We start from the raw sequence: 57,671 nt of genomic DNA on the forward strand, positions 1-57,671 counted from the left end.
GAACCTGACGACTGTCGAATATATCCAACTGCTGGACTGGACGGCGCGACAAGTTGTTCCGGGCAAACGCGGTAGCACGCCTGAAAGGGCTCCGCCGATATTTGAACGACTGAAGCTTGGCATGTCACCCGACACGTTTGGCGAACTGGTCGGCAGTTTCGGCAAACTGTTTAAGCTTGTAGCCGGCAAGCCCAGTGTCGTGGATGCTCACCGCAGTCAGCGCCGACGCAAACGCTTTACGATGGATACTGCCGCGCGGCGATTGTTAGAAGTCTAACGCGAATTCTTGCGGCTGTCGCGGAACTGGCAAACTGCCCCGCAATTCAGAGCCGGCAATACACTGCCTGCAGGGCTGTAATGCGAGGCATCGTAATGATGTTGATTCTGCCTCACGTCAGCTGACGGGTTCCCTAGCTGAATGCCAATTTCGGCAAGCCGTACTCGGGCAATATTGCGTTGCACCGAAGCAGCGACAACCAAACTAGCGATTATCTATCGGGCCGTTCGCCCTTATCCCCCAAACCCATCAAATTATTCTGTCAATCCACTGTCCCCCCGACAGATTGCTGTGTCCCCCAGCGCGAGCGGGGGCGGGGGTGTTCGAATCAAACTACGTCTGACGGCGCAAGAGACTGGGCTGTCCGTGAAAGCGGGACCACCTCACGGCGCCCGTACTTTACCCCCAGCCATCCTGCTGTGTCCCCAGGGGAGCCCGCCATCGGGCTGCCTTCGGCCTCCACTTCTTTCCGGGTTGCCAATGGTAGCAGCCTTTCCGCTCCCAACCGGGGAACGCATCCTGCTAAGACATTGCGGCGGCTTCCTGCCGCCGCTCTTCAGTTCGTTCTGCTTCGCAATCGTCCTTCAACCACACTAGGCAGCGTTGATGAGGTCGCTATCTCTGCGAATTCATCGAATGATTCAGGAGGGCAACTGCCGCTTGTTACATATCCATACTGCCCTTCTACAAGCTTCGTGATCTTTTCTAGCTCGCTTTCGATTGAACCCTTTGGGCCACCAATGCCCACAATCATTCGACCCTCACCAGTAAAAAAGAGCATGACTTGGTCCGGTTCACCTTCGGAATCGCAATCCCAGTACACTGAGTAACTCGACTCGCGATCATTCTCCAAACGTTCAATCAATTCGGAAGGATTCTTGTACGTGATTTCTGGCTCGTCTGCGAACTCAGGGTACGGGTACTCTTCCGCAACTTGCGTTCGACTCCTTCCGAATGCATCCAAAAACCTGTTCGCAACTGCCTTCGAGCGGCTACCACACAGAACGTATATCTCTGTAGCATCCATTCTGTCACCTCGCCTTCCCTGCGCTGATGAAGATGTCGTCAAGCGTCTCGTAGTAGTAATACTTCGTTCCGTTAAACCAAGCCTCATAGAAGTTCACATCCACCGATTGGCCATTGAACGGCTTTTTCGGTGGATTAGGAATCTTGGTTCCATTCTCGCGAATATATCCATCGATGTTATTGAACTGAGTCCGCAAGGCTTCTGCGTTCTTTTGGCTCCAGGCAGGAAGCCCAAGCTCTTGGGCATGCCGAGAATATGAGTGCTGAAACGCCCTGCGTTGAGCAGCGGTCATCTGCGCCCACGGCGTCGTATGGCCTATTTGCGATACGACTCCACTAACTGGGGCACGGCTACAAGATCAATCAATAATCCGATGGTCCCTCGACGTGCTCACCTGAATTCCGCAGTTCCATCGTAGCTTGTTCGGCACGTTCCCAATCGGGAAATTCGACAGTCAAGCAAACCGAATCCGGCAAGTCGATCTCACGGTAGGTGATCTCGCCGTCGTACGTCGCAACCTTCTCACGCGTCAACTCCTCACGCCGTAAGTCCTCTGGCTTTTTGTAATAAATCTCAATCATTGCAGTCATAGTCGTACTCTGAAATCATAGTTGCTATTCGGGAAAGAAGATATGTCCCCATGAACCCCCAGTTCCCTTTTTCCCGTTCGTCCAGTCCGCGAATTTGATGTGGGGTAAGTTATTGCCCACGCCGGGTTCAGGCGGATGAATCTGGAACCATTTCTTAACTCCCGGAGGCGGACTTGGATACGGTTGTCCGGCAATTGCTCGTGGTAACTCTACCGTATCAGGCATCGCCTTTCGTATCGTTGCGAGAGCGTCATCTAACGACTTAACAGTGTGGTTAAAGACACCCGCAACTTTAATTCCTTTAACCACAACATTGTCGACCAGTCCCTTAACTGGGGCTTTGTTCAGCTTACTTAACGCTGCAGCAGCGGCGACCGCTGGGCGGCCGGTGGCGGCAGCCATTTTCACAATTTTAACTGAATCTCCAAAGCCCGGGATCGTGGCGATCAGGTTTGTAATTGCATCTTCATAATTACCGCGACCCAGCGAGATGCCCGCGTTGGCTAGGTCGAATAGGATGCCAAGGCCAGGGGCAAAGCCGCCGACGTCCAGCCCAAGCTGCACGCCATCGAGCACCCTCGTCCACCAGTCACTGGCCTCTGGTTCTTCCTCGGACTGGGTTACCGTAGTGGGTAAGACAATCTCATACTCGGTCCTGCCATCCGGTCCATAGGTGCCCGAAACGAATACCAGAGCCTCCGGTGTGCTTAGCTCCAAAGACGGCAGACCGCTTTGGTAAGACCCGCTGACGTTGACGTGCGGATCACCGAATATTGCAAAGCTCTGGCTGGGTAGCTGGTCTGATGAGATATTAGCGGTGTACGTGTTCTCAGCTGTGTATTGGGTATACAGGTGATCTTAGCCGCCATTGATCGACCAATCTTGGAGCGTGGCCGCGCGGTAGTAGACCGTGTGTTTCTTGCCCAGTGCAGCCCCACCGTTCCACACAGGCTGGTCATCGACCAACGTACCCAATGCGCCAAATTGTTGTTTGCTGCGCGCTTCGTGGACTTCGGTGTGTGTGATGTTGGTCGTCTTGTACCAGCTGGGATACTCATGGCGGATATGCGTCATTGTGTCTTCGATGAAGTTTGAAGTGCGACAGATTGCTGTGTCCCCAGGGGACTCCAACGATTCGTATACCTTCCAGCCAATCCGCATGGCCCCAGACTTGGGCTTGGCGATCGGCAGATGATTGCCCAAAAATCCATGCTACTCAGTGTAGCAGCCAAGTATTGGCACTATCAATCGATTACGGAACGGCCATTGCGATAATCTCAGCTCGCGTAAGTCGCTCTTGCGGCTCTAGTTCAATCGTGCCTTTCAAAGCGTCCGACTCACCGAGGACAAATGCACGTATGTCGTAATGAATCGGGAAGACCGACTCGACATCTCTTTCGAGAAAAGCAGCGAGACGAGCTGGACTGCGGTCTTCATAGTCAAAGTCATGGTACCTCGCTAAATGGAACCATTTCCCATTGTTTTCAACGGATATTGTAATGAAATGTTCAGTCAATCTTGCGTTGGTCGTATCGATATTCCCGAGAAAACTCCATACCGTAGTTCCATCTGCAAGCGTAACTTGTGCCGCAACCAAACGTCCCTTCAGGTCTTTGCAAGGAAGTTTCTTGACCGGGGTTAATTCCGTTTCGTTACTTCGTGGCCTATTTGCGAAACGCCAAATTGGATTTTCTCGCATCTCAACTGATGAAATAGATTCGATACTTGATTTTCTCATGGTCATAGTCCAGGGAATCCATTATTCAACATCGACTGCCACAGATTGGTACCGTGCTTTAAGTCAAATGCCTTGGTATATGCAGCCAAGTCCGCTGCCAACTGCGCTCGGCCGGTCGCGCTGAGGTTGTCGAAGTAGTTTTTCCCCCACTGACGGGGCAATATTTTGTCTAAACCACTGTGGTACAACTGGTGAAGGGCTTTTGGCATTTCTACCAAATCTTGCTTGAGTGGTCCACCCAGATACTTCGGCCAAGCGTGATGAAGTTCCGTTGTCGCCTTGTTCAGCTTGCTAAGCGCCACAGCGGCGGCAATCCCGGCGCCACCACCGGCGGCGGCCATCTTGGCTAGTTTGGCTGCGTCTCCGAATCCGGGTATCGAGGCAAGCAGGTTGATTAATGCTTCCTGATCGTTGCCACGACCCAGCGAGACACCAGCATTGGCTAAGTCGAATAGGATGCCGATGCCAGGGGCAAAGCCGCCAACGTCTAGCGCTATCTGCACGCCATCCAAGATGCGCGTCTACCAGCCGGTGTCTTGCTGACCGCTAGGATCGATCCCTATATCTGTCCGGATGATCTCGAGCTCGGTTTCGGAGTCGGGATAGGTTCCCGAGACGATCACCTGTTGGCCGGGCGTTGTCAACTCGAACGAGGGCTTACGGTACGATCCAGTGACGTTTTTGTGAGTGTCGCCGAAAAGGTCAAAACTCTCGCTCGGCGGCTGGTCAGGAGTGATGGTGGCGGTGTAGGTGTCGCCTATCGTGTATTTGGTGTACAGATGGTCGTGATAGTGTTCTGCCGCATACCAATCTTGGAGCGTGGCCGCGCGGTAGTAGACCGTGTGTTTCTTGCCCAGTGCAGCCCCACCGTTCCACACAGGCTGGTCATCGACCAACGTACCCGATGCGCCAAATTGTTGTTTGCTGCGCGCTTCGTGGACTTCGGTGTGTGTGATGTTGGTCGTCTTGTACCAGCTGGGATACTCATGGCGGATATGCGTCATTGTGTCTTCGATGAACCAGCCTGCTCCAGGTGCATCGGCTGTTAATTGGCCGCTGGCCTGCGCCGGATCGTCAGCTTGGGCTGAGGCCGAGCCGTGGCCGTGGCCCTGATCGACCAGCTTGCGCTTGAAGGTCAGTCTGGTAACACCGTTGGTGGTGATCGTGCCATCCCCATCGCTGAGTACCCCGTGATCGAACCGCTCGGCGATGATCTCTTCCACGTCCTGACCCGACGCATGGCTGTGGCTAGCATGCTGAGCGGTGCCATCTGCGTTGGGCTGAGCACGCAAATGCGTCATCAGGACCATTGGTAATGGCGGAAGTCGAATCCTGGTTGGCATTACCTTGACCGTTACCGAGCGCCTGGATGCCCTTAAACCACAGGGCTTTGTATTGGCTGGTGCCGCCAATGGCCGGATTGGGTTCGGTCTGGCTTTCAGGCTTGATAACCAGTTGCCCATCGTCGCGGCCATCGGCATCCAGTTGCGCGTTGGCCGAATCCTCCGAACCGCCGAAGGCTCCCAGCCAATGGGATTGTCCCTGAGCTTCACGCAGAATTCCCATAACGTGCCAGTGGCCGTTGACCGATGCCGTCCCACTGCTGGAACGGCTGCTGGATGCGGCCAGTGAAAAGCCTGCACCAACAAAACAGGCCTCTACTGCCGACGGCGCTGAGCCTGCTATAACGGAGGATGCATAATCGGCAAGGTATTCAATATAGGGCTGGCACCCCAGTGCGCTCAGTGGCACAACAGGTGCATCATTGTTGCCAACCGTACCCGAGGGCATGCTCATATCATCATACGCTGCGTTCATCTGGCTGATGGTTTCGTCGTAGTCGATGTCCGTACGGCCACCTGGGGCGATGACCGGTGCTGGCGGAGCCTGAGGATTAGCCGGGTCTACTGTACGACTGAGGTCTCCCGAACTCAGCGAAGTACTGAGGCTTTCGGTCTGCTCAAACCCGCGCGCCTCCTGAGTAAAGCCGCTAGCGTTGATCAGCCGATCAACAATGTTCTGCGCAGGCGTGGCACCGATTTGAAAAAGGAAGGGGGTGTTGGCAATATTCAGGCTGGCATGCACTAGCTCTGTGGCCCGATATGCTGCTGACCAGGAGGCCGAGCCGGTCACGTCGGATGTCGCATTACCACTGCCAGAACCGGGGGCCGTTATGGGCGGGCCATTGCCGGCGGTGTAGCCAGGATCATCCGAGGTTGAGCCACCACCGGCCGTAGCGGTGCTCATCGAAGCTGTGGCCGATGCGCTGGCTACGGTTTGAACAGCATCCAGGTAATTCAGGGCGATGGTCCAACGTGTGCCCCCCCCAATATTGCTAAATAGCGGACTGTTGACGGTGGCGGTCGTGGTGCCCCGTGCGGCGGTAAAGGTCATGAACACAAACCCGACCCGCGTCGTGCTGACGTTACTGGACCAATCACCCTCTGTGTGCCATGGGTTGTCCGGTGATTGGGCACTAAGCCCAGGATCATTCTCCGGATCATCCTCAGGGTCGTCCCCCGGTGGCGGTTCCAGTTCAGATAAAGGGCCGCCATCGAGTGTGGATTCGGAAACAAAATAGGTCATCGACAATGTTTCGGTATAGGTCCAGAAATCGTGGCTGGTCCAATTGACCGTGACCGTGTGAGTCCACTGCGAACCAAAGCCGGTTGGCGTAATCGGGTCTTGCCGCACGTTGGTAAAGCTGACCAGCCCGACTGGCTCGAAACTGCCCGGATCGACGCCGCTGGCAGCAAAGCGTATCTGAGGGAAATCGACATGCGGAATGGCCGGAGGATCGTTCGACACGCTGCCACCAGTGCCAGAACCGTTGGGGCCGTCTTCACCTTCCTCTGCCAGAGACAATGGGCTCCAAGCCGTGGCGGAGTCAAGCTGCAGGCTGGGTTGCGTAAACGTCTGGCCAAACAGGCTAGCGATCAACGAGCCATCGACGGCCTGGGATATCTGCTGACCAGTTATGGAGTGTGTTTGGACACGCAATCCGTAGTCCACCGCTTCCTCTTGAGACTCAATGCTAAAGCTACCTGAGGATGGCTGGTTGCCACCACCGGAGGTCATCATCTGACTCTCAGCATTCTGCATCGATTGAACTAAGTTTTTGTTACTGGCGCTAGGACCCATAAGTTGTCCGCCGACCAGATGTGTCGGCGATGTGGCGGCCAGCAGCGCTTGGGAGATGGCGCTGGAGTCGATCTTGGGCGGCGTGGCCAGCAGCGGAGCATCCGGCGGTGGCTGGCCATCGGCGATAGCCACATTGAGCTGGCTGGCCGAAACCACTGGGTCGCTTTGAAAATACTGTTGCCAGTTGGTACCGGCAATCGACTGCGAGATGGCCGAGGCGACATTGCGCGTACCTTGAGAGACGGGGCGCTGCGCGCTTTCGGAAGTCGAGCCAACAGCCGATAGCGTCCTAGCCAACGCAGTCTCAGCGTGATCTTCCAGCAATTGTCCAACGGCCTGCTTGGTCGCCGGTTCCCGCTGATTGTTGGCGGCAATCAGGCTGTGCGCCTCATTCCGCCAGATTCGCAGTTCCGGTACGTTTTCGACGACCTGGTATTGCTCTGCTGAAATGGTAGAGCCATTGAGCAGCGCCTGGCCGACCAATAGCTGATCCAGCATCAGATCAGCCGACAACACTCGGCGATCCTCCAATGTTTCCAGCAGCAGTGCGCGGACTCGACGACGATTGTTGTTTCGGCTGGACGATGATTGCCTGCTCAGAGCCGATCGGAAACGCCAGAGGACGGTGCGGTTCATGGTGGAGACTCCGGAGCGCGATGAGGTTTCGAAGACTTGAATTCAAATTGGCAGCATGACTGGAACTGGCAATAAGGGGCGTTCAGAGTCTGTTGCGTCAGCCAGGCGAGCAGGTTGTCCCTCGCTTGACCCAGCGGGTTGGGAAGTTCGGGCTGGGGCTTTCACCGAGGCACTCAGGCACGGAGTCGCTGCGCAGAGGGGTGGGGCGGGTCGCGTGCAGCAGACCCGAATATCTGCGGTAACTGCTGATTCGACTGGGGTACGTGCAGAGGCGGATGAGCAGCGCTTCCAAGACGCGCCAGCCCAAGGAGCGCCTGGGAATGAAGATACGCGATGAGTAACAGCGCGCCACGCTCTGGCGAACGCAGCTCCGGGCCAGACGCAGAAGCTGCCTAAGCTGCCTAAGCTGTGAGCTGTTTTCATAATGTCGCCCGAATTGCAAAGACAGAAAATACCCAATGGAATAGTGGGGTTCTTCGCTTCGTCAGAGGCGTCGTGCCTATGCAAACTAATCCTGGGGCAGCTTGCAGGTCCAATTAGGGTGGATATTCCAGCGCGTGTCAAGCATTTTTTTTTCTTAAATCAGAATATTCTTGAGGAAACAGTTCTTCACTTGTTGGGGGCGGTCGGTGGATGTGTTCGATGTGGAACATGCCAGCCGTGTGGGCGGAGCAAACGGCAACTATCGTGAACTAAGAAACCCTTCACGCTCTAGGTTGCGTAGCGACGAAACACAGCTTCACTCAAATGCATCATCAAGTTGGAGGAGGGGGAGGAGAGGTGTCTCAGGAGGAGGAGGAGGAGGAGGAGGAGACCCCAGTCGACCCTGCTCGTTCCGAAATGGTGTGGCAGCAACTGGTGAATGCGACCAACATTTCTTCGTAGATCTCCTGCCGCAAGCGCATCTTGTATCAACACTTGGCCAAGCGATTGCGATACTGGTTTCGGCCCTAATAGACACCACGCCGTGAGCGTTCCAGTCATTCTGCGACGATTCTTGACGCTGCTCATAGTTCCGATCACAGATGCGTCCACGCGGTGGCCAGGTGCGTTGAAAGTGATGGCACGACGATTAGGGTGGCCGGCTACGGATTCCATCACCAAACCCTGCACCGAGAAGGCCTGCGGGTCTGGCTAGGCCAATCGACATGCATTGGCCAATTCACTACGGGGTCTGATGATCGGGGTCCAGGCCAACGATGGAGAGAAGTTTCAGCGCATTGGTTGTTGGGGTTGCGCCGGGACGGAGTCGATAGTCAAATCGCATGACTTGCCGGCCGCTAGCATCGCTCTCAAAGTACTCGCGGAAATGCACGACCTGAGCTAACTCGGACAGCGGGGCGACTTTTGCCAATTCCAGGTCGTGGGTCGACAACAGTCCGACGGCACCTAGGTTGATGAGCTGCTGCAGGACGCGACTGACGGCGATCTGTCGCTCGCGACTGTTTGTTCCTTGCAGTATTTCGTCTAACAGAAAAAACAACCGAGGCTGCTCAGGCTGGCTGTGCTGCCGCGCGGTATCGACGATGGTTTTTAGCCGATTCAGTTCGGCCATGTAGAACGAGACCCCATCCTGCAGGCTATCACGAATGCGAATGCTGCTGGCCAGTTCATATATCGGCACCGCCAGATACGCCGCACAGGTGGGGCTGCCGGTACGCGCTAACAACAGGTTGACTCCAACGGCGCGAATAAAGGTGCTCTTGCCAGCCATGTTGGAGCCAGTGATGAGCAACAAAGGCCCGATACCGGTCAGTTGCACATCGTTAACGACGCGCTTGGAGGCCGCGATCAGCGGATGGCCCAATTGCCGTGCATCTAACAAGTACTCTGGTTGCTGCTGCGTGATTGGATAGGCCCAGTCGGGATTCTCGTCGGCCAAGGTGGCTGCACTGGTCAACGCTTCACAACGCCCCAGGGCTTCAAACCAACTGTGAACACTGCTGCCAAAGCGCCGCTTCCAAGCTTCCAACCAACGCATGACGCGAAAATCCCACAGCAAGAGGAGCTGCAGAATCAAATAGGGTAGATACAGCAGTGCACTATTCTGAAGTGATGCCCAACGGATTCGACGATTCAGACTCTGATAGCCAATCACGGCGCAGGTCGGCTCGCGTGTGCACGTCTGACGAATCCGCTGCAACAGGCCACCGTCGTTGGGCAACTGTTCGAGCATGGAAAAAACCTGCGTAAACTGCCGAGTCGCCTGATGTTGTCCGATGACACGTTGGAATACAGCGTGAATCCATCCGCCCCACAGCAGTGTCACTAAGATGTTGGTCACCGCCCCCATCGCTAAGCCAATAAATCCTGCGTTGGTGAGCCATGGGATACCGCGCCACAATCCGCACGCGAGCATGCCGGCACCGCTCAGCAAAATGCCAGGTCCGACGCGACTGAGCAGATGGGCTAGCGGATGTTGTTTTAGCCACGACGGCGATTGTGCCCACTGGACCAATTCATAAGGCTGGCTGGCACCAAAGCCAATATTGGAGATGCGCCGCACCAATTCCAGACGAAAATCGCGTACGCTGCTCAACGCTTGCACGGAGTTTTGTCGCTGATGCACCTGCTCCCAGGTGGGCACATCACACAACCAACGTTGTAAAACGGCTTGTCCGGGGTGTGTTCCCGCTAACGACAACAGGCTAAGTAGGCTACAACCGCCTGCAATGTCCAAATCGTCGGCGTACGCAGGCGGTGTAACTTCGGGTAACCAGCCCTGAGCGGGTAAGCGGGACCAGTTGCGATCGATGCGCGCGATCATCCGCTCCCAAAAATCGATATCGTGGCTGGACTCCAGATGCCGAAAGCGCAAGTGCTCATTGCGAATAATAGCTACCAGAAAGGCCACCGCTAACGACCATCCCAGCGGAGACAGTACATGCGGAACAATCTGGCCGACATACGCCAAGAACAGTGCAACTACGACGCCAGCAAAGATGAGGGTACGAATCCGCACCAATTGCCCCAGCAGTCGCTGCAGTCGAGACAAATTGCCTACCGCCTCAGCAAGACGCTGAGCGTAAACGTGGCGTGCATCTACGACTTCACTGGTCACTTTGTCTCCTGCCATTGCCCAGTGATTCCGCGCGCGTTACGCAACGTCCTCGTCAGCCATTGGCGGTGGTAACATATCGCTTTGCGATAGTGCATTTGTCTGATGTGGAAGCACCCGAGTTGTCGGCAACCACGACTGCCAATTCTCGTCGGTCGCCTCAGTGGCTGTGGGCTGATCGCTGCCCAGCACCTCAATGGCGTACCCTGCATGGCGCAAGCGTCCGGCGTGGCGTAGCGGCAAGCGCACATGGATTTCGACATAGTCGTCATGGAATTGTTGACTTAACACTTCGCCGACCTTCGACAGCCAGGCCAGTGTGCGACCATCGGTAACGTTCAGGCGAATGCCAAGACTGACAAAGCCATCGCTAAGTGCGGTGCTGACCGCAGCGGTCAATTGATCCAAGCCTTGCTCCGAGTGCGCACTGATCGGGATTGCGTGCGGGTAGCGTGCCAGTACCGCTCCGCAATAACGATCGGCACCGGGAACATCCATTTTATTGACCGCCAGGATTGTGCGTTTTTCGTCGATACCCAATTCGTGCAGCACATTGTAAACGGCGGAAATCTGGTCCAGCACGGCCGGATTGCTGCCGTCGGCCACGTGAATCAGCAGATCAGCTTCGCGGGCTTCTTCCAGCGTCGCGCGGAAGCTGGCGACCAAATTGTGCGGAAGATCGCGGATGAATCCTACCGTATCGCTCAGCAGCACCGGCCCCCAACTGGGCAAATTCCAGCGACGTGTGCGAGTATCTAAAGTGGCAAACAGTTTGTTCACCGCCTCGACTCCGGCTTGGGTTAAATGGTTCATCAGCGTGCTCTTTCCCGCGTTGGTATAGCCAACCAGCGACACGGTCATGAAATCGTTACGGCCGGCGACTTCGCGCGCTTTGCGAGCTTGCACTTTGGACATATCATCGCGCAACTCGTGAATTCGCTTTTCTACCAGGCGACGGTCAACTTCCAATTGTTTTTCACCTGGACCGCGCATGCCGACGCCCATGGTCTGACGCGACAGGTGCGTCCACAGGCGTTTGAGACGCGGCAGGGAATACTCAAGCTGCGCCAATTCAACAGCCAGGCGCGCTTCTCGGGTGCGTGCGTTGGAAGCAAAGATATCCAGAATCAATTCGGTGCGATCGATGACTTTGGTTTCCAAAGCCTGTTCCAGATTCCGCGTTTGACTGGGAGATAGGTCGTTGTCGAAAATGACGACATCGGCCTGATGGTCTTGGGCGAGCTGCTTGAGTTCAGCGACTTTTCCTTTGCCCAAATAGGTCTTGGGGTCAGGGGATTCGCGTCGCTGTGTTACGCCACCTACGACGGCAGTGCCGGCTGTTTCAGCCAGGCCAATCAATTCATCGAGTGGGTTGTCCGTAAAGGCGTCCGACGGGCCAATTAGCCGGGCCAGCACAGCTCGTTCGCGAGCAATGCTCTCGCTGCGATAGTGTTCTTGCACTGTGGGTCAGGGTCTCCATGCAAAGGGTTTCTGGCGTTTAGACTTAATCCACCGATAATGATTTCCTGTACCGAGTCCTCAGGCAATGCCGTGTACACCACCCATGGGCTCGATTCGATTAATTATAGTTCAATTTCACTGCGGTAAAGTAGTCGGCCCCCAGTACGCAACTTCGTCAGCATCCCCATAAATGGACCGCGTAGCCAGCGGCGGGCACCCTCACAGCGGCGCACTTTCCTGGGGACAATGACTTGGCTCGTGGATTAGCCTACCAACACGATAGGGTTGGCCGGGACACACAGCAGCGGCAGCGACAGTGATGCCCAGCCCAACACTTGCCGTCTCCAGCCCAGCGAGCGTGAATCGTCGCTGGACGGCGGATGGCGCAGACCCATGAGCACTACCAATACTAACATCAGCGAGAAGACGATAACTTGCTGATAGAGCATGAAGGCCACAGCGGCGGCCAGCGTCGCGCGGGCGATGTGAATCGACTTATCACCCACCAGTCCAAACGTAACGTGCCCACCGTCCAACTGTCCCAATGGCATCATATTGATGCCTGTCACCAGCAGACCACCCCAACCGGCCATCAGCAGCGGTGTGGCCTGGTCGTTGTCGATCATTAAAAAATGACCGGCCGTTTCTGGTGTGATCCAAGCAGCTAGCCACTGAATCAACAGCGGTTGACCCATGCGGATGACACCTTCGGGCGCATAAGCTATGCCATGGGGATGCATAAGGCCGTAGATAATCAGGGGGATCGCCACGACTAGTCCTGCCAGTGGACCGGCAATACCAATGTCGAATATCTGCCGGCGATCCGCACGACCGCTTTGCATCATAATCACGGCACCCATCGTTCCAAAGGGAGAAAAATAGGGGAGGGGGATGAATAGCGGAGGCGTGCTGGGCACGCGATAGATCAAGGTCATTACATAATGCCCCAATTCATGCGCCGCCAAAATAGCCATCAGACCGAGCGCGAATTGAAGGCCGTCAGCCCAGTTGGCCAGCAGCGCTTGACGGAAAGGCAGCATCGTGCCTACCAATTGGGATTCTGCCGTCAGCGCCTGCGGTACCCAGGCGGCCACACCGGTGAAGAATGTTGAAACTGCGGTGATCAGTGCCAGACAGAGCGCGATGCGATTCATGCGTCGATCAGATGTCGGCTGTGTTTGCATAGTCTCCATGTCTGCGGGCGACTGGAGCTGCGACGGTGACAATCGTAGAAACTGCTCGTCGTCGATGCGCTGCACGTGGGCTGATTCCACTTTGGGGGGTCCGTCCTGAGGGGCCATGGAAGTGCCCTATTGTTGCAAAGATTGACGGTCCTTCAATCGGTTGGAACGTCCATTTTTGAAACAGTGATCGGTCAGCGAGACATCATCAGGATCAGCCTGCGACCAGCATCGAAACACCACAGCGTTTTGCGGACTGCCAGGTAGAGGACAACGCCGCAGGCAGCACCCACAACATCTGCCGCCAAATCGTAGGGGCAACAATGACGCCCAGGAATGAATTTTTGCGTCAACTCGTCAACGCACCCATAGCCACCGGCGATCAAGAACGTCACTCCCGCTCGCGTCAGATGTCCTCCAGGCCGCGTTGGGATCGCCCAAGCAACCAAGAACGCTAATCCGGCAAAGGCCCCCATGTGCAGCAGCTTGTCGCTCATTCGCAAGACCGGAAGCGAGGCGCTTGGTAGGTGTGTCCCCGCGAACAGCAGCAACCAGTAGGCGGCCATGCAGATCGAGGCGATTCTGATGGTTTTGCCAGCAGATTGATTCAATCGTTGCCACCATGGACTCCAAGTTTTGGCTCCAGTTGGTAGCTGAAGCGCCCTGGATTGAACGTGCGTGACCAGAGGAACGGCGCTCTGAGCGGTGGTGGTAAACTGAGTTTGCATAGCGGTAAAATTTCGAGATTCTGTTGGAGTTTCTCTTATTCCCTAGTTCATCATTCGGCTGGCTTGGCCCAAAATGTTTGATCGAGGTTCCGAAATCGCCAACTTGGCCGACCATCTACTGTGGATACCACAATGGCTGCTTTACCGTCACAATCCTTAGCCCCCTCTCTTAGGGTACGTGTTGTAATCACTTTGCTCTTGTCCGGTGGGCTGTGGACGAAACTGCCTGGGGTGTGGGGCCAAGAGTCCACTTCGAAGGTGCCGGCCGCCCCTAAAGAAAACGCAGACTCGGCGGTCAACGGCAAGATGCCGTGGAAAAAACTGCTGGCCGAGACAGGCTTGGAGGGCTGGACTGCAACCGACTTCTATAAGCCCGGAAAAGTGTACCGCGATGGCCAGCTACTGGTCATGGAGGAGGGCAATCCGATGACCGGTATCACCTACCAGGGCAAGAACTTCCCAACCCAGAACTATGAAATTGAGTTCCAAGCTCGACGAACTTCGGGCAACGATTTCCTGTGCGGCTTGACCTTTCCCGTCGGAAAATCGTATTGCTCGTTCATCGGCGGTGGCTGGGGTGGTGGAGTGGTTGGACTGTCCAGCGTCGATGGTGCGGATGCCTCGGAAAACCAAACATCGGGCTACCACGAGTTTAAAAATCAGCAGTGGTACACATTTCGCTTGGCGGTGGACGAGGAGTTCATTCGTGGCTGGATCGATGACCAGGAAGTATTTAATCAGGAACGAGAAGACCATGAATTCTCAACGCGCATCGAAGTCTTCGCTTGCCAGCCGCTGGGACTTTGCGCCTATCGATCGCGAGTCGAAATCAAAAACCTTCGCTGGCGGCAGTTGAACGATGAAGCGGCGGCAGTGGGAGCAGGCCAGTGATTGCCGAGCCTAGCCCCGACGATGGTATTGACGAGTTCTACCAGCCAGCGGCGGACATCATGGACTGGGATCGTCATTTCATGCGCAGCGCTTATGCATTGGCAGAACAGGCATTGGAAGCCGATGAAGTTCCAGTCGGGTCGGTAATCGTTCACAACCGGCGCATCATCGGCTCAGGCTGGAATCAGCGCCAGACTCTGCAAGACCCGACAGCTCACGCGGAAATGATCGCGATCACTCAGGCAGCTGCCAGCTTAACAAGTTGGCGACTGCAGGACTGCACCTTGTATGTCACCCTGGAACCCTGCCCCATGTGCGCCGGTGCGATACTGCAATCCAGAATACCCCGAGTTGTTTACGGTGCGCCGGATCCGAAGGCGGGAGCGGTGGCTTCGCTATTTCGGCTGCTGGACGATCCGCGCATGAATCATCGCTGTCAATTGACTGGCGGGATGATGGCCGAGCAGTGCGGAGCCATTTTGTCCCAGTTTTTTCAGCTCAAACGCCAACAAGGAAAGAAGTAGTCACCGTGGCCGAAACTGCAGAATTGCCAGAGCTGGACCCGTGCATGTTGCTGCATGTGCGTCTGCGCGTTCATCGCCTGCAACGCAACTATAGCACCCACCCCGAAACCTTGCCCGACGAAGCGATAGTACCTTGCCTGAGCCAAGAGCTGGGTGGCGGAAATCGATTTGCACAGGTGCGAGTGGCAGTGGGCACCAACGCCATGTTCTTCCAAGTAGACGTGCAGGGCAAGACCACGTTGCCGTGGTGTCGCGATTCGCGACTGGAGGACAGCGATGGTTTGCACCTGTGGATTGACACGCGACCATCTCGCGAGATTCATCGAGCCACTCGATTCTGCCATCGCTTTGGTCTATTGCCATTGGGCCGTGGCCCCAAAGCGGACCTGCCATACTTTGGCTGGACGTCGATCAACCGCGCTCGAGCCAATTCGCCGATGCCACCGGACGAATTAATGTCAATTCGCTCGCGCGTGGCCGATGGAAAATACCGGATTGTGGCCGCACTGCACTTCGATGCACTGCATGGATTGAATCTGGAGGACTTTCCTACGATTGGATTCTACTTTGCTGTGCAAGATCGTGAACTGGGCATGCACTGCCTGACCCATCGACTGGAGGCTGCTGTCACTGAAAACCCTAGTCTGTGGACAGAACTGGTTATGGTTTAACCGTACCGGTTGTGGTTGAACCATGCGCCCGGTGGCCGCATCCGTTCAGGGTTTCGCAGTCATGTAACTGCGCGGTGTGCGACCGGCTTGGTTAGACGCAAGCTGTGGTGAGCTAAACCCTAGGTATCTTGGCGCGTAGCGGCTTGATGATTTGAGCTGGCACGAACTTGGCTAACATCTCGTCATCGCTCAGCGGCACGATCTGCTTAATCAGCGAGCTGGAGACGTGCGAAGTTTCTTCGTCGGACATCAGGAAGATGGTCTCGATCTCGGAGTCCAACTGACGATTGGCCATCATCATCGTGAATTCACCGGCAATGTCCGTCAATGGGCGAATACCTCGCACCATGACTCGTGCACCGCGGCTGCGTACAAAACGCACCGCCAAACCGCTGAATATCTCGACACTGATATTCGCGTAAGGTAGCAATACTTCGCGCATCAAGCTGGCGCGTTCCTCTGGAGAAAACAGAGGCTGCTTCTCGGTGTTGATCCCGATGCCAATAATTAACCGATCAAACAGCCGGCTGGCCCGCTGTATGACGCTCAAGTGCCCCAGTGTAATAGGATCGAAAGAACCCGTGTAGACTCCAATGTGTGTGTCGAGATTCTCAGCCATGATCACCGATCGTAAATTGTCAATGGTGGAACAGTGCGTTAACTGCGGACAGTAATTATAGAAGCATTTCTTGCTGCGTGATGCGTGACCTATTGGCTCTGGCGAAAATCGGCTAAAGCTTCCACCAGCCGCTGACAGTCCTCCGAGTTGTTGTAGGCGTGAGTTGACAATCGAAGTCGTCCTCCGCGCACGCTGGTGGCGATGCCGCGTGTCAAAAGATACTTGCGCGCGCGCAGGTAATGTGCTTCGCCAATTCGTTCGGCTTCCAACCAACGAACCCCCAGAATGCCGCTGCGATGCTGCTGTGATTCAGGCACTTCGACCTGGAAGTCGTCGGAACGCAGAGCCTCTACAAGCTGATCGACGTTTTCCAAGATCGCCTGGGCCACTGGGCTGCTGGGCGCATTGCAGTCGAGCTCCAACAGCAGTTCTAAGCTGCTTCCAAAAGCCAACATGCCGACCATGCTTGCCGATCCACCTTCGTAACGTTCGGCGGTTGCTTTTAGTTCACGCGATCGAGGGTCAAAGGTTCCGCTTGCCAAGCTATTCCACCCGACTCCCAGCGGCTGAAGCATATCCAAATGCCGACTCCGGACGTACAACATGCCGGCACCCTCTGGACCAAGCAGCCACTTGTGACCGTCGGCCGCCAGAAAGTCGATTGGCGTGTGGCTGACGTCCACTGAAAACGCTCCTAACCCTTGGATGGCATCCAGCATCAGCAGGCAGCCTCGTTGCTGAACCAGCTCGGCAATTTGTTGCAAGTCGCAACGAAATCCACTGGCGAAACCGATCCAGGACAAAGCGACGATCCGCGTCCGCTGGTCGATGCACTGGTCTATGTCCTGCGGCAGCAGCTGGCCACCTGCAGGCACGGCTACGGTCCGCACCTGGACGCCGCGACGCGCCAGATTTAGCCAGGGCAGTAGATTCGATGGGAATTCGTTGTCGGGCACCACCACATTGTCGCCAGGCTGCCACGGAAATCCCTCGGCAATCACGCTAATCGATGTCGTCGTATTAGGAAGCAGCGCGATTTCACTGGTATCGGCACCGATTAAACGGGCAGCAGCCTGACGGGTGGTTTCGACACCTGCTGCCCACTGCAGCCAACACGTATCCCCCGATCCTACAGCCTGTTCGGCAAACCTGACTATCGCCTGGCCAGCCCGCTGAGGCAACGGTGAAACTGCGGCATGGTCATAGTAGGCCAGTTCCCGGGCTACCGGCATTTCCAGGCGTAGTTTGGATCGAACAGTGCTGGCATCCATTGCGTTTTTGTCTTAGAAGAGGCGCTGGGACGCTACGAATGGTACCGTCCTTACAACCGTTCCACTTTCCGGAAGTAGTAAATTTGGGCGACTGGGAGAGCTAGATGACAGTTGGGCGCTTTGGATTATACTACCCCCATGCCTGTGGTCCCAACGAATGAATTTCTCCGCCCGGATTGCGATGCAAGCGGGCAGGCTACACAGCCTCACGGGGAGTGCCAGAATGGCTTGTCATTTCGGTCTCGCGCCACCCGATAACCTATCGTCCGAACTCGTCTGACATAACCCTTTGAGACTGGCTAATGCCGAAAGCACTATGTTTGATCGGGCTAGTTTTCTCTAGCTTGGTCTTCCTGATTTTTCTACTGGACATAGTGCTTGGCTTGATCGGCAGCGATCTGGCACCGCTGATGATGGCGACCCTGGTAATGGACATTATCTTTATGATTGCGGCGGCGGGACTGGGCTATGTGTCTTGGACGACTTACAAAGAACAACGTTAGCAGCGTGGGAACCTGTCCTGAAAGCCTTAAATCTCAAGGCTAAAGCCGCCAGCCAGCTCGCTGGTACCCCATTCCGGAGCCACAATCGGCGCTCTACGGGCTGAGCCTTGAGGATTGCCTTCACGGATGTCGGCCCGACCCTCGGCCAACATCGAATTCCGGACCACCTGTTCCCAAGTCTCGTTTTCTAAATGCAGCAGCTCCTGCAGCGTCTGCAGTTTTGTCCGATCGCGATCGGATTCAATTTCCGTGATGAGTTTGATAAGGTAAACGTAGAAATCCGCCACCGGACGGCTGACCGGGTTAGCGCTATCGCAGACTCCGCCCAGCAGCTCTCCCAAGATATCTCGAATACGCAGCAGCCATCCGTCGCCTTGAGCCTGCTCTTGGCCGTCCCATAACTGTCGTACCAACCCACACAACTCCTCAGCCCGTTGGATCAGCATCCAACGCAGTCGTAGCGGCGATGCCGACATGACTTCTTGGTAAAGATAGGGGTTTGATTCCTCTGGGACATGCTGCATGTTGATTGGTTCCAGTTACGTGTGGGGCTGTGGTCCATTGATCGAGTTCCCACGCCGACTACCATAACAGCAATTGAGTTACTTCGTTTGGCCCCATTGATGGGCGCGATTTTAAGTCCTACACGCTGGTTAATCCATTCGGTGCGAAAATCCCGCGACCGGTTTTTCAATGACTCAGCAAGTTGCCATCACGAGCTCGCATAATCCGTTTTTTCGATACTGCTTACGGCTTCGGCTCAACCGACAGCGTCGCAAGGCCGGGCAGTTTCTGATTGACGGCACGGCGGAAATTGCTCGTGCCCACCGAGGTGGCATCCAATTGCTGCACCTGCTCGTCGATGGCGATCAACAATTAGACGATTCGCTCGCGCCGCTACTTGGCGACAGCAGCGCCGTCCAGATTCACACCTTGTCGCGACCGCTGATGGATAAGCTGAGCTATGGACAAGCCGACGGGCGTCCCATCGCCGTCGCCCAGGAGCCGGAACTGTTACTGGATCGACTGAGTCTCCAGCAACATAGCCTGATACTGGTGCTGGATCGTACCGAAAAACCGGGCAATTTGGGAGCCTGCATGCGATCCGCTGCGGCCTGCGGAGTGGACGCGGTGGTCCTGACAGACCCGATCTGCGATCCGTTTAATGCCAACGCGATTCGCGCTAGCCGTGGCACCATGTTTCGTACGCCGCTGGCACAAGCCACCTGCGAGCAGTTTCTGATGCTGGCCGCTTCGATCGAGCTGCCTGTGTTTGCGGCTCGAGTCCAGTCTCACGTCGACCTCTGGCAGTTGGATTTATCACGCGGCGGTGCGATCGTTCTGGGCAACGAATCTCAAGGACTCGGCCCGGACTGGCAGCGCGAACTTGTAACGGATTTTCGGATTCCAATGAGTGATCGGGCCGACAGTTTGAACCTCTCCATCAGTGCAGCGGTCACTCTGTACGAATCGGTCCGTCAGCGTGGTGGCCCCCAAAATTGACCGTCACCGGAACTGAGTGTAGAGTTGAAGGGAGTTGTGTGACGTCGTTTTCGCAAGGCAAAGCGACTTTCATTTTTTTGACTGTGGTGCGTCGTGGCGGTTACCTACTTCAAACGCTACAAAATGGAGCTGCGGCTGGACCGGAATCGCGGGCAAACCTCGTTGCCAGTCGGCTTTCAGTTGCTGCCCTGGTCGATACGCCTGCTGTCTCACCACGCCGACGTGAAGTACCAGAGCTTTCGGGAAGAAATCGACGCGCATGTCTTCCCGTGCCTGGGACAACTGGAGGGTTGCCGACAGTTGATGCGCGAGATCGCCGCCCGCAAAGACTTTGTGCCCACGGCCACCTGGCTAGTCTGTCAAAAATCTGAGTTGCCCAATCACATTCAGCCCGTGGGTACGATCCAGGGACTACGAACCGGTCAACGCGAAGGCGCCATTCAAAACGTGGGTGTTCATCCCGAATTTCGAGATCGAGGCCTTGGCAGCGTATTGATAGACGCTGCGCTCAGAGGCTTTCGGCAAGCCGGCTGCCGGTCGGTGCATCTGGAGGTCACGGTACAGAATACGGACGCTATTCGGCTCTACGAACGACTGGGATTTCGTAGAGTCGAAACTCTCTTCAAGGTAGCAGACGTACAATACGCCTAGTCGCTCATCTGCTCGCACGACACTTCCCATCTCGCTCTGCAAAGCTGTGTGCAACCAGCCTGGAACCAGCGCAGGGCCTAGCCGTCGCTGGAATCCTAAGGTATTAATGTGCTCTGCAGGGCCAACAGCCCCCATGGCCCTGCAGGCAGGATTTCACGAGAACTGATAAGCGATACGACTGAGATTTTGATGGCCGAGTCCCCAATTGGATTGAAAGTCTGCGAGCTGTACAAGGAGTTTCGGACCGCCGCCGAGACTCTTAAGATTTTGACCGGAGTACAGTTTCAAATGCAGCCCGGAGACATCCTGTCCATCGTAGGCCCAAGCGGCTGTGGTAAATCGACTTTGCTACACATTCTAGGCGCGTTAGACTCGCCGACATCGGGCCATATCGAATTGGAGGGAGTCAACCCCTTTGCACTGACTGCCGCTGGGCAAGCCGAATATCGCAACCGTAGCGTAGGTTTCGTATTCCAGGACCACCATCTGCTGCCTCAATTGACGGTGCTTGAGAACGTTTTGCTGCCCGCATTAGCGCATGGCCGAGCAAGTCACGCGGTAGCCCAGCGTGCCCACGAATTGATGGCAGCGGTCGGGCTCAGCGAGCGCAGCGGTCATGTCCCTAGTGAAATAAGCGGTGGGGAGCGTCAACGCGCCGCAGTAGCCAGGGCCCTGTTGCATCGTCCGCCGTTGATACTTGCCGATGAGCCTACGGGCAACCTCGACACGCGATCCAGCCGCAGTGTGGCTGATGTGCTGTTTGATTTGCCAAAACAGCAGGGAGCCATGTTAATCGTCGTTACCCACAGCCCCGAATTGGCCGCTCGTGCAGCTCGACGGATGCGAATCGAGTCGGGTCGCTTGATCGAATGTTGACACGTGGAGGCCGCGAGTGTCGTCACCTAGCCGAATGACCGTTGTCCTACGTTCTTTGGCCTATTTCCGCCGATCCCATTCGGCGGTCGGCCTGGGAGTCGCTGTAGCGACCGCGGTGATTGTCGGCGCTCTGTTGGTGGGGGACAGCGTCCGCAACAGTCTGCGCCGGCTGGTTCTGGAACGACTGGCCAATCTGGAAATGCTGCTCGTCGCCCATCAGTTTGTGGAGCGTCAAACGCTATTGAACGTCGATCCCGCAGTCGTCAATCCACATCTGGCGTTAGCCCCCATCGTGCTACTGAGCAATTGCTCGGCGGAATCAAAGCCCACCCTAGCCAGCGACCAGCTATCGACTCAGACAGCAGCGGCGGTTCAACCCACGGCCGAGCAACGCACGACCACGACGCTCCGCGCGTCGCGAGTGCAATTGTTGGCAATTGACGATCGTTTCTTAGAACTTCTGGATGCTGAAGACCGATCCGAGTTCGCTCGTCCGCCTGCGGAAGATGAAATCTACGTCAACGCGTCGTTGTCACGAGAGTTGAACGTTGGCGTTGGTGACTTGATTACACTACGACTCAGTCAGACCGGTGGTGTGCCCGCAGACAACCCGCTTGGGCGCCGAGATCAAACGTCAGTCGGCCTACCAAGGCAGAAAATCATTGGCATCATCAGTGACCAGTCGATCGGTGGGCTGCGTTTGCAAGCCAGCCAAGAAGCAACATTAAACGTCTTTGCTTCGCTGTCCGGAGTGCAAAGTCTGTTGAAGGTGGGGACTCAAGTCAATGCTGCATTGGTTTTCTCCACTCACCCCAGTGATCATCCACGGCCGATGGATGTCGAGTACGCTGATCGAATCAGCGACCAACTGCGCCCCAAGCTAGAAGACCTGGGCTTACAACTTCGCCGCCATCGACGGCAGTTCCCAGATGCTGCACGTGGGGAATCTTCCGCAGGTCCGATCACGACGCTGTTCGACTATTATCAATTATCTCATAAGCAACTTATCATCAGCGACCAACTCACACGCGCCATCATTCAGGCTGTGGGTGAAAACCAATGCTCGCCGTCGTCGGCTTATCTGGCGAATGTGATCGGCAAGATTGAACCCGATTCTGAGCAAGAAGATCAGTACTTTCGCAATCAATCACTTTACGAAACAAGTTGGACACGTCGGCAAAGGCCGGTGGGTCGCATCGAGCCGCAACCACTGCTACCAATCGTGAGTCGACCCGTTCCCTATTCCATCGTGATGGGGTTGCCCTATGAGGGAGAGTGGAATCTAGATCAATATCGTGCACCAGAAATCGGGCGCATGCGCTCCGTTGGTTGTTGGGTCAATTCGTGGTTAGCCGAGCAGTTGGAAGTCAAACCTGGTGACTGGATTCAGTTGCAGTTCTACGAGCCAGAAACTGTCGACGGTGACCTGAAGCAGTCTCAAGCACGACTGATGGTCGCTGGCATTGTACCGCTGACAGAGCCTGACAAACCCTACGCCCGAAATCGCCCGGCAGCTTTTTCCACTCCTCCGACGCGTTTTAATGATCCCGATCTAACACCTACCGTCGATGGCATCACCGATCAAGAATCCATCGCCAACTGGGATGTTCCGTTTGAGTTGGAGTACCGTGGCTTAATTCAACCAGCTGATGATCGCTATTGGGAAAATCATCGACTGACCCCCAAGGTCATCTTGCCACACTCTGTAGCCGAACGACTGTTTCGTAGCCGGTTTGGATCGACGACCGCGATTTCGATTCCCGCTGGCCGTTTCCCGGATCAGGCACAGTTGGTTCGCACGATCGAAGACGGACTACTAGAGGTGCGACAAGACTGCGGGTTAGTTTTTCGCCCCATTCGCAATGAACAGTTACGATCGGCATCGGGAACCACTCCGTTCGACGCACTGTTCCTGTCGCTCAGTAGTTTCGTCATTGCCTCGGCGGTGATGTTGATCGCGCTGTTGTTCCGACTGGGCATTCAGCAGCGCACTTCCCAACTGGGGTTATTCCTGTCGCAAGGCTATCAACCACGGCAGCTAGGTCGCATGATTCTCTTGGAAATGGCGATCGTCATTGGATTGGGCTGCGGACTTGGCATTGCACTTGGAATTGGTTACGCAAGATTAATTCTGGCTGCGCTGACAAGTTGGTGGATTGGTGCGATATCCGTCAATTTCTTGGAGTTTAGTTTTCGTCCCACTAGCCTTTGGATTGGCACAGTTGTGGGTGGTATCGTTAGCCTGCTGGCCATAGCCGGAACCACGCGAACCATGATGCGCATCCACCCTTTACGACTGCTGCGTGGCGACGCAGGACAAACAGCTTCGGTGCGAAGCGAGTCAATCAAGCCAACTGCTTGGTTCATGGCTGTGGTTTGTCTGCTAGCCGGGCTGCTATTGCCGACGATGGCAACAAACCAACCGGGCATGGTGCGTGCTGGGTATTTTTTGGGTAGCGGAGTGCTGTTGTTGGTGGCAGGGCTTCTATTCTTCCGTCAATGGCTGAGTCGATATGCGAACTCTACTCCAGCCGCTCGCCCCACTCTTTTATCGTTGGCGGTGCGCACTATCGCCCGCAACCCATTGCGCAGTTGGTTAAGTGTTGGCCTGCTGGCTGTAGCCAGTTTTCTAATACTGTCGATCAGCATCTTTCAAGTCAGCCCACATCAAGCGGGCAGTGGCGGTTTCGATCTGATTGGCATGAGCACTCAGCCAATTTACGAAAACCTGGGATCTCCAGCGGCACGAAACGAAACTATTGGGCCTGCCGCCGAGCCGCTTTTGGGTAGCACAATCTTACCGCTGCGCATGCGGGAAGGAGATGACGCCAGTTGCACAAACCTCTTTCAAGTCAACCAGCCTACCATTTTGGGGCTCTCTCAAAAGCTGCAAAAGCTCAGCGATTTGACTTCACAATTTCGATTTTCGTGGGCAGCCACGTCGCAGCCTGATTCACCGTGGACTGTACTTCAGTCGCCGGCCAGCGGTTCACAGGACAGCCCAATTCCCGTTATTTTAGATCAGAACACTGCACAGTGGAGTCTGAAGCAAGGCGGAAACTTGGGCGCCCCCATCGAATTGGAAATCGAAGGCAAGCGGATTCACATGCGCGTCGTAGGACTGTTATCCAACAGCATTTTGCAAGGCAAACTGATCATCTCGGAACGCAATTTCGAGCTGCTGTTTCCGAAAGTCAATGGCTATCGATTTTTCCTGGTACGCAGTTCTGACCCCAGCCGCTCCCAGCGAGTCGCGGCGGCGCTGGAGAGCGGTTGGAGTGATGCCGGCATGGATGTCACCACCAGCCAGGAGGTCTTGCGTCGCTTGCTCGGCGTTCAGAACACTTATATTTCCGCCTTCCAGTCATTAGGCGCTTTGGGTCTGCTATTAGGAACATTCGGCCTCATCGCAGTGCAAATACGTAGCGTTGTCGAACGTCGGCGCGAGTTAGCGGTACTGCAAGCTATCGGCTTTTCCAATAGTCGCATCGGAGGATTGTTGACTTTGGAAACTAGTATTTTGCTTGGCGCTGGACTACTGCTGGGTGGTGTATGTTCTGCAATGGCAGTCGTGCCCTACGTCATCGGTCATGAAACACAGTTAAGCACGCTGTCACCGCTGCTCATGTTGCTAGCCGTTCTAGCCTGCGGATTTGCCACCGCCACCATCGCCGTTCGGCGCGCCCTGCAGTGGCCTGTTCTTGAAAGTTTGCGGAGTGAGTAGGCTGGGAATCCCTTCAGCGATTCTGCCCAGTTTCCCAGAGCCAACTTTTGACAAACAACGATGATGCACAGCCGCGAACCAGCTAGGTGATTAGCAATTTTTCACGTAAACTAACGTCTAACCTGAATTGCCAAAGCGCTCGATGGCAAGCTTCCCCAGAAAAATTCTGGTTATGTCCGCACCGCGACCTGGAAAGTCAACTTGCGGCCATTAGCGACAAAGATAGTCGAAGTACGTTGATTACTAGGATTTCGCTGGACTAACTGCGACACAATATGTTGCATCACCTATTGAACCTTTTACCGCTGACGATCGTGCTGGCAATCTGGCCCAGCTCGGGCGTTCGGGCTCAAGCTACCGAAATTGATCCGCGCAGCGCTGAAAGTTCTCGGGTTACGCAACGTCTGGCGGCAGTGGTCGATAGCTCGCCCTCAAGCGCACATGCAACCTCAGATGCAACCTTAGATCGCGTAACCATCGCAGCGCACATTCCGAAGTCGGCCTCAGATGCATTGTGGTCTGCGCCTTCATCGCAGATGATGTCTGGTCGGATCGTACAATTCAATGCGACTGACCTTGTGATTGAGGTCGGCGACGATTCTGATTCGCAACAGGTCAAGCGGCGCACGTTCCCCAGTCAACTTGTTCAGCGTGTAGATGCATTTTGGAGCGATCCAGCTATCGCACAGGCTGTTGAGCGTTTTGATCAGCAACAATATCCGGAATTCATTGCGGCGCTTCGCGTCGCTGATCTGAACAACGTACCCGACTGGCAACAGTTGATATTGTTGGGCAAAGTCGTACAAGCCATGCACACTGTCGGCGGACCAGCGGCTGCCGGAAAGCACTTTTTGACCTTGGCCGACTCGGCTCCCGACATGCTGTATGCAGTAATGCCATTGTGCTGGCAAGTTACCGACATTGATCGTAATGTAAATCAAGCTGCTCAAGAGTGGCTGAAATCGGAGGTGCCTGCGGCTCAATTGATGGGCGCTAGCTGGTTGGCCTTAGGTCCCCAGTCACAAGCCGCCCAGGAAGCACTAAAAAAACTGCAGTCCTCTGCTCGTGGGGTCATCGCCAAATTGGCAACCATCCAGTCGTGGCGACTGGTTCCGCCGCCCGACACGATGGCGAGTTTAGAACAGTGGTTTGTCGATCGTGATCGACTTTTGCTTCCGCTGGCACTGGGACCGACGGAGTTTCTAGCCGATCGTCTGACTCGCTTGGGACAGGTTGAGCTGGCGCTCGGTGAGTGGCTCAGAATACCGGTATTGCACGCGGAGCAGCCCAGTCGATGCGGGGCAGCATTGGAGCGCGCGGCCAAGATACTCGAAAGCGCGGAACGTACCAGCGAAGCGGAGCGGATCAGGCAGTGGTCAGAGAGCTTTAGCAAGAAGGCATCATAATGGAATATAGTCGTCATCTCAGCACGAGGCTTGTATACAACACCATGCGCTACCGCGCGATGTTCCAAGGGGCGATAGTGCTATCGGCTAGTGCACTCTTGGGACGGTCATCGGCTCAGGCTCAGGTGCCCGATGATCTGAATGCCGTCAGCAACTCGGCAACAACTCCTGCCACTGACGGATTCTGGGATATCGTTTTCAGCGGTGGTTGGACAGGGACGATCATCGTGCTCACGCTGCTGGCCCTGTCGATGGTTACCGCCTATTTGATTTTTGATCAGATGATGATCCTGCGGCGACGGGAGGTCCTGCCACCTGGAATCGCTGATCAGATTCGCACGCTCCTGTCACAAGGTCGCGCGACCGAAGCTGACCAACTGTGTCGCCAACATCCCAGCCCACTAACTTTTGTTCTGACTAACGGCTTGTCAGAATTGGATTTTGGCTGGCAAGCCATGGAAAAGTCGATGGAGGATGCCGTGGCCGAGCAGGCCGCCAAGATGTATCGCAAGATTGAGTATCTAGCGGTTATTGGCAACTTGGCACCGATGTGCGGACTGCTGGGTACCGTAACGGGGATGATCTTCGCGTTCCAGCAGGTCGCCATCAGTCAAGGCACTGCGGGTGCGGCAGAATTGGCCGAAGGCATCTACTCGGCGTTGGTCACCACGGTGGCCGGACTGGTCGTGGCCATACCCGCGATGGCTGCCTTTGCCATTTTTCGCAATCGCATCGACCAGTTAATCGCTGAAATCGCGTTTATTGCTCAGCATGTTTTCACGCCCGTGCGCCGTCGCGTCTCATTGCCAGTCCAGCGTTCAACGCCGCCCGCGCCACCTCGGTCGTAAGCGTCATATCCGAACACCCCGTACGAATCAGTTTCGTGAGAGATTTACGTGCGTAGCCCCAAGTTAATCGCGACCGGCACCGCATCGATCAGCATGACCCCCATGATTGATGTGGTGTTTCTGCTGATTATCTTTTTTTTGGTCTCCAGTCATTTGGCCAAGCAAGAGAACTCGATTACTTTGGCACTGCCCACAGCCGCCAGTGGAATGCAAGATTTAGCGCGACGCGATACTGTCACCATCAACATTCTTACAGATGGTTCGTGGCTGTTGGGAGGAGCGCCAATCGACGCCCTGACTTTGGAGACAGCAATCGGACGTCGGATGGCCGATAGCCTCCAACCGTTGCAACTGCGGATTCGCACCGATCAATCCGTGCCATATCATCGACTGGAACCGATCTTGGCGGTCGCTGCTCGACTGGGTATCAGCGACATTGTGTTTTCCGTGTACCGCGAGGGTCAGCGATGAAAACCAGTTACAGCCTGAGCAACGGCAAACCCGTGCGCTCGCGTCGTCCTGTGGAGATCGCAATGACTCCAATGATTGACGTCATCTTCTTGCTACTGATTTTCTTCCTCGCCACCAGTAGCTTTCGGCTAGTCGAGCAATTGCTGCCTAGTGGCATCTCCCAAATGCAGTCCACTGGGGGACCAGATTCGATGCCACCTCCAGACGTTCCACCGGAAGCCGTCCATCAAGTCGTCGTCAAGCTGGATTGGCAACTGGAGGCGTTGACAGTGTCGCTCAATGGACAAAGGCTACGTGAGTTCGCTGACCTGCGCAGTCATTTTCTACAGATTGCTCAGGTTCAAGTGGCTGTGCCAGTGGTGATCGACCCCAGCCCGGATACTCCGGCACAGGTGGTGGTTGAAGCTTACGACTGGGCGCGCACCGCAGGCCTACCGCAAGTCTATTTGGCGATTCGTTCGACCAAACCCTGAGTAACTGACTATCCGCCAGCTCCAAGGCGTTGCCGATCGAATCTGACAGAGCCATAATGGCGCTATCCCAGCCGAAAGACTATTCGAGTGTGTGCAGGCATCGTCCACAGTGGACTTCAGCCCGTCAGGTAAGCATCTCGAGAATTTGCAGGAGTATCACCTCAAATGAAGTGGCAGCAGCTCCTGGGACACCTGCAACAATATCAGTGGTTTCGACAAGCTCACGTTGGTCAACGGTTGGCTACCAGTTTCTTGTTCGTCGGTCCGGATGGAATTGGCAAACGCACCTTCGCCCGGCTGTTGGCCAAAAGTCTGCTTTGCCAGCGCACCGCCCACGACGAACTAGACTTTTGTGGCAGCTGCGAGTCGTGTGTCCAAGTCGAGGCTAGTACCCACCCTGACCTAATCGAACTGGCCAAGCCGGAAGATAAATCTGAGTTACCGGTAAGACTGTTAATAGGCGAGCCGGAAAGTCGCATGCGTGAGGGCTTGATATACGATATGAGCCTGCGCCCTTTCAGCGGTCGCCGCAAAATCGCAATTGTGGACGACGCCGACTGGTTGAACGAAGAGGGCGCTAATGCACTGCTCAAAACATTGGAAGAGCCTCCGACCGACTCTGTCTTGATCCTTATCAGCCAAAGTCTGCAGCGCCAGTTGCCAACCATTCGCTCACGTTGCCAAGCCGTATTGTTTCGGCCGCTGCCTGAGGAACAACTTGCTCGATTGTTGCTTGAGGCGTCCCTGGTTAGTGACTCACAAGAGGCGGCACACATTGCGGCAGCCAGCGACGGCAGCCTTTCGATAGCTCGCCAGTTGTGCGATGCCGACTTTCGTCAGTACCGCGCCGAATTGTACGAACAGTTGCTTTGCCGTCCATTGGCCATGGCAGCGCTGGCCAAGTCGTGTACTGAGATGGTCGATGCTGCTGGGAAAGAGGCTCGACAAAAGCGTGATCGACTCAAACAGATTCTGTACTTTGCGGGCCAGCTCTATCGTGGTCTGGTGCGGAGTCACTTCCAAGCCGGCAAGGTAGCACAGTCGATGATTGCCGGGGACGTGCTAGTCGCCGACTCGGTACACCGGGCGGTGTCCACATGGACTGGTGGAGTCGCTGCGGCACTGAGCTGCTGGCAATTGTGCTGTCGGATGATTGAACAGGTGGACCGAAATGCCAACCAAGCCACGCTCATCCAGTACTGGTCAGCCGAAATAGCTCGACACAGCGGGTGTTAGTAGAGCTAGAATGCGTCACGCATGGTAGCCACTCTCGCCAGAGAGTGGCTGGGCTGTATAGTTCAATGACTAGTGAATATCCTCGGTCTGGCGACCCGTAGCTACCAGCGTCCCGTGGCGACTGGCGATGCTGCGGCTACCAAATTCAACTTCCAGGATTGATTATAGTACTGGTTTCACTAGCCTGCACAGGCGTTTGAAACGTATCCGAGTAGACTCGGGCCAGAACCTGCATCTGTTGCGGTATATCTGAGATCAACACGATGATGTAATTCAGCTCTTCGCCCGGGCGCATGTACTCGACGATTGGCAGAAGAACTCGATTATCGCGGAAGTTGGCTTGCAATTCTTGGCCCTCGCGAGTGGTAATGCCCACCAGTCGCGCTCCATCGGGTCGCATCATTTCTACATGCACACGGTGATTTGGGCTATTGGAGTTGTTGACGACGCGCAGCCCATAGCGGATTTGTCTTCCGACAAGCGTAGGATCATTGAAGTGATTGATGCTAATCGCCAAAGCACCCGTAGCTGCCGGTGATTGGGTCGATTCCTGGGTTTGAGGCAGCACGCTGGGAGCGTTGGGCTGGCCGCTGGGTGGCAGCACGGGAGGACTGATGGTATCGCCGGTGACGACGCGCGTCTGCCCCACAGCCTGTGCCCCAACGCCCTCGTCCGAGGAAGCTTGAACCGATATTTGTGCTGATGGACTGCCAGCCCGAGCGCGAACTTGCACCCACAACTGGCGAATGACTTCGCTGCCCTGACCGGGGAGCATGTCGGCTGGTTTCCACAACCAGCGCCCCTCGCCATCGCTACGGACGGTCGACTGATTGTTCACGTCCACGCCGATGAAATCTAAAACAGAACTGCTGGCGGTCACGAGGACTTTGATACCGGACAATTTGGTTTCGCCGGAATTGCGCAGCGTGATCTGCGCGTAGGCTGTTTGTCCAACGCGCATTTCGGTCAACACTCCCGACTCAGACCAAGGAAACTGAATGTCGACGCCAATTTCAGGACGACGTGGTCGTGGTGGCTGGCCTAGGATCGACGCCACGCGTTCGACCAACACGCTATCGCCAGCGGTCATCACTCGCAATTTAGCCGACTGCTGCCCCTCTTGGCGGACTTGCAGGGGAATCCCCAGCGAACGCACTTGCCCGGGCGAAAGCGCCCCAATCACCTGATCGACTCGGTTGCTTCCCGTATTTGCTTCCACTAATCCTGGATCGGTTTCAACCAGCAGTTTCAGGTTGGTCAACGTTTGACGGCCCGTATTGCGAACGTCGACTTCGTATTGAACGACGTTGCCAACTTCCGCCTGAGAAACACCGCCAGCCGGCGCGAATCGAACTTCAACGGTCGCTTCAGCAACTTCGGTACGCACCGATTTGCGTTCACTCAGTCCTGTAGCCTCTGCCTGAAATACGACCTCATACATGCCGACTTGCGCGGGTTGCAAAACGACAGAGACATCCAACTGTCGATTGGCTGGTAAGACACCTTGATCCCAGATTGCTCCGGCACCGGTCTGTGATGCCGGCTGCGGCGTGGCTGCTATCAACTTCATTCCCGCAGGCAGATTCAGCACCAATCGTGCATTGTCGGCGTTCAAATCCCCTGGATTTCCTAGGGAGGCGACATAGGTCAGTTGCTCACCGGCCATGGCCGCTTCCGGTCCGAAAACCTGCAGGTTTAGCCCTGGAGAGCTAAATGTTACTAGGGTTTCTCCGCGCCCAAAGAGCAACTCGGGTAGATGATCCGATGGCTGCTCAGGGCTCAGGACTTCAACGATCACCGGCGTCGTCCCGCGACCGTTGGGCGGAGCGGTCAAATGTGCGGTAGCCATGCCATTTTCATCGACGCGCACCCGAGCTTGCTGGGGATTGGACGAGGGCAGGGTCGGGCTAACGAATGCGGCTACATTTGGGTCCACGATGGTGTACTGTACGATCCACCCGGTAGCCGGAACGAAGCCCTCAGATTTGGTAACACGCGTGGACAGCTGCACGTTACCACCTGCCACAGCCATCTGAGGTTCTGGAAGCGTATACTGAGCATCCAGCCAATACACAACTGCGGTCTGGCGACGTCGATCCCACAGGTTACTGTCCGGCGCCAATGCAGTCAGCCGCGAGACGCCGGCAGTGGGCGATGAGACACTGACCCAAGCCTCACCATCGCGCAGATGAATGTCGTCTTCACAGCCCGGTGTGCCACGGTCAATGACCAACGGTTTGCTGCTGGTGCGCGCACGGGCAAAGTCGATGCCCAGTTTTTCAACTTTTGGACGATTCGGATGCAGCAGTCCGCTCAGTTTGCCTGGCGAATCATCGCTGACTTGGATAATCTGGCCAACGCTGTCAGGGGACAACATCCATTCCAATGGCTGTTGTTTGACCAAGTAGCCATCTTCACCACAAATCCCGGCCAAGAAAACCACTTCGCCTCCCACTGGGGCGATAACGCGCAGCGGGGTAAGCTGTATTTCGCCGGCCTTGCCGGGCGTGCGAAAGTGATCGTGAATCTTATGCAGGTGCTGATGTTTGCGGTGAAACAGATTGCAAACACCAGTGGGCTCACAGCGACCATCCAGACAGGGAGGCGGCGTGGCCGGAGGTTGAAAGGCCGCTGATGGTAACAATCCCGGTTGGCCATTGCGTGGGTGCAACGTGGGCAAGGTCAATTGCGTCGCATTTGGATGTGGCAGAAAGAGTTTTGAGCCGTTCGGATCGATCGCGGGCAGACTAAAGTGCTTGCAGCCGCTGGCGAGACACAGGCAGCACAACATCAGGGCCAATTGCCACCCAGTGCTGGCCAAGCCTGTCTGATTGCGATTTGAAGTATGGGCTGCCATCCGAGACATCGTGCGGGCTTCCTGACCGCTAAAGTTTGACAAGCATCACAGATAGACTGCGTGCCGGTTTCCTTACGTCCGTGGTAAGCCTACACCACGGGCAGTCAACTTGAGGTCTCAGGAGGCCACAATTACTAAAGCTACCTCATCAGGCCAACGCTGTGTAACGATGCGTTAAACCTTGATAGCTGCACAAACGTTGTCGTTCGCACGGATTGATAGCGAACAAGCGCTACGGATTAGATTCGCTTAGTGCTCCGCTAGACAGTTCCTTCTGCGCCAGCTCGAGATCGCTAGCCGTCATCAGTTCGGCTAACTGCTCCAGCGAAGTTTGCGGTTGCCAATTCAGAACCTGTTGGGCTTTTGAGGCATCGCCGATCAAACAATCGACTTCGGAAGGTCGAAAGTAGTAGGGATCAATTTCGACGTATTGTCGCCAGTCTAAGTCGAGCTGGCCGAAAACCATTTCCAAGAACTCAGCAATCGTCGCCGAACGCCCGGTAGCAATCACATAATCATCGGGACGCTCGTGTTGCAACATCAGCCACATCGACTCGACATAATCTTTAGCGAATCCCCAATCGCGTCGAGCTTCAAGGTTGCCCAAGTAAAGTTTATTCTGCAACCCTAGCTTGATACGGGTAGCGGCCCGGGTGATCTTTCTGGTGACGAACGTTTCGCCACGCCGTGGCGACTCGTGATTGAAAAGTATTCCGCAGCAGGCGAACAAACCATGGGAAACGCGATAATTCTGAGTCTGAAAATGCGCATAGACCTTGGAGCAGGCGTAGGGGGACTGCGGATTGAATGGCGTCGATTCGCGTTGCGGTGTTTCCAGGGCTCGCCCGAACATTTCTGACGAAGAGGCTTGGTAGACACGCACCGGCTGGATGTCATTCAGCCGTCGCGCTGCTTCAAGCACATTGAGTGCTCCCAGGCCGACGGTCATCAGGGTATAGACCGGCAGATCAAAAGAAACTCTAACGTGACTCTGCGCCGCTAGATTGTAAATCTCGTCGGGCGCGATCTCTTGTATAAGCTGGGCAAGCGCTTGGCCGTCCGTCAAATCCCCGTAATGCAATTTCAATGGAGGATCGCTATGCGAATCGCGATACAAATGGTCGATGCGCGCCGTTGAGAAATTGCTGCTGCGACGTACCAAGCCATGTACCTGGTAGCCTTTATCCAATAGCAATTCTGCCAGATACGACCCATCCTGTCCGGTGATCCCCAGGATCAAAGCTTTGCGGGACATGGATTCGCTTTTGAGAGGTCGGGGACAGTAATCCAACAACAGCCAGCGTGAGCAGGCCTAAATGCACAGGCTATCAGGTTACACCGAATCATCCAAGGTCTCAACAATCATAATCCCCACGATTACGATTGATTCTTAGCACCGCTGGCCTCGGTAGGTTCGTCAACGCGCTGCTGTTCTTCGATATAGCCAATGCTGTATTCGCCGTAGCGACCATCGCCGTAGCGATGGCTATCGTAGCGGTACGAATCGCGGTAGTCATTGTAGCTATAACTGTAACCGTAGCTACCATACGCGGCCTCGGTGCTGACGCCATTAACTACCATGCCCAGTACATGGGCATCGACTGACTCCAAAATGCTCAATGCACGTGTGGCGAGCGGCTTGATGTTTCTTCGCAACCGCATGGTCAGGATCACGCCATCGGACACGGCAGCCACGGCCGAGGGATCGGAAACTGCCAACAATGGTGGAGTGTCCAAAATAACGATGTCGTACTTTTCTCGCAGCACTTCAATCAATTCAGCGAACCGACCACTACTCAGCAGCTCCGATGGGTTACTGGGATGTTCTCCTCCAGGAATCAATGACAAATTGGCGACACAACTAGGGATGGTAGCGTCACTTAGATCGGCCTTGTCGGTCAACACTTGGGCCAGTCCAACGTTACCTTGGATTCCGAAGAGTTTATGTTGGCGAGGGCGACGCAAGTCAGCGTCAACCAACACGACTCTGCGCCCAGATTGGGCCATGGCCACAGCCAAGTTCGCCGACATGGTAGACTTACCGTCCCCAGGCACGGGGCTAGTGACCTGGATGACTTTCAAGTCGCTGCCACGACTGCTGAAGAACAGGCTAGTGCGGACGGATCGAAACGCCTCTGCGACGCGACCACGGCCATGGTGAATGGTGATCAACGACGCATCGACATCTTGGACGACTTTCTTGATCTTGTCCAACTCTATCGCCGGAATGTGCCCCAGAATGGGTCTACCCATGTCGGACACAATTTCATCTGGACTGCGATAAGACCTGTCGGCCAGATCCATCAGGATGGACAGTCCGCACATCAAGAGCAGGCCAAATACCGCGCCCCCTCCAATGTAAACAATGGGATAGGGCCCGTCAGGCATGCCGATACTGGCAGGGTTTAGCTCTTTGAGGATACGCTGATTTGCATTAGTGGGAGTCAGCTCAACTGCACGAACCTTCTCGCTAAATGAACCTAACATGACCTTGACGGATGCCAGTTGATCTTTGAGCAGCCGATTGCGGGAGAGAAAGCTCTGCAGTTCCTGAGACTTCTTGAGTTCTTCATTGGCCATTGCCTCTAAATCTGCCTGGTGTCGATCAAGAGATTTGTACTGCTCACGAAACGCGTTGGCATACATCTCTACTAGCTGAGCACTGACCAGAGATTGCAATGCAGATTCCGACCGCTCCTCGGTTTCAGCCGGTGGATCGGATGAAACCAAGGACGTTGGACGCTGCGCATTGGGCAGCGTCACAGCCGAATAAGCATCCGACTTGGACAACAATTTTTCCTTGGCAGCCTTGTCCAAGTCTTCGATCTTGCGCACGGCCGCGATTTGTTCGGTGATAACTTCAATTTCGCGGCGTACCGTTTGCACCGAGGGGTGGGCCGGACCATAGCTGGTTAAGAGTTGCTGCTCTTTGGCTCGCAAGGGAATCAAAAACGATCGTTCTATTTTCTCCGATTCGGCGACATGCGTAACGTGCGGCTCATTCAATTGTCGGACATAGGTGCTCTGGACATAGTTCATGCCCTCCTGAAGCATCACTAATATCTCTTCGGGACGTCGATTTTGCTTTTGTGCTTCGACGATTTGCTGCAGGCTACTCTTGAGCCGAGCCAGATTGATGCGAGCATCCTCCAGTTGGACTTTGAGCCTCATGTAGCTCTCGGCAAATGGATCTACAGCATCCTCACCGGTCCACAAAACATTCGGCGCTTCCTCCCGAAACTTTTGTAGCTGCTCGTACAAGTCTTGGTACACTTTGGCCAGACGCTTTTCGGTGTTGGCAAAGAACTTCAAAACTTCCGTGTCGACAGTCTTGTACTCTTCGGCCAGAAATGCTTGGTAGCCTTTGACCACCGCGTCTACAACGGCAAAAGACACACTGGGATCTGTGCTCCGATAGGAGATGAACAGCTGCTCCGTAGTCAGCCGCTCAGCCTTCTCAGCAGGCTGCACATCCACGCCTCTTTTCTCATCGGCCAACAGGGACACGATGTTCGCCGGCGTCATGTCCGGAAAATGCTTTTCGAGCTTGCCAACCTTGACTGCCAACGTTAACACCGCCTGGCTCTTAATCGCCCGTGACTCATCTTTACGATTGGTGAAATAAGCGATCTTTTCTGGGTCGTAGACCACCGAATTAACCGAAGTAGGCATCGCCGAAACCACTTGCACCAGAGCAAAGGACAAATACCTGCTGGGCAATTTGGTGAAGTACATGAACCCGGCTCCGGCACCAATCAGGGCACCGAGCATCGGCAACCATTTCCAGCGCCACAGAATGCGAACTAAGTCGATTCCTTGCTGTTGGCGCGGCGAGGCCATCTCCGGAAGTCCGGCAGTGACTAAACCGCGATTTGGCGAAACATCCATAAGTTGCGACATGCGAACGGCCTTCTATTGGCGTGAACGGTTGTAGGCTAACTGGTTAAAGTATAGAAAATGAGTAGCGTTCGGAGACCATTAATTATTCAATTTAAGTAGACTGCGACAACTTTAAGGGGGCTGAACCAATCAGACCGTTACCGTCAATTCAAGTGATGCATTACAAACTACCTTTGGGGGGGCAGATTGGATAGATCCGACCTTACGAACTCTAGATCGGGTCAGCCTGACAATCATCCAGTAAGACGGACACGCCTTGATCCATGAATCGCACCGCAACCTGGAGACGTACTTCGCGTTCACGACGCAAAATGACGCCTTCGTAGCCCGCAAAGGCTCCATTGCGAATGCGTACGCGCTGACCGGGCTCTAGTCGCCGCTCGGGAGAGAGCGGAAAATCATCGACGATCAACTGCTGGAGTTGCCGGAGGTCAGCGACAAACTGCATCGTATCCCCGACCGGCAACCACCGACTTACGCAGCCCGTGCTGACGGCTTGATAACGCTCGGTTTCGCCGCCACACACAAATACGTAACTGCCAAACAGGGGCGTAAATGTTGTTCGCAACCGGCCACCTGCAGAGCGGTATCGACGTTTGATGATTGGCGAGTAATACGGCACGTCCTCGTCAAACAAACGCCGCATGAGCTTCTTTTCCTGCCTGGGCAATGTGTACATTGCCCACCACTGGCCATCGGTGGCCTGCGGAGTTTCGAATAACGAACCCGGATGCAGATTAGGCTCACGACTGAGTATTGGCATCGTTGCTCTTGGGACCAGTCACTTCTGCAGCTTCGGATTGCTTGTCTTCGATGTAGCCGGTGGTGTAGGAAGTGTACTTGCCATACTTGCCATAGCCGTATTTGCCATATTTGCCATACCCATAACCGTAACTACTGCGGTAAGAGTAACGGTAATCGTTGTAACTGTAATTGTAGCCGTAGCCACCGTAAGCAGCTTCGGTACTAACGCCGTTTACGACCACCCCTAGAATCTGAGCATCGACCGATTCGAGCACGCGGAAGGCTCGCGTCGCCAATGGCTTGACATTGCGTCGCAAACGCATGGTCAAGACGACACCATCAACCACTGACGCCACTACGCTCGGATCGGATACAGCCAGCAGTGGCGGGGTATCGATAATAATAATGTCGTACTTCTCGCGAACGATCTCAATCAGTTCAGCGAAGCGGCTGCTGCTGAGCAACTCAGCCGGATTATTCGGCCGCTTGCCACCAGGCATAATCGACAGGTTGGCGACACAGCTTGTGTAAATTGCATCATCCAGTTCGCATTGGCCAGCGACCAATTGAGCCATGCCCACATCGGCGTCGAAGCCAAACAACTTTTGCAAACGAGGACGACGGAAGTCGGCGTCAATCAATAATACGCGACGACCAGACTGCGCCATGGCCACAGCAAGATTCGACGACAGCGTTGACTTGCCGTCGCCGGGTACAGGGCTGGTAATCTGCACGACTTTCAGCTCACTACCGCGACTGCTAAAGAACAACCCAGTTCGCACCGACCGAAACGCTTCGGAAATCCTGCCCCGACTATGGTGCAAGGTGATAATCGATGGATCGACCGAGTCGATAACTTTTTTGATGTTCGCCAAATCCATAGCCGGGATGTGTCCCAGTACGGGCTTGCCCAGGTCCGACACAATTTCGTCAGGACTGCGGTAAGATCGGTCAGCCAAATCCATAAGGATCGCCAAGCCAGACATAAGCAGAATGCCAACAGCGGCACCACCTAAAGTGTACGGGGCAGGGTACGGACCATAGAACAGGCCGCCCGAGGCTGGATTGAGTTCTTTCAAGATCTTTTGGTTAACGTTGGACGGTGCCAACTCAACTGCTTTGAGTTTGTCGCTAATTTGAGAATAGAGCTGCTTGATATCACCAATTCTCTCCCTCAATCGGAGGTGTTCTTCCATGAAGCCGGTTAGTTCAATCGACTTCTTACGATCTGCCTCCGCCATCGCACGAACCTCCGCCTCGCGCGTCGCCAGCGCTCGGTACCTGGCCTGCAAGGCATTGATGGTCATTTCCAAAAACTGATTGGTTTGCGCCATGTCCGAGGATTCACTTTCGGCCAGCAGCATTTCAGCCGACTTATTTGCCGCATCTGCTTCAGCCGCAACCGCTTCAGCGTCAACCTCAGCGCCAACAGCCTCCTCATCTGCGCCCTTCTTTCCATCCATAGCTTGTCTAGTCTTGAGACGCGCTTGCAACGCCTTGACTTGAGCATCTCGCTCGGCCTCTTTAGCCTTGGCAATCTTGGCTTCCGTAGCTTGGATTTGGGCTCTCACCCTCTTGACCATCGGATGGCTGGGCCCGTTACCGCTGCTGATCTGGTACTCTTCTTCTGCTAATAAATCTGCCAGTGCTCGCTCCATTTTGACCGACTCAAGATCGCCACCTTTGAACGATGGATCCTCAAAGATTTGCCGCCAGAAGGTCGACTTGACCAAATCCGATCGATCGTTAAGCATCATCAGAATGTCGTGAGGTCGAGCGGTTTCGCTCTTCATCAGCGACTCGACGACTTCCAGTTCGCTCTTTAGGGTAATGCGTTCACTGATGATCTGATCGAGTTCATTTTCCTTCTTTCGATAGCTCTCAAAGAACGGATCCACTGGACTGTCAATGTGCCACAGGATGTCCCGGCTCATAGCTTCTTGCTTGAATTTCGCATAACGCGCGTCTAGCTCAACGTTCTCTTCGCGGAGCTTAGATTCCATGCGGGTGAAGAACTTGAGTACCTCGTCGTCCACCGTCTTAAATTCTTCAGACAGGAACGCCTGATATCCGGCCACCACAGCATTGACGACGGCTTGAGCCACATCCGGATCACGCGACACGTATGCGATGACCAACTGGTCGGTTACAACTTTGTCCGATTTCTCAGCCGGGCTGACTTCAACACCCCGACGCTGGTCCATCAGTTCGAAGACGATTTGGTTCTCCGTCATCCCCGGAAAGTGCTTGGCCAAGTTGCCGTTCTTGACGGCCATTCCCAACACTTTCTGGCTCTTAATGACGCGTGATTCGTCATGTCGACTCTTGTACGCAGCTACTTTTTCGTGATCGTAGAGTTCGAACCCGCGTCCGGCGGGTATTGCAGAAACCACCTGCACCATCGCAAAGGACTGAAATTTCTCGGGTACTTTGGTGTAGAACATGTATCCCACACCGGCACCAATTAAAGCACCCAGAATCGGCAACCACTTCCAGCGCCACAGCACCCGGACTAAGTCCATATTCTGCTGCTGTGGTGCGGCAACTACCTCAGGGGCGGCTGAGGTGAGGCCTCGGTTGAGCATTGATTCCATGATTTGGGACATAGGCTGTTCGTCTCCGGTGGAGGGAAAATGACGTTTCCACTAAGTATAGGCAAGTGGTGCATTTTGGGGATGTGGTTACCCAGGAAATTGTCGTAGATATGCCGCCAGCCACTAGGTATAGTCGCATCAACCGATAAATTCTTATTGACCGTTAGGGGGGTGACGCGGCATTGAGGGTCCGAAGCTGCTGCAAATAGAGCTGTTCGGTCACGCTGAGCGAAGAACGACGGCTGGCCTGCTCCATTTGCCGGATCGCTTCTTCTATGTCGCCCTGGGCCTGGAGCGCCTTGGCCAGTCTAAAGCGGACGTATTTGTCCAACGGACGCAGGGCCGCAACCTTTTCCAGGGCTGCAATATAGCCGTGTTCGTCTTCAAGCTGCTGGGCTACCCAAGCCATTAGCTCCCAGTCTAAGTCAGTTCTCAATTCATCCTTGAGAACCGCAATGTCCAGCTTACCCAGCATCTCAAGAGCAACCTGCGATTCATTAGGCTTATCCTGGAGAACGCGGATTAAGGCAGCTCGGGCCAATTGCGAAGCGGGCAAAATCGACATCAGTTCAGTGGCGTCGATCAAGCCATCCAATAGTGCGGCCGAGCGATGCGCCTGATCAGGGTGGTAAAAAAGTGTTGAACGCCAAAAGTCTAAACCCATCAACCGATCACCGGCAATCAAGCTACAGGTCCCCACCGCCTGCTGCATCCGGGGTATAGAATGTGTCAGGAGCTTTAGTCGAGCGCAGGTCAACGCATGCTTAACGGGATCAACCTGAATTGTCGACTGAAAGATCCCCCAATGCCCACGCCAATCGAACACGCAATGCCGCGACGCCAGCTCAAAGCCGGCTCGACTGGCAGAAACAGACTCAGCCAACCCTGGATTGTCTGTCCACTGTCCAGCCAGTTCAGGCAGAAAGTTTGGCTGCTTCGTCCGCAGCACGGCAGTCACAAACTCTTGCCGACTAAGCTGATTGCGTTGGTCGGGGGCAATTGAATCCGGCCAGAGAGTAGATTGTTTGAGGTAAGCCTCGGTGGCAGCCACTTTCAACCGCGACAATTGCAACACAACTTCAGGATGACCAGCATCCAAACTCGACGATTGGCTGTAGGCAGTATCTAACTGCGTTGAGTCAATCGACGACCATTGCATTTCTAAGGGCTCCGACTGAGCAAACCCAGTGAGTGGCTTCCATCCTTGCCACATCAAAGCAACCAATCCGGCTAACAGACCGGTCAGCCACAGACGACTCTGACCGCCTGGCCGCGATGGCCGCGTCAGCGCTAAGCGTTGCCGCGACTCGCCGACAAACACCCCTACCAGCGCAGCGACCGTCAGAAAGATTGCCGGAATGATCAGGCTAAAATCGACGAGACTCTGCACGGCAATAGCCGACACAGCATACAGCGTCGCTGGCCAAAAACTGATCGCGCGAAACTCGGAACGAAACATGAGTTGGCGAGCCAACCACAGCAGCCCCACCATCGTTGCTAGGATTCCCAAAAAACCCAGTTCCGAAAATACTTCGACAAAGATATTCTCGGCATGATAAATCCAATAGGGCTGCTGGGTATTTCCGGGCATGATGGCAAAGTGGAAGCTGCCTAGACCACTTCCCGTCAACCAATACTGGGATTGATTGAGCGCTAGCTTCCAGAACTCGAGCCGCTTGGGGGAGGACAACTTCTGATCCTCAAGGCGTCTGGCAATCTCTTGGTCCAACTCAAACGACTCAAGAAAGATCAATGACAATACCGCGATGACGCAACATGCCAGTATCCCGGCGACTAGTAAACTTCGATGGCGCCCCAGCGCAAGCAGCAAGGTGATTGATAGCGCAAACAGCAGCGCCACAAACCCACCACGGCTGGCTGCCCCAACTACCCCACCCAACAACACGATCAAGGCCACCGTCAGTATTACCGTCAGCGCGTCGATATCTCGCATCGAATCCTCCAACGAGTGCCGGATACGGCCCGCCAGATTTGTAGCGCGATAGCGCTGAACATGCTCTTCGCGGCGACGTTTGTGCTTTACCGACGCCATCAGCAGCGCGATGGTACAGCCGATGCCAACCGATAGGTATTGAGGAGCCGAATTGCGGGATACGAATGTGGCAAAATAGCTGCCTCCGGGCATATCAAGCAACGTCCATTGACTCCAAGAGATCGCTTGCAACACCCCCAACAACGCTATCATCGTCGTAATGCTGGCCAACGAGTACAACAGCACGCGCCGGCTTGATTTGTCATTGAACAATACTCCCGAGCATAAAAACATCAGCACCGCGGCCGAAAATCCAACTAAGCTGGCCCTCGTCTGAACGGGATGAATACTGATCGCCGTATCTGCCGGCCCGGTTTGGGAGGCCGCTTCTAGCAATTGTGGATCGGACACTTCGACAGCCAGGTACTCAGCAGCCTGCGCGATCACCTGGCGCTCAAAGGCGGCGGTGGGGGCAACGGCTGAGTGCAACCAGTTGGGCAGCGGCATTAACTGAGCCAAAGCCAACAACAACAGCGCGCACAGGCAAAACAGAAATGGGGAATTGGCACGTCGGGCAACCTCCGGTTTAACCATCACGCAAATCCAGGTGCAAATTGCGATGACGGTCAGCCATGGTGCCAGCAGTAACTGCTGCGACCAAGTTACCATGCCAAAATACCACGGCGCGTAGAGTAAAAGCGCGATAATTGATAGCCGCCCGCCCCAGGCCGATATCACGAACAGCCAGCTATCAGCGGCAGTTCGGCGGACTCGCTTTTTTTTATCACCCAAGACGTCACCCCACCCAGACTTCAGTGGCCAAGTCAGCCTGCACCATGCCGCAATGCCGCCCAAACCAACCTAGGGAATCGTTAGCTCTGTTGGCAGGCAAGCTTTGTGGCTGAAAACAGAATCATAGCACTTCTGGAACCACGAAAAACCCTAATTGCTGCTATTGCCTCAACGTTCAATCGTCAGAAACAGGACTAAGCGGATAACCGAAACTACCCAGATAAGCCGCAGAATTCCTCAACTCGCTACAGGTAGACAAACGATTTAATAAGCGACGCCCATAGTAGCGGGCTCAACCGCCCACGTTTGCAGTGCGCTTGCCGGACCTTGATGCTAGGCTCGCCAAGCGAATGTTTTCCCGCAAACCGGCGGACATGCATGGATGAATTCTCAGGGGGTGCACCGGAATGTTGTCAAATACACGTGAGACTCAGAGCTTCCGATCGCCGCAGTCGGCCTGTTCGACAGATGGTCGCGGACAAGCCCAGCCACTGACCAGGCGCAGGCTGCTGATGCTGCTTTCGATGATCAGCTTAACAAGTTTGATGCCTGGCTGCGCGGGCATCGGTCGCACCACGGGCGCAATCCTGTCTGACGGTAGTTGGGGCGAATGCTTGGAAGAACACCGCAATCGATCCTGCGCGCTCAAGGCCTGGTTTCGCCGCGAACACAACTTTTCCAGCCAATGCAACCTGAGGGACTTTCGGGAGGGATTTATCGCAGGATACATGTCCATCCTCGAAGGCAAACCGGGATGTACGCCGACTGTGCCCCCCAGAGGCTATTGGGGGTGGTCGGGACAAACCTCCGAAGGACAGAGCCAGATGTCGGCGTGGTTTGCCGGATTCCCCTATGGCGTTCAAGCCGCCAAGGACGACGGCGTCGATCAGTGGAGTGCTCTGGAGCTGAGCCCTCAATTCCGCCAGAAGTACGGTCTCAAACCGGACAATCGTAGCGGCGCAGGTCAATATAGTCCAATTCCTCACCAACAACGGAATTATCAGCCCTACTACTCGGATTCAGATGGTTTGCAACAAGCGCCGGTGCCACCATCGCAACCATCGATTATTGACCTTGAACCGAGAGTCGATGCGGATCAAAACCTGTTATCTCCGTTTCCGATCGTGGAATAGTCAACTCGCTCACAGTAACAGGCGTCGAGTCCGGCCAACCGTCGGGCACCACGCCATATGATCCAAGCCCAATTACGAAGATTCAGCAACTGGCGCGGCACATGACTGCTGCTCCTTATTTCTCGGAAGGTTTCACCCGCCATGAACTCACGGACGAAAACCATGGTTTACAATTCGCAAAGCGTGCCGAGTTACCCGACGACGGGAAGTGTCCGGCGCTGGTTGGCCTTATCATCTTTGTGCTTCCTTGGAACGTTCACAGGCTGCACGGCGCTGACGCGCCCCATTGACGGAGTTCCGGCCAAACGACTGCCTCGGGAATTTTTCCAGAGCGACCGCTCCAGTCTAGTAGCCATCGACATCAGTTTGCTGGCTCAGGAAGAGCCACGCAACTACACGCTCGGACCAGGCGATGTGTTAGGAGTGGTTGTCGACCGCATTCTACCTCCGTCAAAGCCTGACGAGGTACCACCGCTACCTCCGGTTCACTTTCCGGATCTTGCCAGCACACTGCCGCCCTCTACCGGGTTCCCGCTAACCATTTTGGATGATGGCACAATATCGCTGCCGTTGCTCAAGCCAATCGAGGTTGAAGGGCTGACACTGGATCAGGCGCGCGACAAGATTCGTCAGACCTACGTAGATGCAGAGATACTTCAAGAAGAGCAGGAACTTAGCCCAGTCGTGACACTGATCCGCAAGCGGCAGGTCAACGTGACTGTCGTACGCCAGGACAACACCGGTTTGCTGTCTGGTCTGCAAGGTGGTCGAGGCGGTGGTAACTGGGGATTGGCCAATTTTTTACAGCGGCCCACTGGTACCCTAGGCGTTGAATACGCTGCTGCCGGAACGATCGTCAAGCTGGATGCCTTTCAAAACGACGTGTTACACGCATTGATGAACACGGGTGGTCTGCCTGGCGTGAGTTCGAAGAATGAAGTGCAAATCATTCGCAGCAATCGCCGCGACAAGATGGCCCGGCTAGAGTTCATGCGTCAATACTCGCAGATGCTGGCACAGTACCAAAACGATCCGTGCAACTGCCCACCTCCCATGCCAGATGATCCCACCATCATTCGCATCCCCTTGCGATTGCCACCGGGCGAAGTGCCGAACTTCACCGAACAGGACATCATCCTGGAAGATGGCGATGTGGTCTTGATCGAAACACGAGATACAGAGTTCTTCTTCACCGGTGGACTTCTGCCCGGCGGACAATTCCCGCTGCCGCGTGACTACGACCTGGATGCCCTGGGTGCAATGGCCATGGCTGGCTATGGACTGGAACGCTCCGCCCAAGGCAACCCATTCGGTGTCTCCGGCTTCTCGCAAGTCGTACCACCAGGCCGATTGTACATCCTGCGTCCGTCCGTCTGCGGCAACGACCAAATCGCCATCGAGGTCGACTTGGCAAAGGCGGTAAACGACCCACGCCAACGTCCGATCATCAAAGCCGGCGATACGCTGATCCTGCAATACCGTCCGTGTGAAGAAGCCATCAACTTCGGTGTTGGAACGTTCTTCACCTACGGTATCTGGCAGCTTATTCGAAGATAAGCCGAGCAACTTCGGTCAGGCTTGGCAGCCCAAAGACATGCTATCAAAGTAACGCTAACGGGGCGCGGTCAATGGACCGGGCCCCGTTTGCCTTATAGATCCCCAAGATTCAATTGGAGCATTGAACGTTCTTGGCTCCTGCGTGTTGCCTCTACGCAACGCCGCGTGCCTGCTGAAGCGGAAAATCAACGTTACTCTGTGGGTTGTCCCGGAGATCGTTACCGCTTTTTGTCCTGAAATTCGATTCAGACTACCGGAACGCTAGCTTCTTCCAAATCTGCACAACCGCCTGGATCGTTTCATCCGGCTCAGTACCGACCCAATTTTTGAGCCGGTTGCGACCATCGGAACGCAATGTGTTGAGAAGAATGATTGTGCAGATAGAATGGATGCTGTCCCTGATGCAGAAGTTAGGTAGTCCCAGTCGGCGGCCCAACCTCCCCAAAAGAGCGGTTGGGGAGCGTTCCTGTTGTTAATATGGAACGAATTTGACGGCTCCAAGAGGAAACTTCAGAGTGACAACCGTTGAAATCCCTCTAAGCTAGACGAAAATGGCCAGCAACAATTCCTTTTCATTCCGCGTCCACCCTATAATTGCCACTTTGTGCAAGACGCGACTTTCTGGAACCGTTGGAAGTTTCCAATTCGCTGGACAACAATATTGAATCCATGGCTGGCACAAGCACTGCAGGAATACGACCTCAAGACTGCCCCAGGCAACTGCTGCTGGCCTTGCTCAGTGGACGCCAGCGAGCTTTCGCAACCTGAATACTTGATCGGATTCACACTAGGATTTTGCAGCATATGAGTTTTCGCGATCCTGCCTCAAACGCCCCATCCAACACAAAACTGTTAATGACCTTGATTGGCCAATGGTGGCGCCAGCGGCTGGCGCACTTATTGAGCCTGTCGGTTCGAGCCCGATTTTGGTTGCTACTGGTCGCTCATGCTGCCATCTTTGCTGCCAGTTTCGTTGCAGCTTATGTGATTCGCTTTGATTCTTCTGGGATACCAGCACCGTTTTACAATCAGATGTTGGGCGCAGTCGGCTGGGTCATGGTCATCAAGCTGTTTTGCTTTTACGTCTTTCGCAGTTTTCATGGATGGTGGCGACACGTAACATTTTCAGACTTCAAGGCCCTGGGCCAAGCGACTGTCGCATCACTACTGGTCATGACTCTGTTCGACTACTTTGTCATGACCGACGATCAGATTCCGCGGGGCATTGTCATCATGGATGCGATGATTTCGTTTGCGGCCCTGGCGAGCATTCGATCCAGTTGGCGTTTGCTCAATGAAGAAGTCAAGCCTCGACTATCCAAGCAACCACGTACGAACGTGATCCTTGTCGGCGCGAGCGAAGCTACCTGGAAGCTAGCTCATCAACTCCGCTCGCTACCTGATTTGCGTTACAACATCATTGGCTTGATTAGTACCCCCGGTTGCGATACACATCGCTGGGCGGCCAGCTTGCCGGTGTTAGGAGATTTAGATTCTCTTGAACTGGTCCTATCCTGTTACAGCGTCCAGGAGATTCTGGTACCGGCGGGTGAAGTGTCCGGCGCGGACATGCGAAAACTAGCCGAATTAGCCAAGGAAAACAGTAAGCGCTTACGGGTTATCCCCAGCATTCAAGACGTGCTGGCCTCCAGCGGCAAGATGCATCTTCGCGATGTGGACATCAATGACTTGCTGCGTCGCGAGTCGGTGGTGCTGGACAACTCGTCGATCGCTTCGATTGTGGCCGGGAGAGTCGTGTTGGTTACAGGTGCTGGGGGCAGCATCGGCTCCGAGATCTGCAGACAAGTCCTGAAATTTGAACCAGACAAGCTGATTCTGTTGGGACGTGGCGAGAACCGCATCTTCGAAATTGAAAATGAACTGAAAGCGCACGGTTCGACCACTCAAATCGTACCGGTGATCGTGGATGTTACAGACCGGTTAAGCTTGGAGCGATGTTTTGAGACGCATCGGCCAAACATCATCTTCCATGCTGCCGCGCACAAGCATGTGCCGTTGATGGAAGCCAATATTCCTGAGGCCGTCAAGAACAACATCCAAGGTACCAAGAACGTCGCCGACTGTGCAGTGGAATTTGGAGCATCCGAATTCGTTCTCATTTCTACTGACAAGGCGGTAAACCCGACTAGCGTCATGGGCGCTACCAAGCATTTGGCTGAACGCTACGTGCTGAGCCGCAATGAACCAGAGGGCACGCGATTTGTGGTTGTTCGCTTCGGCAATGTGTTGGGATCCAACGGTAGCGTGGTCCCTATCTTCCAGCGTCAAATACGCGAAGGTGGACCGATCACCATCACCGATCCACGCATGAAACGCTACTTCATGTCCATTCCAGAAGCTTCGCAACTGGTTCTGCAAGCTGCCGCACAGGGCAAGGGAGGCGAGATTTTTGTTTTAGATATGGGCCAACCCGTATTGATCCTGGATTTGGCTCGCGATCTTATCCGCCTATCCGGACTACCCGAGGACTCGGTCGATATCCAATTCTCAGGCATTCGTCCCGGCGAGAAGCTGTACGAAGAACTGTACTTTGACGAAGAACATTCGCTGGCCACCGCCCACCCCAAGATTTTTGCAGCCTACCATCGCCAATTTCCAGTGGATGAAGTTAGCGAATGCATTCAAGACTTCGTCGATTCGATTTACACACAAGCCGATAGCCAGCGATTTATCGCGATGTTTCAAGAGGCGATTCCTGAGTTTCGCCACAGTGCCCCGCACGGCGTTCGCGGTGAATCCGCTAAGCCGCAACCTGCCCCCGTTGTCGCTCAAGGTCAATAGCGGTCCCGTCTCTCACTAGGTCCAGCGTCCGAATTAATGAAGCGCATTTTAGTCACAGGAGGCGCCGGTTTTATTGGGTGCAATCTCATCAGACAACTCGTTCGCGCTGGTCATTGTGTACTGAATGTCGATAGCCTGACCTATGCGGGGAATCTGTCCTCTCTGAACGATGTAGCCAGCCAGCCCAATTATGCTTTCGCTCAAGTGAGCATCACGGATTTCGCCTCCGTCCACCGTGAGATTCAGGCGTTTCGTCCGCATACTGTCTTTCATTTAGCGGCCGAAAGTCACGTCGATCGGTCGATCGATGGTCCACGTCAGTTTGTTAGCACCAATATTGAAGGTACTTTCAATCTGCTTCAAGCATCACTTGAGTATTGGCGACTGTGTTCGCACAGCGACCAACAACAATTTCGCTTTGTGCATGTTTCTACCGATGAAGTGTACGGATCTTTGGGCTCAACTGGGAAATTCACGGAGACATCGCCCTACGATCCTCACTCGCCCTATTCGGCCAGCAAGGCAGCTGCGGATCATTTAGCCCTCGCCTGGCATAGCACCTATGGCTTGCCAGTTGTGGTCACGCACTGCTCAAACAATTACGGTCCCTATCAGTTCCCCGAAAAGCTAATCCCAGTTGTGATCTTGAAATGCTTGCGCAGTGAACCCATTCCTGTATACGGCAATGGTCAAAATGTTCGCGATTGGCTGTATGTTGCCGACCACTGCGAGGCTTTGGAAATTGTCGGCAATCTGGGACAACCTGGGCAAACCTACAACATCGGCGGCAACAATGAAATGGCCAACCTGGACTTGGTGCACTTGCTGTGCGACATCGTCGACCAACAACAGCCTCGAAACGATGGCCGCCCCAGTTCGGCGCTAATTACATTCGTTACCGACCGACCAGGACATGACCAGCGATATGCCATCGACGCCTCTAAAATCCACCGCGAGCTTGGCTGGTCTCCCAAACAGGATCGATCAACAGGCATGCGCGACACAGTTCGCTGGTATTTGCAAAACCAGTCATGGTGGCAAGACATTCTGACTGGCAAATACCGGCTCGGGCGACAGGGACTGGGAGCTTCGACTGGCTGAGGCTAATAGCTCAACAATTGGCTCCATATCCCTAAAATCCGTACAATCTGACCACGCACCCCAAACTACCTCGGAACCTCTTGGGACGGGTGAAGCTTTGGCGTTTGACGCTGACAAAACGCTATTGCGAAGTATCTTTAATGACATTCATTGTGGCTCATATCCCCTCTGGCGACCTATTGAGACACAAGTTAGTACATTCACATGCTGGCCAAAAAGGGATAGCTGTCCACCCACGGGAACGAAGTGCGCCCCATCCTCACCCCTCGCACAGGCGGTAAGAAGCCGCCACAGTAGTAGCCCGCCTGGCCAGTAGCAGAAACGAACTTTCGCTACTATCGGCACAGGCGCCGTCGCGCTGACGGTAGAGGCAAACCGACATTCCGCCCGCTGGCGCAATCAACCTGCGTGCCCGCTCTTGGTGGCGAAGCTTTCTTCGCGATTTGCACACCCTAAGCCTCGATATACTATGAAGATTCTGGTTACTGGTACAGCCGGGTTTATTGGCAATGCGCTTGCGCTGAGGCTCTTGGCACGTGGCGATCAGGTTGTTGGTATCGACAATCTCAATAGCTATTACGATCCTCGACTCAAGCAGGCCCGTCTAGCACGCATCGCTGACCACCCAGCATTCATATCGATCCAAGCTGATATTGCCGACCGTGAAGCTGTCCGCGAAGCCTTCACCAAGCATCGGCCACAACGCGTAGTCAATCTGGCAGCTCAGGCAGGTGTACGCTACTCAATCGAAAACCCTCACGCGTACATCGACAGCAATCTAATTGGCTTTACCAACATCCTGGAAGCCTGTCGACACAGTCAGATTGAGCACTTGGTGTACGCTTCAACCAGTTCGGTCTACGGAGCCAATACGCGGCAGCCGTTTTCGGTTCACGATAACGTCGATCATCCGATGAGCCTCTACGCGGCGACAAAAAAAGCCAATGAACTGATGGCACACACCTACAGTTCGCTGTATGGCCTGCCAACAACAGGCTTACGGTTTTTTACCGTCTATGGCCCGTGGGGGCGTCCCGACATGGCGCTTTTCAAATTCACTAAGTGCATGCTGGCCGACCAACCGATCGACGTTTTCAACTACGGAAACCATCGTCGAGATTTTACGTACGTGGACGACATCGTTGAAGGCATCATGCGGGTGACAGACCGCCCTGCAGCAGCCAACCCCAAGTGGTCAAGCGATGCTCCCGATTCAGCGACCAGCTATGCACCCTATCGCCTGTATAACATCGGCAATAGCCAGCCTGTCGAATTGATGCGTTGTATCGAAGTCTTGGAGGAATGTTTGGGCAAGAAAGCCGAGAAGAATTTTCTGCCGCTACAACTGGGCGATGTGCCCGCGACCTACGCCAACGTCGACGATCTGATCGCTGACGTGGGCTATCGTCCCGATACTCCCATTGAAGTTGGCATTCGCAATTTCGTTGATTGGTATCTGTCGTACTATTCAGTCGCGCGCTAATCCTTTAAGAATACGGGTCATTATGTCCAAAACTATCGCCGTTATTGGTCTGGGTTACGTTGGTCTACCGTTGGCAGTCGAGTTCGGCAAGCAGTATCGAACGATCGGCTTTGACATCAATCAGGCTCGCGTCGATGAATTGAAAAGCGGTCGCGACTCGACTCTGGAAGTTGATGCTCAGGAATTGGCCAGCGCCCAGCACCTCACCTTTTCAACCAATGTTGAGGAACTCCGAGCTGCCAACATCTATATCGTTACTGTGCCAACGCCCATCGATCGTCACAAACAGCCGGACCTGACTCCGCTGATTAAAGCCTCACAAATGTTGGGCAAGGTGGTCAAACAGGGCGACGTGGTTATCTATGAATCTACGGTCTACCCTGGCGCCACGGAAGAAGATTGTATCCCCTTGATCGAACAGGTATCGGGCCTCAAATACAACGTCGACTTTTTTGCCGGCTATAGCCCTGAGCGCATCAATCCAGGCGACAAGGAACATCGGCTGACAACGATTAAAAAGATCACCTCAGGCTCGACCCCTGAGATTGCCGAGGTGGTCGATAATCTGTACCGCTCGATCGTCACCGCCGGCACGCATCGCGCCCCCAGTATTCGCGTGGCTGAAGCCGCCAAAGTGATTGAGAATACGCAGCGTGACCTGAACATCGCGCTCATCAATGAACTGGCGTTAATCTTCAATCGGATGGGAATCGACACCCTGGATGTCCTGGAAGCCGCAGGCACCAAATGGAATTTTTTACCGTTTCGACCAGGCTTGGTGGGCGGCCACTGCATCGGTGTTGACCCCTATTATTTGACGCACAAAGCTCAAGAAGTCGGACACACTCCCGAAGTCATCCTGGCCGGTCGTCGCATCAACGATCATATGGGACAGTACGTTGTCTCCCAAGTTGTCAAACACATGCTGAAACGACGAATCCACATCGAAGATTCCAACGTCTTGATCTTGGGTTTGACCTTCAAGGAAAACTGCCCGGATATTCGCAACACGCGCGTGGTGGATATCGTCCATGAGTTCCGCGAGTATGGTGCCAATGTAGACGTCTATGATCCGTGGGCCAGTGCCCTGGAAGCGGAGCATGAATACGGCATCTCCCCTGTCGCCCAACCCGCTCCCGGCAAATATGACGCCATTGTTCTGGCCGTCGGTCACGATGAATTCAAGAAAATGGGCGCCGAGTCGATTCGCAAACTGGGCCGACGCGATTGCATCCTGTACGACATCAAGTCGGTATTGCCCAGAAGCCAAGTTGATGCCAGGCTCTAGCACCAATAATTCAGGTTGATAGCCTGTCCTACAAACTACAAAAAATGCCTCAGCAAACGCACTGAAGCAACTCTGCATAACGCAAAGTACTCCAGCATGACCCTACCCCCTGAAAAAATTTGGGCGATGCAGTGGAAAGCAGCCGCACCGGAATTAAAGCGAATTCGAGACCAGGAATTGAGAAACCTTGACTCGCACACCGGCTTCCCAGCCCAACAAAGTCCCTATGAAAACGGACTGGTAATTTGGCAGAGATGGATGATGCGGTTGGCGCTGCTAAATGCGTATACGAAAAGCCAGAATCGCGTCTGATGCTTGACTTGAGTCATCTGTACGCTGCAGCCGTCCGCTTGCAGAGACGTTATCAGTCAGAAGGTACGCAGTTTTGTTTCATCGGTGGGCTAGCGTTACAGAAATGGGGAGAGCCTCGATATACGCGTGACGTTGACTTGATGGTATTCTCAGGTTTTGGGGGCGAACGAGCAATCATCGAAAGGGAACTGAGAGCCCTCGAACCACGCATCGATGACGCTGTAGAATTTGCTATGCTGAATCGGGTTCTATTGGTTCAGGATAAATCCCAATGCCCCATCGACATTTCGCTGGCGGCCATGCCCTACGAATCGGATGTAATCGCTAGATCACAACTGCAGTCGCTAAATTTGGAATTCGAGCCTCTTGGACTATGCTCGGCCACAGACTTAATCATTCTGAAGGCGTTTGCCGGTCGGCCACAGGATTGGCAGGATATTCGAGGCACCGTGGTTCGCAGCCAGCACTTGATAGATTGGAAACTGATAGACAAAGAGCTGAGCGTGCTGCTTGAACTCAAAGAAGAGCCGGAATCACTCGACAAATTGTATCAGCTTAAAATGGAACTGAATGCCTAACACCCACTGCACCATTCATCATGCAATTCATTGACCTTCAAACACAGTACCAACGCTACCAGACAGAAATTGACGCCCGTATGAAGGCTGTGCTCGAGCACGGCAAGTTTATCATGGGGCCGGAAATCGCTGACATGGAACAATCGCTGGCTAAGTACGTTGGTGTCCCTCATTGCATTTCGGTTTCCAGCGGAACTCACAGCCTGGAGATCGCACTACGTGCACTAGACATTGGGCCTGGCGATGAGGTGATTACGGTCCCTTTTACCTGGATCAGCTCGGCGGAAGTCATCATGCTGGTCGGGGCCAAGCCGGTATTCGTGGATATTGAACCCAACTATTTCAATATCGATGTGGCCCGGTTGGAGCAGGCCATTACGGCGCGAACCAAAGCCATCATCCCGGTAAGCCTGTTCGGGCAGATGCCGGATTATCAAGCGATCAATGCCATCGCCCAGCGACATGGCATAGTCGTCATTGAAGACGGTGCGCAGAGTTTCGGAGCCTCGCAACACGGTCGCAAGAGTTGCGGGGTCACCAAGATTAGCAGTACCAGCTTCTTCCCCGCCAAGCCGTTAGGTTGCTTTGGAGACGGCGGTGCACTGTTCACCGACGACGCTGCTCTGGCCGACAAGATGCGTGCCATTCGGACTCACGGTGGCCTGCAGCGGCACAATCACCCCTATGTTGGCACCAACGGACGGATGGATACGTTACAGGCCGCAGTGATCCTCGCCAAATTGCCACACTTTGACTGGGAGGTTGCCCAGCGCGAACAGATAGGCGCGCGCTACACCCAGTTGTTGCGCAACGCCTGCGGTGTACCCGAAGTGATGCCCGGCAACACGCATGTCTATGCCCAATACACCATTCGGACCTCCAATCGAGATGCCGTGGGAAACCAGCTCAAAGAGGCTGGAATTCCAACCGCTGTGTACTATCCGAAATGCATGCACGAGCAACCCGTGTTCGCTCCCTTAGGTTACAAGCTAGGAGATTTTCCCGTCTCTGAGAAAGCCTCCCGCGAAGTCATCAGCCTGCCAATGCATCCGTTCTTAACCGCCGAACAACAAGACCGTATTGTCGCTGAAGTAACCCAAGCGGTCAGCAAGTAACCTACAGGTTTTTGACCTCAACTCGAGGCTTGAGATCGTGACCAACAATCGTCGCAACAAGCTCAAATAGAAAAACACCGTCGCATATTTGACAACCTCCATCAAGCTGACTTGCCTGAGAACAACGATCTTCGGAGATTGTCTTTAGAACTGCGTTGGCAATCTTTCATGCAGTTGATGGAGCCCTACTATGCTGCTGCCGGAGGATTTCAGCGAGTTGATCGAGTTGATGAATTGCACCGGAATTCGATAGGTGATGATTGGAGGATTTGCATACGACCTCTATCGCAACCCACGAGCGCGGGGGCATTTCTGTGGAAACGTTAAAAGCCAACAATGTCACAAGCGGCAGGGCGAAGGATTTGGCTGATGTTCACGAGCTTCGTCAAATAACTCCCGAGGATTTCCAATAGTCACGCGCTTACTCGAACCTCACACTTGCGCAGGGTGCTTACGCAGCTGCCTAGCAGCACATTGCAGTTGACTAAACTGCGGCGATGTCTCGTCAGTAAAGTCCCATCCTACACTATACCTATCATTATGAAGAATCTCGCACTCATTGGTGCTGGCTATTGGGGTAAAAACCTGGCCCGTAACTTCAACGCTCTCGGAGCACTGCATACTTTATGCGATGCAAGCGACGAAGTGCTGGCCAGCTACGGTCCGGATTACGCTGGCGTTAAGCATTGCAAGACCATCGAACAAGCATTGGCAGATGCTGCTGTCACGAGGGTCGCCATTGCCGCTCCGGCTCACCTGCATTTCCAGATCGCGAAGGCTGCGCTGCTGGCCGATAAAGATGTCTATGTAGAAAAGCCATTGTGCTTGGAACTGGCCGATGCGGCCCAATTGGTGGAACTGGCCAAACAGCGCGGTCGTATCTTGATGGTCGGACATCTGCTGCAATATCATCCCTGTGTCGCCGAGCTGCAGCGTCTAGTAGGCACGGGCGAACTCGGTAAGCTGCAGTACATCACTTCGAACCGCCTGAACCTCGGCAAGATACGCCAAGAGGAAAATGCGCTGTGGAGTTTCGCACCTCACGACATCTCTGTCATCCTGTCATTGGTCGGCCATCAACTGCCGCAAGAAGTGCGCTGTATGGGCGAAGCCTATCTCACCAACGGCGTGGCCGACACCACGCTCAGCACGCTCAAGTTCCCCGGCGGTGTGCGTGCCCATATCTACGTGACATGGCTCAATCCCTTCAAAGAACAAAAGCTGACCGTCGTCGGTTCGCAAGGAATGGTCGTGTTTGACGATACGCGACCATGGCATGAAAAACTGATAATCCACCGCAATTACTTGACCTGGACCGACGGCCGCAATCCGACTCCCAACAAATCGGCAGGTGAATTTCTGGTCGCTGCCGAACTCGAGCCGCTGCGCCAAGAATGTGCGCACTTCATCGACTGCTGCAATAATCGCACCCAACCGCGCACCGACGGTGCCGAGGGGTTACGCGTCTTGCAGGTACTCAAAGCGGCTCAAGAAAGCTTGCTGAGCGATGGCGATGCTTTTCAACCCGCCCAGCTCCTGCAAGCCAACACACTGGATTATTTTTCGCACCCGACCGCACTGGTCGATCCTCAAGCTCGCGTAGGACGAGGTTGTAAGATCTGGCACTTCAGCCACGTCATGGCCAATGCTCAACTTGGCGAGAACTGTAATCTTGGCCAAAACGTGGTCGTTAGCCCCGGCGTTCGATTGGGTAACAACGTTAAGATTCAGAACAATGTTTCAATCTACACCGGTACGACCATCGAGGACGACGTGTTCCTGGGTCCATCCTGTGTACTTACCAATGTGTCTAACCCGAGGTCGCAGGTCAATCGCCGCAATCTCTACGAGCAAACCACAATACGTCGCGGAGCATCGATCGGCGCCAACGCCACCATTGTTTGCGGAACCACCCTGGGCCGCTACTGCTTCGTTGCCGCCGGTGCCGTCGTGACCAAGGATGTGCCGGACTATGCTCTGGTACGGGGCAATCCTGCGCGGCAAGTTGGTTGGATGAGCCGTCACGGTCATCGCCTAAACTTCGACCAAAGTGGATTAGCCATTTGTCCCGAATCCAAGCTGCGGTATCAGTTGAAGTCGTTAGCCGACGGCCAGCAACAGGTCCAGTGTTTGGATTTAGACGAAGAGCAATCGCTATCTGTCGAATTGTCGGTAGGCAGCGTCGACTATCGTTCGTTTAAAGATGGCAATTAACTTCTCAAAGTCGTCTCCGTCGCGTGAGTTTATTCCACTGGCTAGTCCCGATATCCGCACCGAGGATATCGACAGTGCGGTACGCGTTCTGCGTAGCGGGATGCTGGTGCAAGGTTCAGAAGTCGCGCGGCTGGAAGCTGCCATTGCGCAGTTCGTGGGCGTGCAGCAAGCTGTGTGTGTGGCCAATGGGACCGCATCATTGCATTTGTCGTTGTTATCGCTGGGAATCGGAGCGGGCGACGAGGTAATCGTGCCCGCCTTTTCGTTCATGGCCACCGCAAACGTGGTTGAACTGGTTGGCGCGAAACCCGTTTTTGTGGATGTTCGTGCAGACACTTTTAATATTGACGTCACTCAAATCGAACCGGCCATGACACCAGCCTGCAAGGCGATCATGCCGGTACATGAATTCGGTTTGTGCTGCGATTTGCCTGCCATCCACAGACTCGCCCAGCTACATGATCTAGCGATTATCGAAGACGCCGCCTGTGCCTTAGGTGCCAAAGACGGTACCATGTTGGCAGGCAGCCTAGGCACCTTGGGTTCGTTTTCACTGCATCCGCGCAAGGCAATCACGTGTGGCGAAGGTGGCCTTGTGACCACGAACAACTCTGAACTTGCCCAACGTATTCGCGTGCTCAGAAATCATGGCATCGACTCGACGCAACCTGGATTGAACTTCATAGCCCCCGGCTTCAATTACCGAATGACTGATTTTCAAGCTGCGCTGGCGCTTTCTCAGTTCCAACGATTGCCGCAGACATTGGATTACCGACTGCGACTCGCCTCAATCTACTTGTCTGAAATTCACAATCCATTGGTCACGCTGCCCACTTGCGATGACCATAAACTACATACGTGGCAATCTTTCCATGTGATGTTGGACGAATCACTGGACCGGGACGCCGTGATTCAGTTCATGCGCCAGCGCGGCATTGGTTGCAATCTAGGCGCTCAATGCATGCCGGCCCAACCCTGGTTTCAACAACGCTATCAGCACGACTGTCCGCGACAGTTCCCTAACGCCTGGCGAGCCTTCACGCACGGACTTGTTTTGCCTTTATACGAAAAAATGACCGAACAAGATGTACGCTACGTTTGTGATGTCGTCAATCAGATAGCTGCCTAGGCATGAAGACCTATTTTATCACCGGTGGAGCAGGGTTTATCGCCAACACGATTATTCGTCGATTGGTGGATCAACATCGGATCGTCGTCTATGACAATTTCCATCGCGACACGTTGTCCACCAGCGATTTGAACGGGCATCCGCACATCCGCGTCGTCAAAGGTGATGTGCTGGATTTACCGGCGCTGACGCTGGCCATGCGTGGCGCCGATGCGGTTGTTCACGCGGCGGGAATTGCGGGCATCGACACGGTGATCAAGAATCCGGTGCACACCATGCGCGTCAACATGCTGGGTACCGCCAACATGTTGGAAGCCGCTTGGCAAAACAGAATCTCCGATCGCATCATCGACTTTTCGACCTCAGAAGTTTTTGGTTCAATGGCTTTTCGATCCTCCGAAGAGGATGCGACTGTAGCTGGCTCGGCTGGTGAGGCCCGCTGGACGTATGCGGTCTCCAAACTGGCCGGTGAGCATCTGGCGCACGCCTACTATCGCCAATATCAACTGCCCGTCGTCACCGTTCGACCATTTAATGTGTACGGTCCAGGACAAACCGGCGAAGGAGCCATGCAG

47 protein-coding genes (1 of these 47 running past the window's edge) are annotated in these 57,671 nt (G+C 54.6%); 26 read left to right on the top strand and 21 right to left on the bottom strand.

Annotated features, from left to right (window positions below):
• Positions 1–277 (top strand): hypothetical protein (locus tag KF752_19905; protein ID MBX3423827.1); only part of this gene is annotated, 277 nt, incomplete at its 5' end.
• Between the two features lie 1,031 nt (positions 278–1,308).
• Here the strand turns inward: KF752_19905 and KF752_19910 are convergent.
• The 12 genes from KF752_19910 to KF752_19965 all read right to left on the bottom strand — a co-directional run bounded on the left by KF752_19910 (position 1,309) and on the right by KF752_19965 (position 13,837).
• Positions 1,309–1,596, bottom strand: a complete 288-nt coding sequence (locus KF752_19910; protein MBX3423828.1) for a hypothetical protein — start codon at positions 1,594–1,596, stop codon at positions 1,309–1,311.
• A 70-nt stretch (positions 1,597–1,666) separates the two neighbouring features.
• Entirely contained in the window at positions 1,667–1,894 is a 228-nt protein-coding gene (locus tag KF752_19915; protein ID MBX3423829.1) for a hypothetical protein, read from the bottom strand.
• Positions 1,895–1,918: 24 nt separating this feature from the next.
• Complete coding sequence (locus KF752_19920; protein MBX3423830.1) at positions 1,919–2,611, bottom strand: hypothetical protein; 693 nt, start codon at positions 2,609–2,611, stop codon at positions 1,919–1,921.
• 141 nt (positions 2,612–2,752) lie between these two features.
• Positions 2,753–2,968 carry a hypothetical protein gene (locus tag KF752_19925; GenBank protein MBX3423831.1) on the bottom strand — a complete coding sequence of 72 codons (216 nt, stop codon included), beginning with the start codon at positions 2,966–2,968 and terminating at the stop codon, positions 2,753–2,755.
• A 178-nt stretch (positions 2,969–3,146) separates the two neighbouring features.
• A complete protein-coding gene (locus tag KF752_19930) occupies positions 3,147–3,632 on the bottom strand; it encodes a hypothetical protein (GenBank protein MBX3423832.1) in 486 nt (161 codons plus the stop codon).
• Between the two features lie 2 nt (positions 3,633–3,634).
• Positions 3,635–4,135, bottom strand: coding sequence for a hypothetical protein (locus KF752_19935; protein ID MBX3423833.1), 501 nt, complete (start codon positions 4,133–4,135; stop codon positions 3,635–3,637).
• 18 nt (positions 4,136–4,153) lie between these two features.
• A complete protein-coding gene (locus KF752_19940) occupies positions 4,154–4,933 on the bottom strand; it encodes a hypothetical protein (GenBank protein MBX3423834.1) in 780 nt (259 codons plus the stop codon).
• Positions 4,881–7,409, bottom strand: coding sequence for a hypothetical protein (locus KF752_19945; GenBank protein MBX3423835.1), 2,529 nt, complete (start codon positions 7,407–7,409; stop codon positions 4,881–4,883). The genes KF752_19940 and KF752_19945 overlap by 53 nt, the downstream gene beginning before the upstream one ends.
• 1,165 nt (positions 7,410–8,574) lie before the next feature.
• A complete protein-coding gene (locus KF752_19950; protein ID MBX3423836.1) occupies positions 8,575–10,485 on the bottom strand; it encodes a hypothetical protein in 1,911 nt (636 codons plus the stop codon).
• A gap of 21 nt (positions 10,486–10,506) precedes the next feature.
• Positions 10,507–11,928, bottom strand: a complete 1,422-nt coding sequence (gene hflX, locus KF752_19955) for a GTPase HflX (protein MBX3423837.1) — start codon at positions 11,926–11,928, stop codon at positions 10,507–10,509.
• Positions 11,929–12,191: 263 nt separating this feature from the next.
• A complete protein-coding gene (locus KF752_19960; GenBank protein ID MBX3423838.1) occupies positions 12,192–13,229 on the bottom strand; it encodes a site-2 protease family protein in 1,038 nt (345 codons plus the stop codon).
• A gap of 74 nt (positions 13,230–13,303) precedes the next feature.
• Positions 13,304–13,837 (bottom strand): VanZ family protein, encoded by a 534-nt coding sequence (locus KF752_19965; GenBank protein ID MBX3423839.1) that lies wholly within the window; start codon positions 13,835–13,837, stop codon positions 13,304–13,306.
• Positions 13,838–14,029: 192 nt separating this feature from the next.
• Here KF752_19965 and KF752_19970 point away from each other — a divergent pair, with 192 nt between their 5' ends.
• From KF752_19970 to KF752_19980, 3 genes are read left to right on the top strand one after another with little or no spacing between them, the layout of a single operon-like run.
• Positions 14,030–14,728, top strand: coding sequence for a DUF1080 domain-containing protein (locus KF752_19970; GenBank protein ID MBX3423840.1), 699 nt, complete (start codon positions 14,030–14,032; stop codon positions 14,726–14,728).
• 59 nt (positions 14,729–14,787) lie between these two features.
• Positions 14,788–15,252: a tRNA adenosine(34) deaminase TadA gene (gene tadA, locus KF752_19975; GenBank protein ID MBX3423841.1), complete on the top strand. Its 465-nt coding sequence runs from the start codon at positions 14,788–14,790 to the stop codon at positions 15,250–15,252.
• Positions 15,253–15,257: 5 nt separating this feature from the next.
• Positions 15,258–15,923, top strand: coding sequence for a hypothetical protein (locus KF752_19980; GenBank protein MBX3423842.1), 666 nt, complete (start codon positions 15,258–15,260; stop codon positions 15,921–15,923).
• A 112-nt stretch (positions 15,924–16,035) separates the two neighbouring features.
• Here KF752_19980 and coaD read toward each other — a convergent pair whose 3' ends face one another.
• Both coaD and KF752_19990 read right to left on the bottom strand, forming a co-directional pair.
• Positions 16,036–16,542 carry a pantetheine-phosphate adenylyltransferase gene (gene coaD, locus KF752_19985; GenBank protein ID MBX3423843.1) on the bottom strand — a complete coding sequence of 169 codons (507 nt, stop codon included), beginning with the start codon at positions 16,540–16,542 and terminating at the stop codon, positions 16,036–16,038.
• A gap of 89 nt (positions 16,543–16,631) precedes the next feature.
• Positions 16,632–17,813 carry an aminotransferase class V-fold PLP-dependent enzyme gene (locus KF752_19990; protein ID MBX3423844.1) on the bottom strand — a complete coding sequence of 394 codons (1,182 nt, stop codon included), beginning with the start codon at positions 17,811–17,813 and terminating at the stop codon, positions 16,632–16,634.
• Positions 17,814–18,115: 302 nt separating this feature from the next.
• Between KF752_19990 and KF752_19995 the strand changes: the two genes are divergently transcribed.
• A complete protein-coding gene (locus KF752_19995; GenBank protein ID MBX3423845.1) occupies positions 18,116–18,316 on the top strand; it encodes a hypothetical protein in 201 nt (66 codons plus the stop codon).
• 26 nt (positions 18,317–18,342) lie between these two features.
• Here the strand turns inward: KF752_19995 and KF752_20000 are convergent, their stop codons facing one another.
• Positions 18,343–18,840 (bottom strand): flagellar protein FliS, encoded by a 498-nt coding sequence (locus tag KF752_20000; GenBank protein ID MBX3423846.1) that lies wholly within the window; start codon positions 18,838–18,840, stop codon positions 18,343–18,345.
• 169 nt (positions 18,841–19,009) lie between these two features.
• On the opposite strand from KF752_20000, the gene KF752_20005 reads away from it, so the two are divergent.
• From KF752_20005 to KF752_20045, 9 genes are all read left to right on the top strand, one after another.
• Positions 19,010–19,819: a hypothetical protein gene (locus tag KF752_20005; GenBank protein ID MBX3423847.1), complete on the top strand. Its 810-nt coding sequence runs from the start codon at positions 19,010–19,012 to the stop codon at positions 19,817–19,819.
• A 93-nt stretch (positions 19,820–19,912) separates the two neighbouring features.
• Positions 19,913–20,470 carry a GNAT family N-acetyltransferase gene (locus KF752_20010; GenBank protein ID MBX3423848.1) on the top strand — a complete coding sequence of 186 codons (558 nt, stop codon included), beginning with the start codon at positions 19,913–19,915 and terminating at the stop codon, positions 20,468–20,470.
• Positions 20,471–20,659: 189 nt separating this feature from the next.
• Positions 20,660–21,346, top strand: a complete 687-nt coding sequence (locus KF752_20015) for an ABC transporter ATP-binding protein (protein ID MBX3423849.1) — start codon at positions 20,660–20,662, stop codon at positions 21,344–21,346.
• A 16-nt stretch (positions 21,347–21,362) separates the two neighbouring features.
• Positions 21,363–25,070, top strand: a complete 3,708-nt coding sequence (locus KF752_20020; protein MBX3423850.1) for an ABC transporter permease — start codon at positions 21,363–21,365, stop codon at positions 25,068–25,070.
• A gap of 275 nt (positions 25,071–25,345) precedes the next feature.
• Positions 25,346–26,476: a hypothetical protein gene (locus KF752_20025; GenBank protein ID MBX3423851.1), complete on the top strand. Its 1,131-nt coding sequence runs from the start codon at positions 25,346–25,348 to the stop codon at positions 26,474–26,476.
• A gap of 44 nt (positions 26,477–26,520) precedes the next feature.
• Positions 26,521–27,324: a MotA/TolQ/ExbB proton channel family protein gene (locus KF752_20030; GenBank protein MBX3423852.1), complete on the top strand. Its 804-nt coding sequence runs from the start codon at positions 26,521–26,523 to the stop codon at positions 27,322–27,324.
• Between the two features lie 93 nt (positions 27,325–27,417).
• Positions 27,418–27,795, top strand: a complete 378-nt coding sequence (locus KF752_20035) for a biopolymer transporter ExbD (GenBank protein MBX3423853.1) — start codon at positions 27,418–27,420, stop codon at positions 27,793–27,795.
• Positions 27,792–28,268, top strand: a complete 477-nt coding sequence (locus KF752_20040) for a biopolymer transporter ExbD (protein ID MBX3423854.1) — start codon at positions 27,792–27,794, stop codon at positions 28,266–28,268. Before KF752_20035 ends, KF752_20040 begins: the two co-directional genes overlap by 4 nt.
• A 165-nt stretch (positions 28,269–28,433) precedes the next feature.
• Positions 28,434–29,504, top strand: coding sequence for an AAA family ATPase (locus tag KF752_20045; protein ID MBX3423855.1), 1,071 nt, complete (start codon positions 28,434–28,436; stop codon positions 29,502–29,504).
• A 145-nt stretch (positions 29,505–29,649) separates the two neighbouring features.
• On the opposite strand, the gene KF752_20050 is transcribed toward KF752_20045, so the two are convergent.
• From KF752_20050 to KF752_20075, 6 genes are all read right to left on the bottom strand, one after another.
• On the bottom strand, positions 29,650–32,370 hold the full coding sequence (locus KF752_20050) for a hypothetical protein (protein MBX3423856.1): 2,721 nt from the start codon (positions 32,368–32,370) through the stop codon (positions 29,650–29,652).
• A gap of 223 nt (positions 32,371–32,593) precedes the next feature.
• Positions 32,594–33,616, bottom strand: coding sequence for a GDP-mannose 4,6-dehydratase (gene gmd / locus KF752_20055; GenBank protein MBX3423857.1), 1,023 nt, complete (start codon positions 33,614–33,616; stop codon positions 32,594–32,596).
• Positions 33,617–33,738: 122 nt separating this feature from the next.
• Entirely contained in the window at positions 33,739–36,261 is a 2,523-nt protein-coding gene (locus tag KF752_20060) for a polysaccharide biosynthesis tyrosine autokinase (protein MBX3423858.1), read from the bottom strand.
• Positions 36,262–36,472: 211 nt separating this feature from the next.
• Positions 36,473–37,024: a UpxY family transcription antiterminator gene (locus tag KF752_20065; protein ID MBX3423859.1), complete on the bottom strand. Its 552-nt coding sequence runs from the start codon at positions 37,022–37,024 to the stop codon at positions 36,473–36,475.
• The gene (locus KF752_20070) at positions 37,005–39,611 is read right to left on the bottom strand and encodes a polysaccharide biosynthesis tyrosine autokinase (protein MBX3423860.1); all 2,607 of its coding nucleotides are present in this window, start codon (positions 39,609–39,611) and stop codon (positions 37,005–37,007) included. Before KF752_20070 ends, KF752_20065 begins: the two co-directional genes overlap by 20 nt.
• Before the next feature lie 151 nt (positions 39,612–39,762).
• Positions 39,763–42,384, bottom strand: coding sequence for an O-antigen ligase family protein (locus tag KF752_20075; protein ID MBX3423861.1), 2,622 nt, complete (start codon positions 42,382–42,384; stop codon positions 39,763–39,765).
• 407 nt (positions 42,385–42,791) lie between these two features.
• Between KF752_20075 and KF752_20080 the strand changes: the two genes are divergently transcribed.
• From KF752_20080 to KF752_20135, 12 genes are all read left to right on the top strand, one after another.
• Positions 42,792–43,517, top strand: a complete 726-nt coding sequence (locus KF752_20080) for a hypothetical protein (GenBank protein ID MBX3423862.1) — start codon at positions 42,792–42,794, stop codon at positions 43,515–43,517.
• 162 nt (positions 43,518–43,679) lie between these two features.
• Positions 43,680–45,074 (top strand): polysaccharide biosynthesis/export family protein, encoded by a 1,395-nt coding sequence (locus tag KF752_20085; protein MBX3423863.1) that lies wholly within the window; start codon positions 43,680–43,682, stop codon positions 45,072–45,074.
• An 804-nt stretch (positions 45,075–45,878) separates the two neighbouring features.
• Entirely contained in the window at positions 45,879–47,876 is a 1,998-nt protein-coding gene (locus tag KF752_20090; protein MBX3423864.1) for a polysaccharide biosynthesis protein, read from the top strand.
• 36 nt (positions 47,877–47,912) lie between these two features.
• Entirely contained in the window at positions 47,913–48,977 is a 1,065-nt protein-coding gene (gene rfbB / locus KF752_20095; GenBank protein MBX3423865.1) for a dTDP-glucose 4,6-dehydratase, read from the top strand.
• Positions 48,978–49,446: 469 nt separating this feature from the next.
• Positions 49,447–50,460, top strand: coding sequence for an NAD-dependent epimerase (locus KF752_20100; GenBank protein MBX3423866.1), 1,014 nt, complete (start codon positions 49,447–49,449; stop codon positions 50,458–50,460).
• A gap of 22 nt (positions 50,461–50,482) precedes the next feature.
• On the top strand, positions 50,483–51,748 hold the full coding sequence (gene tviB / locus KF752_20105) for a Vi polysaccharide biosynthesis UDP-N-acetylglucosamine C-6 dehydrogenase TviB (protein MBX3423867.1): 1,266 nt from the start codon (positions 50,483–50,485) through the stop codon (positions 51,746–51,748).
• Positions 51,749–51,844: 96 nt separating this feature from the next.
• On the top strand, positions 51,845–52,060 hold the full coding sequence (locus KF752_20110; protein ID MBX3423868.1) for a hypothetical protein: 216 nt from the start codon (positions 51,845–51,847) through the stop codon (positions 52,058–52,060).
• Complete coding sequence (locus KF752_20115; GenBank protein MBX3423869.1) at positions 52,060–52,638, top strand: nucleotidyl transferase AbiEii/AbiGii toxin family protein; 579 nt, start codon at positions 52,060–52,062, stop codon at positions 52,636–52,638. Before KF752_20110 ends, KF752_20115 begins: the two co-directional genes overlap by 1 nt.
• 20 nt (positions 52,639–52,658) lie before the next feature.
• Positions 52,659–53,753 (top strand): DegT/DnrJ/EryC1/StrS family aminotransferase, encoded by a 1,095-nt coding sequence (locus KF752_20120; GenBank protein ID MBX3423870.1) that lies wholly within the window; start codon positions 52,659–52,661, stop codon positions 53,751–53,753.
• A gap of 540 nt (positions 53,754–54,293) precedes the next feature.
• The gene (locus KF752_20125; protein ID MBX3423871.1) at positions 54,294–55,967 is read left to right on the top strand and encodes a Gfo/Idh/MocA family oxidoreductase; all 1,674 of its coding nucleotides are present in this window, start codon (positions 54,294–54,296) and stop codon (positions 55,965–55,967) included.
• Positions 55,957–57,096 (top strand): DegT/DnrJ/EryC1/StrS family aminotransferase, encoded by a 1,140-nt coding sequence (locus tag KF752_20130; protein MBX3423872.1) that lies wholly within the window; start codon positions 55,957–55,959, stop codon positions 57,094–57,096. The genes KF752_20125 and KF752_20130 overlap by 11 nt, the downstream gene beginning before the upstream one ends.
• Before the next feature lie 2 nt (positions 57,097–57,098).
• On the top strand, positions 57,099–57,671 hold the 5' portion of the coding sequence (locus tag KF752_20135) for an NAD-dependent epimerase/dehydratase family protein (GenBank protein ID MBX3423873.1). It continues 372 nt past the right edge of the window; the window shows 573 of its 945 coding nt (coding positions 1–573); its start codon is at positions 57,099–57,101; the stop codon falls past the right edge of the window.

The organism is Pirellulaceae bacterium (assembly GCA_019636385.1).
Taxonomy (GTDB): Bacteria; Planctomycetota; Planctomycetia; order Pirellulales; family Pirellulaceae; genus Aureliella.

Bases quoted from the DNA above. Each gene is read 5' to 3' on its own strand.
- KF752_19910 (MBX3423828.1), bottom strand. From the start codon at position 1,596: ATGACCGCTGCTCAACGCAGGGCGTTTCAGCACTCATATTCTCGGCAT.
- KF752_19915 (MBX3423829.1), bottom strand. From the start codon at position 1,894: ATGACTGCAATGATTGAGATTTATTACAAAAAGCCAGAGGACTTACGG.
- KF752_19925 (MBX3423831.1), bottom strand. From the start codon at position 2,968: ATGACGCATATCCGCCATGAGTATCCCAGCTGGTACAAGACGACCAAC.
- KF752_19930 (MBX3423832.1), bottom strand. From the start codon at position 3,632: ATGAGAAAATCAAGTATCGAATCTATTTCATCAGTTGAGATGCGAGAA.
- KF752_19940 (MBX3423834.1), bottom strand. From the start codon at position 4,933: ATGACGCATTTGCGTGCTCAGCCCAACGCAGATGGCACCGCTCAGCAT.
- KF752_19945 (MBX3423835.1), bottom strand. From the start codon at position 7,409: ATGAACCGCACCGTCCTCTGGCGTTTCCGATCGGCTCTGAGCAGGCAA.
- KF752_19950 (MBX3423836.1), bottom strand. From the start codon at position 10,485: ATGGCAGGAGACAAAGTGACCAGTGAAGTCGTAGATGCACGCCACGTT.
- KF752_19960 (MBX3423838.1), bottom strand. From the start codon at position 13,229: ATGGCCCCTCAGGACGGACCCCCCAAAGTGGAATCAGCCCACGTGCAG.
- KF752_19965 (MBX3423839.1), bottom strand. From the start codon at position 13,837: ATGCAAACTCAGTTTACCACCACCGCTCAGAGCGCCGTTCCTCTGGTC.
- tadA (MBX3423841.1), top strand. From the start codon at position 14,788: ATGGACTGGGATCGTCATTTCATGCGCAGCGCTTATGCATTGGCAGAA.
- coaD (MBX3423843.1), bottom strand. From the start codon at position 16,542: ATGGCTGAGAATCTCGACACACACATTGGAGTCTACACGGGTTCTTTC.
- KF752_19990 (MBX3423844.1), bottom strand. From the start codon at position 17,813: ATGGATGCCAGCACTGTTCGATCCAAACTACGCCTGGAAATGCCGGTA.
- KF752_19995 (MBX3423845.1), top strand. From the start codon at position 18,116: ATGCCGAAAGCACTATGTTTGATCGGGCTAGTTTTCTCTAGCTTGGTC.
- KF752_20000 (MBX3423846.1), bottom strand. From the start codon at position 18,840: ATGCAGCATGTCCCAGAGGAATCAAACCCCTATCTTTACCAAGAAGTC.
- KF752_20005 (MBX3423847.1), top strand. From the start codon at position 19,010: ATGACTCAGCAAGTTGCCATCACGAGCTCGCATAATCCGTTTTTTCGA.
- KF752_20015 (MBX3423849.1), top strand. From the start codon at position 20,660: ATGGCCGAGTCCCCAATTGGATTGAAAGTCTGCGAGCTGTACAAGGAG.
- KF752_20025 (MBX3423851.1), top strand. From the start codon at position 25,346: ATGTTGCATCACCTATTGAACCTTTTACCGCTGACGATCGTGCTGGCA.
- KF752_20030 (MBX3423852.1), top strand. From the start codon at position 26,521: ATGCGCTACCGCGCGATGTTCCAAGGGGCGATAGTGCTATCGGCTAGT.
- KF752_20035 (MBX3423853.1), top strand. From the start codon at position 27,418: ATGACCCCCATGATTGATGTGGTGTTTCTGCTGATTATCTTTTTTTTG.
- KF752_20040 (MBX3423854.1), top strand. From the start codon at position 27,792: ATGAAAACCAGTTACAGCCTGAGCAACGGCAAACCCGTGCGCTCGCGT.
- KF752_20045 (MBX3423855.1), top strand. From the start codon at position 28,434: ATGAAGTGGCAGCAGCTCCTGGGACACCTGCAACAATATCAGTGGTTT.
- KF752_20050 (MBX3423856.1), bottom strand. From the start codon at position 32,370: ATGTCTCGGATGGCAGCCCATACTTCAAATCGCAATCAGACAGGCTTG.
- gmd (MBX3423857.1), bottom strand. From the start codon at position 33,616: ATGTCCCGCAAAGCTTTGATCCTGGGGATCACCGGACAGGATGGGTCG.
- KF752_20060 (MBX3423858.1), bottom strand. From the start codon at position 36,261: ATGTCGCAACTTATGGATGTTTCGCCAAATCGCGGTTTAGTCACTGCC.
- KF752_20065 (MBX3423859.1), bottom strand. From the start codon at position 37,024: ATGCCAATACTCAGTCGTGAGCCTAATCTGCATCCGGGTTCGTTATTC.
- KF752_20070 (MBX3423860.1), bottom strand. From the start codon at position 39,611: ATGTCCCAAATCATGGAATCAATGCTCAACCGAGGCCTCACCTCAGCC.
- KF752_20080 (MBX3423862.1), top strand. From the start codon at position 42,792: ATGTTGTCAAATACACGTGAGACTCAGAGCTTCCGATCGCCGCAGTCG.
- KF752_20085 (MBX3423863.1), top strand. From the start codon at position 43,680: ATGGTTTACAATTCGCAAAGCGTGCCGAGTTACCCGACGACGGGAAGT.
- KF752_20090 (MBX3423864.1), top strand. From the start codon at position 45,879: ATGAGTTTTCGCGATCCTGCCTCAAACGCCCCATCCAACACAAAACTG.
- rfbB (MBX3423865.1), top strand. From the start codon at position 47,913: ATGAAGCGCATTTTAGTCACAGGAGGCGCCGGTTTTATTGGGTGCAAT.
- KF752_20100 (MBX3423866.1), top strand. From the start codon at position 49,447: ATGAAGATTCTGGTTACTGGTACAGCCGGGTTTATTGGCAATGCGCTT.
- tviB (MBX3423867.1), top strand. From the start codon at position 50,483: ATGTCCAAAACTATCGCCGTTATTGGTCTGGGTTACGTTGGTCTACCG.
- KF752_20110 (MBX3423868.1), top strand. From the start codon at position 51,845: ATGACCCTACCCCCTGAAAAAATTTGGGCGATGCAGTGGAAAGCAGCC.
- KF752_20115 (MBX3423869.1), top strand. From the start codon at position 52,060: ATGCTTGACTTGAGTCATCTGTACGCTGCAGCCGTCCGCTTGCAGAGA.
- KF752_20120 (MBX3423870.1), top strand. From the start codon at position 52,659: ATGCAATTCATTGACCTTCAAACACAGTACCAACGCTACCAGACAGAA.
- KF752_20125 (MBX3423871.1), top strand. From the start codon at position 54,294: ATGAAGAATCTCGCACTCATTGGTGCTGGCTATTGGGGTAAAAACCTG.
- KF752_20130 (MBX3423872.1), top strand. From the start codon at position 55,957: ATGGCAATTAACTTCTCAAAGTCGTCTCCGTCGCGTGAGTTTATTCCA.